Raw genomic sequence first — 56199 nt, forward strand, 5'->3', positions numbered from 1 at the left:
GTCGACCAGATTGTCGTCCTGCGCCGCATTCTCCATCAGGAGCTGGAGATAGGACTTGTCGGCATCGCTGCTTCCGGCAAATTTCTTGGCAACGGTGTCGCGATCGGGAAAAGAAGCGGCGGGGGTCATTTCAAGCACCTGCAATATCAATGGGCGCAGCCTGGCTGCGTTTTCGTTGTCGAAGGCATATCATGACGGCGCTGGCCTTCGCGAAGCTTGCTAAAGCGCTCGCTTCACCCGGGCCGCCACTTCTTCGGGCACCCAGAGGGTCCAGAGCTCCGGGTAATTCTGCAGAAAATAGATGGCGGCGTTGCGGCTGCTTTCACCGTTTTCATCCTGCCATGCCAGCACGTCGTTGATCGTGCCGTTGTCCCATCTGCGCTTGCGAAGATAATCCATCGCCGGACCGGCGCGGTCTGCGAATAACCTTGTGGTGACGGTGAACGCCTGGGATGTCGGATAAGCGTTGCGCTCGGGCTTGGCGCATCCGGGGACGGAGGTGCAGTTGTCCCACTCTGCCTGGTCGAAGGGGACACCCATCGCCAGCCGCACCATCTCGTATTTTCCGGCGACCGCAGTCGGCGCCCAGTAATAACCGAGCCAGCCGCGTTTGTCGGCAAAGGCATCGGCAATCGATGCATCGAGCGCCCGCGGCGTTTCAGCTCCTATGAGGTCAAAGCCTTTCTCTTCTGCATGGAAGGCATTGTAGATGTTCTGCGTCGAGATCTTGCAGGCCCAGCCGGTTGGACAATTGAATATCGCAGCCTTGTCCGTCGATCCGTCGCCCGGAAAGAGATCCGGGCGGGCGAGGGCGTCTTCCAGCGTCTTGATGGATGGGTTGGCGTCGGCGACGAATTTGGGGATCCAAAGACCTTCGACTGCACCCTCAGAAAGGATCTCCGCGCCTTCGACAAGGCGGCCGGCGGTGATGGCATCGTCCAGTTCGGTCTGAACACCCTTGACCCAGAGTTCCGGCGCGACGTCCGGCGTCGATTTTCCGTTCATCGAGGCGAAGGTCGGCATGGTGTCGCCGGGGACGATCTTGACGTCACAGCCATAGCCGGCTTCGAGAATGATCCTGTCAAAATTCGCTGCGATGGCGGCCGAGCCCCACTTCATCTCGGCAATCGAGACGTTTCCGCAGCCGGATGCCGCGGCCGAGGTCGCAAACGCGCAGACAAGGGCGGCGAATAACAGCATTTTTCCTGCGGTCTTCATCTGCACATCCTTATTTCCACTCAGGATTTTTAATTTTGCACATGCTAGCGCAGAAAAGGTTGCGGTCAACTTTCCGCAGTTGAGCTTTTTTGGCCTAAAACATTGATTTATAAAGGCTAATATTAGCGAATCCTGTCGCATTCAGCCGGGCGCGCCGATGCGCAGCGCACAAGCCGCCGCCAACAAAAGTTCAAAAAAGGTCAAAATTCATGTTTGCTTAAGGCCTCAATAACTCTCCGGTAAGGATGTCGCGTTATCAGTGTAGCCACGGCGGGGGACAAACCGCCGGTTCTCCGGATCAGGTTTTGCGTCCCGGAGAAGACGAGTTTCGCCGTGTATGGGCGAATACGCCAGAGTTTACGGCAAACCGCGCGGCTTACTGCCTGCGCGGTTTTCGTGTTTCTGGCCCTGCCGTTGACCGCGCGAGGCAACGCGTTGTAGGCCTCGTCCCATGACCAGAGCCATCATGCTGCAGGGAACAGGATCGGATGTCGGCAAGACGGTGCTCGTTGCCGGTCTCTGCCGGCTGGCGGCCAATCGCGGGCTGACGGTGCGGCCCTTCAAGCCGCAGAACATGTCCAACAATGCCGCCGTTGCCGACGATGGCGGCGAGATCGGCCGGGCGCAGTGGTTGCAGTCGCTGGCTGCGCGCACACCGTCATCTGTTCATATGAATCCGGTGCTTTTGAAGCCGCAATCGGAGAACGGCAGCCAGATTATCGTCCAGGGCAAGGTCTGGGGGCAGGCAAAGGGGCGTGATTATCAGCGTCTGAAGCCGCAACTGCTTGAATTTGTACTGTCGAGTTTCGGGACGGTTTCCGAGGGCGCCGATCTCCTGATCGTCGAAGGCGCGGGATCGCCGGCGGAGATCAATCTGCGCCCGGGCGATATCGCCAATATGGGTTTTGCGACAAGGGCCGGCGTGCCGGTCGTGCTGGTCGGCGATATCGATCGCGGTGGTGTCATCGCCTCGCTGGTCGGGACGCATGCGATCCTCGACGATGCCGATCGGGCGATGATATCCGGCTATATCATCAACAAGTTCCGCGGCGACGTCTCGCTTTTCGACGATGGGATTGCTGCGATCGGCCGCTATACCGGCTGGCCGTGCTTCGGCGTCGTGCCCTGGCTGAAGGCGGCAGGCGGGCTACCTGCGGAGGATTCGGTCGTTCTTGAAAAGCTGGCGCGGGGAAGCGGAGCCGCATTGAAGATCGCCGTTCCGGTTCTGCCGCGGATCGCCAATTTTGACGATCTCGACCCGTTGAGAGCCGAAGACGATGTCGAGCTGGTGTTCGTGCGCGCCGGGGAGCGTCTGCCCGAAGACGCGGCGCTCGTCGTCTTGCCGGGCTCCAAATCGACAATCAGCGACCTTGCCGATTTTCGCGCTGAGGGATGGGATCGCGATCTGACCGCCCATGTCCGGCGCGGCGGCCGGGTGATCGGCATTTGCGGCGGTTATCAGATGCTCGGCCGCAAGGTGCACGATCCCCTCGGCATCGAGGGGGGAACGTCGGAAGTTGACGGGCTCGGGCTGCTCGACGTCGAGACCGTCATGGCGCCGGAGAAGACCGTTCGCAACAGCCATGCTGTTTCTGCCGAATACGGTACGCCGCTGTCAGGCTATCAGATCCATCTCGGCGTGACCGAGGGGCTGGATTGCAGCCGGCCGTCGGCCGTGGTGGATGGTGCCGCCGATGGTGCCATATCTGCGGATGGACATATCATCGGCACTTATCTTCACGGCCTGTTTTCCAGCGATGCCTATCGCAGCCGGTTGCTGCAGAGTTTCGGTCTTCAGGGCGAAAGGCGCAATTACGCCGAGAGCGTCGACCGGGCGCTGGATGCCGTTGCGGCGGAGCTTGAGGCGCATCTTGACCGTGACTGGCTGAACCGGCTGCTCGGCTAGATTTCCCCGGAGATTTCGCGGCGCCGCCGGTCGAGCTCTTCGCTGTAGCGGCGCAGCGTGTGGCTTTCGCTGAGCTGTCCGACGACCTTGCGCTCGATCAGATTGTTGAGCACGGCGAGCGCTTCGCTTTCGCTCTTGTCGAAGATGGCAGCTGCCTGCTTGGCATTCATCTGCGGCCGCAGGAAATCGTTCTTGTAGCGCACGAAGCTCTCCAGCCCCTTGCCCTCGTCGTCGGTGGCGATCGGATTCGCATGAATTTCCGGCACCAGCACCAGACCGGCATATTTGCCTGTGTCATCGACGAGGATGACGCGTTGCGTGGCGCCGGCGGGAAAAGCCTTCTTGAACTCTTCGACAGTAGTTGCGGCATTGGCGGTCTTGACGTCGGCGCGCATCAGCTTGTCGACCGTCAGATTGCGGATCCAGCCGACATCGTGGGCGCTGCGGATGCTTTCGCCGCGCAGGTGAAAACGCCAGGTGGCGAAGGAGTAGCCGAAGGTGGTGCGCACGACGAGCGAGGACGTGATGACCGCGGCGAGCACCAATACGGTGATCGGGAAGTCGCCGGTGATTTCGAGCGCCAGAAAGGTCATCGTCAGCGGTCCGCCGATGATGGCGACGGCGAGTGAACTCATGCCGACGACGGCGTAGACTTCGGGTGTCAGCGAGGCATGCGCAAAGAACGGCGCGGAATAGGCAAAGAGCTTGCCGAGAAGCGCGCCCATGAACAGCGATGCAAAGAACAGGCCGCCCCTGAAGCCGGAGCCGATCGACACTGCAGATGCAAGCGACTTCAACAGCAGGATGCCGACAAGCGTCGGGATCGCCACCTGATGCGCCAGGTTGAGATGCAAGGCGCCATGCCCAGCCGACAGCACCTGTGGAGAGATTGTGGCCAGCAGGCCGACAACGATGCCGCCGAGCGCCGGGCGTACCGGCGTGGGTACGGAACTCTTGCGGGCCAGTTCCTCGACAAAGGAAACGCCCTGCATGATCAGGATGCCAGCACCGGCGCAGCAGGCGCCAAGCAGAATGGCCGGCACATAATCGGCCGGCACCACAGTGCCGAACCTCCCGACGTCGATGGTGAAATCGTTGCCTGCGAGAAGCCGTGCCACCAGCGTCGAGAGCAGGGCGGAAACGACAACGGGTGTGAGCGAGACGATGGTGTAGGTGCCGATGATCAGCTCGAACGCGTAGAAGGCGCCGGTTAGCGGGGCATTGAAGGCTGCGGCGATAGCGCCTGCCGCACCGCAGCCGAGGAGGACGCGTAGATCGGCGCGGCGCAGCTGTAGCTTCAGGCCGAGCTTCGAGGCCAGGCCTGCCGCCAGCTGCGTATAGCCGGCCTCGAGCCCCACCGATGCGCCGAAGCCGTTGGAGATCAGGTTCTGGATGGCGACGATGATGCTGTCGGTCAGCGACAGGCGGCCACCATGCAACGCATTGGCCTCGATCGGGTCGACCATCGGCTTCTTGCGCGTCCTGCTGAGGATGAAGAGCAGCAAGCCGAGAAGCATGCCGCCGCAGACCGGTGCCAGGAGCAGCAGAAGCTTGTTGCTGATATCAGAGGAGCTGAGACGATCGACATCGCTGATGCCGAAGATGAGGCTGTGCATCTCCCGGGAGATCAGGCTCATGCCGGTGACCGCGCAGCCGGAGATGACGCCGACCGCGCCACCGGCGAAAACCATGCCCATTTCGTTCTGGCGCGCCAGCGCGCGCAGCCGCGCCAAATCGAATTTGAGATGGCGCCGCGTCAGGCGGCCGATATCGGTTTTCGTGAGCATGATGACAGAACTAGGCGACGGGAGGAAGGATCAAGGAAGCAGGCTTTTCGCGCCGCATGATTTCGCGAGCAATTGCAGCAAAAGCGAGGCGGCGGCAAGCGAAATATGCCCGTAAGTCAATGAATTTAATAGACTATCTGTTTGGTAGACTCAGTCGTGTTAAGATGCGGCATTTTCCATCGTGTCAGGCTCGATTGACTTCGCACTGCCGCACGCCTAACGATGAAATCAATAACGGATGGTTCCGGAGCGGTGATTGCCGCCCTGGATGAAAAGGGAATGTGACGGGGCGGACCCAAACCGGGCGTCTTCATCACAGCCGACCCCGCGACTGTAGAGCGGTCAGGGTCTTCCATCCGGTGCACCGGCACCACCGCCTGATCGCCGCATTCTGCGGCAGGGCGGTGGCTCAAGGACACCGGAAAAGCCACTGGAATGCATCGTGATCAGCAGGGGCTGGACGCCTCCATTTCTACGAATCGTCCGCCTTTTCACGAGAATGCAGCCGGGAAGGCGAGGAAGATCCGCTGGCACGATCAGGGATGGCCTTGCGCCATCCCTGTCGGGGCCTCGAACCGCGAGCCAGGAGACCTGCCAACCGTGCCGGGCGAAGAGCCCACCCAAGGGCAATCCTGTCCGCTGCCAGCACGGAGGTTGTCATGGCTGAAACGAATAGTTCGGTGCTGTTTTTGGCACGATGGAAGGGCGAGGCGCCTCGGTCTTTCGCCGTGTCGCGGGCTCCCATCTCTGCCCTCATTCCTGTGCTTGTCACAGGAATCCAGTCGCCGCGCGTCTGCGCGGCGGAGAGACTTCTCCTCCAAAGCACCAGAGTCATTCACGGCGCAGACGCGCCGTGGCTGGATTCCTGTGACGAGCACAGGAACGAGGGAGTGCAGGGAGAGCGCAGAACTTTCGCCGCAGGCCTTTGCGCATGAGCGGCTCCCTGTCCGGCACCACCTTCGTCCTCGGCGGCGCTCGTTCCGGCAAATCCCGTTTCGCCGAACAACTGATCACCGATAGCGGCCTCGAGCGCCACTATGTCGCCACCGGGCGGGCCTGGGACGACGAGATGCGGGCGCGGATTGCCGCCCACAGGGACGATCGCGGGCCGTCCTGGACGACGCATGAGGAGCCGCTGCAGCTTGTCGATTGCCTGTCGGCAATCGATAGCGAAGGGCGGGCTATCCTTGTCGATTGCCTGACGCTCTGGGTCACCAATCTGATGATGGGCGAGCGGGATATGGCGGCGGAATCTGCGAACCTTGCCGCCTGGCTACCGAAGGCAAGGGCGCGGCTCGTGCTTGTTTCCAATGAAGTCGGCCTCGGGATCGTGCCCGAGAACCGGATGGCGCGGGATTTCCGCGATCATGCCGGACGGCTGCACCAGATGATCGCGGCCTCCGCCGCGGACGTGTATTTTATCGCGGCAGGGCTGCCGCTGAAAATGAAGGGTTGAAATTTATGAACCAGAAGATCCCCGCAACCGTGATCACCGGCTTTCTCGGCGCCGGCAAGACGACGATGATCCGCAACCTGCTTTCCAATGCCGGCGGCAAGAAGATCGCGCTGATCATCAATGAATTCGGCGATCTCGGCGTCGATGGCGAAGTGCTGAAGGGCTGCGGCGCGGAGAATTGCACCGAGGATGATATCATCGAGCTCACCAACGGCTGCATCTGCTGCACAGTTGCCGACGATTTCATTCCGACGATGACCAAGCTGCTTGAGCGCGAGCAGCGCCCCGATCATATCGTCATCGAAACCTCGGGTCTTGCGCTGCCGCAGCCGCTGGTCGCCGCCTTCAACTGGCCCGATATCCGCAGCGAAGTGACCGTCGATGGCGTGATCACCGTCGTCGATAGCGCCGCCGTTGCCGCCGGACGGTTCGCCGACGACCACGATGCCGTCGATGCGCGCCGCGCCGAAGACGAGTCGCTCGATCACGAGAGCCCGATCGAGGAGCTGTTCGAGGATCAGCTGACCTGCGCCGATCTGATTGTGCTCAACAAGACGGACTTGCTGGATGCCGCAGGCATTATCCGCGTCCGTGACGAAGTGGCGTCGCGCATTTCGCGCAAGCCGGCGCTGATCGAGGCGAAGAACGGCGACGTTCCGGCAAGCGTTCTGCTCGGCCTCGGCGTCGGCACCGAGGAAGACATCGCCAACCGCAAATCCCATCACGAGCTGGAGCATGAGGACGGCACGCCGCACGATCACGACGAGTTCGACAGCTTCGTTGTCGAGCTTGGTGCGATTGCCGATACGGGTGCTTTCATCGAGAAGCTGAAGGGCGTGATTGCAGAGCATGATGTGCTGCGCCTGAAGGGCTTTGCCGCAGTCGAGGGCAAGCCGATGCGCCTGCAGATCCAGGCTGTCGGCAGCCGTATCGACCAGTATTTCGACCGCGCCTGGGCCACCGGCGAAACGCGCGGCACGCGTCTCGTCGTTATCGGTCTGCACGACATGGACGAGGCGGCGGTGCGCAAGGCCATCGAGGCGCTCGTCTGATCCATGCATCTGCTTCTCGCCCAGAAAGGAACGATCAGCGACGGTGACGAGGCCATCGATCTTGGCCAGTCGCCCGGCGATATCCTGTTCCTGTCTGCGGCGGATACGGAGCTTGCGGCCATCGCCGCCGCCCACGGACAGGGCGGCGGTTCACCGCTGACGCTTCGGCTTGCCAGCCTGATGAGCCTGAAGCATCCGATGTCCGTCGATGCCTATGTCGAGCGCACGGCGCGGCACGCAAAGCTCATCATTATCAGGCCGCTCGGCGGCGCCAGCTATTTTCACTATGCGCTGGAGGCTCTGCATTCCTGCGCGGCGCGGCACGGCGCGCGGATTGCCGTTCTGCCCGGGGATTCCAAGCCGGATGCGGGGCTGACGCCGTTTTCCAATGTGGCGCTCGATGATCTCAATGCGCTGTGGGCTTACCTGATCGAAGGCGGTGACGAGAACTCGCGGCGGCTGCTGGATTATGCGGCGGCGATGCTGTCGGGTGGTGAAAAACCCGGTGCGGCCGCGCCGTTGATGAAGGCCGGGATATGGTGGCCGGGGCGGGGAGTCGTTGGGGTTGAGGAGTGGGGAGTGTTGTCTGCGGCGATGCTGCGGAACGTGGCACCCCCCTCGACATCCAACGACGCCCCCATCGCCGCCATCAGCTTCTACCGCGCCCTCGTCCAGAGCGGCGAGACCGCACCGGTCGAGGCGATGATCGAGGCCTTGGCGGCGGAAGGTCTCAGGCCGCTGCCGGTCTTTGCCTACAGCCTGAAAGACCCGGTCTCCAAGGGCATCATCGACAGCATTTTCGATCAGGCGCCTCCTGATGTCGTGGTCAACACGACGGGCTTTGCGGTGTCGGCGCCCGGCGCTCTGCGTGAATCGACCGTGCTGGAAAAAAGCGGCGCCGTGGTGCTGCAGGCAATCCTGTCTGCCTCGTCGCGCGAGGCATGGGCCGGGTCATCGCAGGGGCTGTCGGCGCGCGATCTCGGGATGAACGTCGCGCTGCCCGAAGTCGATGGGCGGGTTCTGGCCCGTGCCGTCTCGTTCAAGTCGGCAGCGCGCTATGATGCTGCTGTCGAAGCGAATATCGTTACCAGCCAGCCTGATGAAGGGCGGATGCGTTATACGGCGAGGCTTGCCGCCGGCTGGGCGCGGCTACGGCGAAAACCAGCAGAGAAGCGACGTGTGGCGCTGGTGCTCGCCAACTATCCGAACCGCGACGGGCGCCTCGGCAACGGCGTAGGCCTCGATACGCCTGCGGGTACCGTCGAGGTGCTGAAGGCGATGCGCGGGGCGGGCTACGATGTCGCGGATTTCCCTGACGATGGCGATGCGCTGATCCGCCATCTCTCGGAGGGGCCGACGAATTCCGGGCGTGACGGAAAGGTGATCCGCGAAACGCTTTCCATGAGTCGATACAAGGCGTTCTTCGCGTCTCTTCCGAAAAAGATTCAAGACGAGATGACGGCGCGCTGGGGCGTGCCGGCGGGCGATCCCTATGTTGTGGATGGTGACTTTGCTTTGCCATTCACGCGGTTCGGCAATGTGCTCGCCGGTATCCAGCCGGCCCGCGGCTACAATATCGATCCGAAGGAAAGCTACCATTCGCCCGATCTCGTGCCGCCGCACGGGTATCTCGCCTTCTATGCTTTCCTGCGCCAGGAATTCGGCGCCGATGCGGTTGTTCACATGGGCAAGCATGGCAATCTCGAATGGCTGCCGGGCAAGGCGCTGGCGCTTTCGGAGGAGTGCTATCCGGAGGCGATCCTCGGGCCGCTGCCGCATCTCTATCCTTTCATCGTCAACGATCCCGGCGAGGGCACGCAGGCCAAACGCCGGACGGCCTCCGTCATCATCGATCACCTGACGCCGCCGCTGACGCGGGCTGAAAGCTATGGTCCGCTGAAGGATCTGGAGGCGCTGGTCGACGAATATTACGAGGCATCCGGCAGCGATCCGCGCCGTATCCGGCTGCTGTCGAAGCAGATCCTCGATCTGGTCGCCGATATCGGCCTCGACAGCGATGCCGGGATTGCCAAGGGCGAGACCGAGGATGAGGCGCTGAAGAAGCTCGATGCCTATCTCTGCGATCTCAAGGAAATGCAGATCCGCGATGGGCTGCATGTGTTCGGGGTGTCGCCCAAGGGGCGGTTGCTGACGGATCTGACCGTGGCGCTGGCGCGAGTGCCGCGTGGATTGGGTGAGGGCGGGGATCAGAGTCTGCAGCGGGCGATTGCTGGGGATTTGGGGTTGGTGGGTGTGATACCCCCCTCTGTCCTGCCGGACATCTCCCCCTCAAGGGGGGAGATTGGCTGGGCGGAACCGCTCGCTTCGACCTCAACTGTTTTGCGAGAGGCCAACCACGAGTCGATCTCCCCCCTTGAGGGGGAGATGCCTGGCAAGGCAGAGGGGGGTACCCCGCATACAAGCGCCAAATTCGATCCCCTCGACTGCAACATGGCCGCGCCGTGGACCGGCTCACGCCCCGCCATCCTGGCCGACATCCTCGACGCCCCCTGGCGTACCAATGGTGACACCGTCGAACGCATCGAACTGCTGGCCGCCAAGCTCGTCTCCGGCGAAACCGAATGCCCGGCTGGCTGGCCCCAGACCAAATCCGTCCTCACAGAGATCGAATCCCGCCTGAAACCCTCGATCCTCGCCTGCGGAGCCGCCGAGATTTCGGCGCTCCTCACCGGCCTCGACGGCCGTTTCGTCGCTCCCGGCCCCTCCGGCGCTCCGACGCGCGGGCGGCCTGATGTGCTGCCGACGGGGCGGAACTTCTATTCCGTCGACAGCCGCGCGGTGCCGACGCCAGCAGCCTATGAACTCGGCAAGAAATCGGCGGAGCTGCTGGTCCGCCGCTATGTGCAGGATCACGGCGAGTGGCCGGTTTCCTTCGGGCTGACGGCCTGGGGCACGTCCAACATGCGCACCGGTGGGGACGATATCGCCCAGGCGCTGGCGCTGATCGGTGTCAAGCCGGTCTGGGACATGACCTCGCGCCGCGTCACCGGCTATGAAATCATCCCGCCGGCGATGCTGAGGCGGCCGCGGGTCGATGTGACGCTCCGGATTTCAGGCTTCTTCCGCGATGCCTTTCCGGAACAGATCGCGCTGTTCGACAAGGCGATCCGCGCTGTCGGCGCTCTCGATGAGGATGCGGCGGATAATCCGATTGCAGAGCGGATGCGCGGCGAGGCGGCGCGGCTTGCGGTTTCCGGCCTGGATGAAGTGTCGGCGGCCAAGCGCGCCGGATATCGCATCTTCGGCTCAAAGCCCGGCGCTTACGGCGCGGGGTTGCAGGCGCTGATCGACGAGAAGGGCTGGGAGCGGCGCGCCGATCTGGCGGAAGCCTATCTCGTCTGGGGGAGCTATGCCTATGGCGCGGCCGAAGAGGGCCGGGCGGAGCGCGGCATCTTCGAGGAGCGGTTGCGTTCGATCCAGGCGGTGGTGCAGAACCAGGATAACCGCGAACACGACCTGCTCGACAGCGACGACTATTATCAGTTCGAGGGCGGAATGGCGGCGGCGGCCGAGCATGTCGGCGGTGTCAGGCCGTCGATCTATCACAACGACCATTCGCGGCCGGAAAAGCCGGTGATCCGTTCGCTGGAGGAAGAGATCGGCCGTGTGGTGCGCGGGCGTGTCGTCAATCCGAAATGGATCGATGGCGTCATGCGCCATGGCTACAAGGGTGCCTTCGAGATCGCTGCCACGGTCGATTATCTCTTTGCTTTTGCGGCAACGACCGGCGCTGTCGGCAACCATCATTTCGAAGCCGTCTATCAGGCCTTCGTCGCCGATGCCAAGGTGCGTGATTTCATGGGGGAAAAGAACCCGGCAGCCCTCGAAGAGATGAAGGAGCGGCTGATGGAGGCGATCGACCGGCATCTCTGGACGCCACGCAGCAATTCGGCGCGCTTCGATCTTGCGCCATCACATCATAAACAGACAGCATGACATTTCATCAGGAAAGACAATGAGCGAAGAACCAGTAGACACCGCCGAAAAGGACGATGCGCGCCATAACGAGAAGATGGCGAAGAAGAAGGCCGCGCGCGGCAAGATCATGGCCACCAAGACGGACGAGAAGGGCCTGATCATCGTTCACACCGGCAAGGGCAAGGGCAAGTCGTCCTCGGCCTTCGGCATGATCTTCCGCCATATCGCCCATGGCAAGCCATCGGCCGTCGTCCAGTTCATCAAGGGCGCCATGTGGACCGGCGAACGCGATCTGATCGAGAAGCATTTTTCCGATGTCTGCCAGTTCTACACGATGGGTGAGGGTTTTACCTGGGAAACGCAGGACCGCGCCCGCGACGTGGCGGCGGCAACAGCCGCATGGGAGAAGGCCAAGGAACTGATCCGCGACGAGCGCAATTCCATGGTGCTGCTCGACGAGATCAACATCGCGCTGCGCTACGATTATCTCGATATCAACGACGTTGTCGCATTCCTGAAGGCCGAAAAGCCGTATATGACTCACGTCGTGCTGACCGGCCGAAATGCCAAGGACGAGCTGATCGAAATCGCCGATCTCGTGACCGAGATGGAGCTGATCAAGCATCCTTTCCGCTCCGGCATCAAAGGGCAGCCGGGCGTGGAGTTCTGATGGCGCAAAGCTGGATATTCTGGGCGTTTCTGTCGGCGGCGTTTGCGGCGCTGACGGCGATCTTTGCGAAAATCGGTGTGGCTGGCGTCAACTCGGATCTGGCGACGCTGATCCGGACGGTGGTCATCATCGCCATTCTGGCCGGTATCGTCACCGCCACCGGCCAGTGGCAGCCGCTTTCCAGCATATCCGGCAAGACTTGGCTGTTCTTGGCTTTGTCAGGTGCCGCGACGGGAGCGTCCTGGCTCGCCTATTTCCGGGCATTGAAACTCGGCGATGCGGCGCGTGTGGCACCGATCGACAAGCTGTCGATCGTGCTCGTCGCCGTCTTTGGCGTCGTCTTCCTCGGCGAAAAGCTTGGGCTGGTAAACTGGCTCGGCGTGGTGATGATCGCGGGCGGGGCGCTACTGCTGGCGCTGTTCTAGCCGTCTGCTGGCTTTCGCAGGATTGCGGCCGTTTCCTCGTCGGCGGGGAAGAAGGATTCGATCGCCAGTTCCGAGAGCGTGACATCGACAGGCGTGCCGAACACGGTGGTGGTCGAAATCAGCGATAGCGTGCCTGCAGAAGTGTGCAGCCGTAGCGGTACGGCGATCCCTGCATAATCGTGCTTTGTCTCATCCGCCGGGGTGCCGCCAGGAGAAAGCTCCTGCAATTCCTTGAGAAGTGCGCCGAGGATCGGGTCGCCCGAGGTGTCGATCTGCTGGCGAAGCCGCTCCAGAAGGTGCGCGCGCCATTCGGCGAGATTGACGATATGAGGTGCCAATCCTCCTGGATGCAGGCTGAGGCGCAGGACGTTGACAGGGCCTTCGAGCAGGCTTTTCTCAGTGACATCCGCAAGCAGCGGTGCGATTGCCGCATTGGCGGCAAGCAGCGTCCAGTGCCTGTCGATCGCGAGGGCCGGAAAGGGCTCCTGCGCTTTCAGGACCATATCGACAGCCAGTCTTGCCGGTTTCAGGGCCGGATCGTCCAATGAGCGCTCGGCAAAGAGCGGGGCGTAGCCGGCTGCGAGCAGCATCGGATTGCGTTCCCGAAGGGGAACGCCGAGCCGTTCTGCCAGATGCAGCAACATGTCGCGGCTCGGTGTCGAGCGCCCGCTCTCGATGAAGCTCAGGTGCCTCTGCGAAATCTCCGCTTCGAGGGCGAGATCGAGCTGGCTCATGCGGCGAAGCTTGCGCCAGTCGCGGAGGTGGTCACCGAGGGAGCGGGCTGAGGTCATCATCATCAGGCTTCCGGAACGAGGTCGAGAAAACCGTGTACGGCCTTCAGACGTCCGCCTTCAAGCAGGGCGAAGTCCGTTCCCTTGATAATCGCCTCGCTGCCGTCGGGGCCGAGCCCCCAGGAGAAGCGCAGGTTGTCGCCGTGGCCATCGGCGGCACCGATCAGATTGAAGCGGAAGCCGGGGAAGCGGGTCTGTACGGCATCGACCAGTGCGTTGATCTGCTCGTGACCTTCGCCGCGCATCAGAGGATCGATATAGGTGGCGTTTTCGGCCCAGCTTTCGGCGATCAGCGCGCGGCGGCGGTCGGCATCCTCCTCGTTCCAGATGGCGATGTAGCGTTCGGCGGTGTTGCTCGCGTCGGTCATGTCATGTCTCCTTTGATCGCCCGGTTCGTCCAGGCATTGCGATCATCGGCAAAGGCCGTTCGCTCATCAATTACGCGAGAGGTAATCAAGCTCGCGGCTTGGTGATTTGACACTGCCGTCATCCGCCGGAAGGTTTGGCCATCGATTTCGAAGATGGAGGACGGCCTGATGACATCGCTTTCGGCATATGCGGCACGGGTGGCGCAACTGGCGCTTCTGGCATCCGCTCTTGGCTGGTCTTCCGCGCATGCGGCAACCGTTGTCGACGAGTGGAAGAAGATCAAGGTTCCGTCGGCGCCGAAGCTCGGCGAGGTGACCGTCGATCCCTCGACCACGGCGCTGCTGCTGCTGGATTTCAACGGGGCGCAGAACCCGGACAAGGGGCCGTGCAATACCAAGGTCAAGCCGCGCTGCATTGCCGAGCTGCCCCATGTGGCGAAGCTGATGAAGGAGGCGCGCGACAGCGGGGCGCCGGTCGTCTACAGCATCACGTCGAATGCGGCGCCTGAGGATATCGCGACGGTGCTGGCGCCCAAGGATGGCGATCCGATCGTGAAGTCAGGCGCCAACAAGTTCATCAATACCGATCTCGAAAAGATACTCACCGACCGGCATATCAAGACGGTCATCGTCACCGGCACGGCTTCGGAGGGAGCGGTGCTGAATACGGCTGCTTATGCGGCGCTGAAGGGCATGGATGTGGTGCTGCCCGTCGATGGCATGTCGTCCACCGATCCCTATGCGGAGCAATATGTCACCTGGCATTTCGCCAATGCGCCCGGTGTTTCGGCGAAGACGAAGCTGACGAAGATAGATGCGATCAGTTTCGGCAAGGCGCCGGGTTAGATGCCCAGCCAGACGCGCAGCGGATTGGCGGGGTCGGCGATTAGCTTGATCGCGAAGGCGATGCAGACGACGACCAGCAGCGGCTTGATGAGCTTCGCGCCCGTGCGCATGGCAAGGCGAGAGCCGACCTGCGCGCCGAGGAACTGGCAGGCACCCATCATCAGTCCGATCGTCCAGAGCGTCGCGCCGAAAGAGGCGAAGACGATGAGGGCGCCGATATTCGAGCCGAGGTTCAGAAGCTTGGTATGCGCCGTCGCCTTCAGCATGCCGAAACCGGCAAGCGTGACGAAGGAGAGCATGAAGAAAGAGCCGGTGCCGGGGCCGAAGACGCCGTCGTAGAAGCCGATCAGCGGCACGAAGGTCATGCCGAAGGCGAAGGGCGTGATGCGGCGATGGGTGTCGAGGTCATTGAGATTGGGCTTGAAGGCGAAGTAGAGCGCGATCGCGACCAGCAGAACCGGCATCAGGGCGCGCAGCACGTCGCCGGGCACGATGGTTGCCAGCGCCGCGCCAAGCGCGCCGCCCATCACGGCCATCATCGCCATCGGCAGCTGCTCGCGCAGGTTCACATGGCCCTTGCGCGAATAGGCAAGCGTGGCCGAGGCGGCGCCGAACATCGACTGCACCTTGTTGGTCCCCAGCGTCTGCAGCGGCGGAATGCCTGATATCAGCATGGCGGGCACGGTGATCAGTCCACCGCCACCGGCGATCGAATCGACGAAGCCTGCGCAGAAGGCGGCGAGGCAGAGAAGGGCGAGGAGATGAGGGGCAATATCGGACACGGCGGGACTCTGTGGGCAGGCGGGAGAAAGCGGCGCCATGTTGCATTTCCCGCACTCACCTGCAATGGCTGCGGAGACACAGTCTGCCCTTTCAGGTTCATGCGATGCCGTCCTTCGCCGCCGACAGATCGAAATCATACGTGCTCGGCCTTGGCTGCGAGCGGGGAACGCCTGTGGACGAGGTGCGGGCATTGGCGAAGCAGGCCATGGAGATCGGTGGGATCGGGCCGGATGCGCTTGCGGCTATTGCCTCGATCGGCAGCCGTTCCGGGGAGCCCGCAATCCTGACGCTGTCGCAGGAATTTCAAATCACGCCGGTCTTCTTTGCCGCCGCGCGCCTGGAGCAGGAGACGCCGCGTCTCAAGAACCCTTCGGCCGCCGTCTTTAGGCTTGTCGGCTGCCATGGTGTTGCCGAGTCGGCGGCGCTGGCTGCTGCGGGAGCGGCGGCAGAGTTGCTGGTGCCGAAAATCAAATCTGCCCATGCGACGGCCGCCATCGCGCGCATCCTGTTGCAGAAAGAATAGCCGGCGCTATGGTGTCGGCCACCTCGCGGAGATCCCCGGATTTCTGCGACGAGAATGAGAAGGATATTTCATGCACAAGCTCATTTATGACACGGACCCGGGCGTCGATGATGCCATGGCGCTCCTCTTCCTGCATCGCCACCCCGACATTGATCTGATCGGCATCACCACGATCTTTGGCAATGCCTCGATCGAGACGACGACGCGCAACGCATTGTTCCTGAAGCGCGAATGGAACATCGCGGCACCCGTCGCCAAGGGCGCGAACGTCACGTTCGATCCCTCGCGCAAGGAAATCGGCTGGCCAACTTTCGTGCATGGCGATGACGGTCTCGGCAATATCGGCGTGCCCGCGACGATCGATCTTCCCATCGATCCGCGTCCGGCGCATCGCTTCATTATCGACACGGTGCGGGCCAATCCGGGCGAGGTGACACTGGTTGCCGTCGGCCGCATGACCAACCTGGCGCTGGCGCTGAAGGAAGATCCTGAGATCGCCAAGCTGGTGAAGCAGGTGGTCATCATGGGCGGCAATTTCTATGTGCCGGGCAATGTCACGCCGGTCGCCGAAGCCAATATCCATGGCGATCCGGAAGCCGCCGATGTGGTGATGACGGCGCCGTGGAAGGTCGCGGTCATCGGCCTCGACGTCACGGCGATCACGACGATGAGCCGCAGCTATCTGAAGGCCGCCGCCGACAAGGGCGATGCGGCGGTGAAGCTGCTGAACGACCTGTCGCAGTTCTATATCGATTTCTACAAGCATGCGGTCGAAGACGGCATGATGGTGCATGACAGCTGCGCCGCGGTTTATGTCGTGGCGCCCGAGCTGTTCACGACTGTGACGGGCGCGGTGCGCGTCGTCTGCGGCGGCATTGCCGACGGCCAGACGATCGTCAAGCCGGATGGGCGCCGTTTCCCGCCGGGCGACTGGGACAATCTGCCGAGCCAGATCGTCTGCACCGGCATCCAGTCGGAAAAGGTCGTCGATCTGATCCGGGATACGCTTCTACGAGCCTGATGCAACCAACGACCGGGCGGTTTCCGCCTGGTTTGACTTTGCTGAGTCCTATCAATTCGATCCGGCCATTTCCTCAGATTTAGAGTCCGATTGTTCGTAAATTGAGTCGGCGGCGAAACGGCAATCGGCAATTGCCGGCGTTTCGCCGCCGTTGACCTCGCCAAGCGGCGGGCATAGACCACCCTTATGATCGAGAATGCATTCGCCCATTTGCCGGTATTGGAGCCGGGAACCGTCTGGCTTGTCGGCGCCGGTCCCGGCGATCCCGGCCTGTTGACGCTGCTTGCCGCGAAGGGGCTTTCGGAGGCCGACGTCGTCGTTCATGACGCGCTGGTCAACGAGGAATGCCTGAAGCTGGCCCGGCCGGATACCGCTCTCGAATATGCCGGAAAGCGCGGCGGCAAGCCGTCAGCCAAGCAGCGCGATATCTCGCTGCGACTCGTCGAGCTGGCGCGCTCCGGCAAACGGGTGCTGCGGCTGAAGGGCGGCGATCCCTTCGTCTTCGGACGCGGCGGTGAAGAGGCGCTGACGCTGGTCGAGCATAACGTCCCGTTCCGCATCGTGCCCGGTATTACCGCTGGGATCGGCGGGCTTGCCTATGCCGGCATCCCGGTCACCCATCGAGATATCAATCACGCGGTCACGTTCCTGACGGGACATGATTCTTCGGGCATCGTTCCTGACGCGATCAACTGGGATGCGATCGGCCGCGGCTCGCCTGTGATCGTCATGTATATGGCGATGAAGCATATCGCACAGATCAGCGCGTCCCTGATCGCGGCGGGACGCCGCGCCGATGAGCCTGTGGCTTTCGTCTGCAATGCTGCCACCAGCGGCCAGCAGGTGCTGGAAACGACGCTCGGTGAAGCTGTCGCCGCCGTCGAAGCCTCCGGGCTGGAACCGCCGGCGATCGTGGTTGTCGGTGAAGTGGTGCGGCTGCGGTCTTCGCTCGATTGGCTCGGTGCGTTGGCTGGACGCCGCCTGCAGCCCGATCCTTTCAGGCAAGGCGGAAAGGAGACGGCATGAGCGGCCTTCTCATTGCGGCCCCGTCCTCCGGTTCGGGCAAGACGACAATCACGCTCGGCCTCTTGCGCGCCTTAAGAAACCGCGGCGTGGCGGTGGCGCCCGGCAAGGCGGGCCCTGATTATATCGATCCGGCCTTTCATGCGGCGGCCAGCGGCGCGCCGTGTCTCAATTTCGACCCTTGGGCGATGCGCCGCGAGCTGATCTCGGCCAATGCCGCCATCCACCGGCAGGGAGACCGTATTCTCGTCATCGAAGCGATGATGGGGCTGTTCGATGGCGCGGCCGACGGCAAGGGAACGGCTGCCGATCTCGCGGCCATGCTTGGACTGTCGGTCATTCTCGTCGTCGATGCCTCGCGCATGTCGCAGTCGGTTGCGCCTCTGGTCAGCGGCTTTGCGAGTTTCCGCGCGGATGTCCGCATTGCCGGTGTCATTCTCAATAAGGTCGGCAGCGAGCGGCATGAGATGATGTTGCGTCAGGCGCTGGATGCCATTCGCATGCCTGTGGTCGCCGTCATTCGCAGCGACAAGACGCTGGCATTGCCTGAGCGGCATCTGGGGCTGGTGCAGGCAGGTGAGCATGCAAGTCTGGAAGCCTTTATCGATCATGCGGCCGAAGCCGTCTCGGATGAGTGCAATTTCGAATTCCTGCTGCGGATCGCCCGTCAGGGGCTGAACGTCGCCTCGACCGCCAACATTCGCCGTCTGCCGCCGTTGGGACGCAAGATCGCCGTCGCCCGCGATATCGCCTTTGCCTTTTGCTACGAACACATGCTGCTCGGCTGGCGCCGCCGCGGCGCGGAGATTTCGTTCTTCTCGCCGCTCGCCGATGAGGCACCCGCCGATGATGCCGATGCGATCTATCTGCCGGGCGGCTATCCCGAGCTCAATGCCGGTGCCATTGCGGCGGCCTCGAACTTCAAGAGCGGCATGACCGATGCGGCCGCGCGGGGTACGCGGATTTATGGCGAATGCGGGGGCTACATGGCGCTCGGTGAAGGGCTGATCGATGCCGAAGGCATCCGCCACGAGATGCTCGGATTGCTGCCGCTGGTGACGAGCTACGAGCAGCGCAGCCGCCATCTCGGCTACCGGCGCGTCCGTCCCATCGGCGAGGCTTTCTTCGAGCAGCCGATGACGGGCCATGAGTTTCACTATTCGAATGTGGTTTCGGAGGGCGAGGGCGAGCGGCTTTTCGATGTCACAGATGCTCTCGGCGCCGATCTTGGCCAGGCCGGGCTTCGCCGTGGCCAGGTCGCAGGCTCCTACATGCACATGATCGATCTTGCCGGGGAGACGGCATGAGCGGTCCGATCGTGCATGGCGGCGGCATCACCGCCGCTGCTGCCGAATTCGGCGGGCAGCCGGAGGACTGGCTGGATCTGTCGACGGGCATCAATCCTTGTCCGGTTCCGCTTCCGGTGATCCCGCCTGCCGTCTGGCACCGGCTGCCCGACAGGCATGTGGTGCAATCGACCGTGGAAGCGGCGCGGGATTATTATCGGAGCCGGGGGCTGTCGCCGCTGCCGGTTCCGGGTACCCAATCCGTCATCCAGCTCCTGCCGCGGCTGCTCGAGCGCGAGAGCCGCGTTGCGATCGTTTCGCCGACTTACGGCGAATACGAGAAGGCCTTCGCCAATGCCGGGTGCCGGGTCGACCGGATCACCGGGCTTGCAGAGATTGGCGAGGGGTCTCGGCTGGTCGTCGCCGTCAATCCGAACAATCCGGACGCCAGACTGCATGATCGTAATCGGCTGATTGCCGTTCATGATGTGCTGCAGGCGAGGGGCGGGTATCTCGTGGTTGATGAGGCCTTCGGCGATGCTGATCCTGAAGCGAGCCTGGTGCCGTTGGCGGACGGGCTTTCGAACCTCATCATCTTCCGTTCCTTCGGAAAATTCTTCGGGCTGGCGGGCCTGCGCCTCGGCTTCGTGATCGCGCGCGACGATATTCGGGCCTGCTTCGAGGATTGGCTTGGTCCCTGGGCGGTTTCCGGCCCGGCGCTCTCGTTGGCCGCATCGCTGCTGCGCGCCGATCCGGCGCCTATTGCTGCCGGGATCGCCGAGCGCAGTGCGGCGCTGAACGCCGTTCTTCAGGGTGCCGGTCTGACGATTGCCGGTAACGCAGCCTTGTTCACGCTGGTCGAAGACAAACGTGCGGCAGCCCTCTATACGCATCTCTGCCGGCATCACATTCTGGTCCGCAGGTTCGACTACGCGCCCAGTTGGCTGCGCTTCGGACTTGGGCCGGACAGTCTGGCTGACCAAAGACTTGCAGCCGCGCTTGAGAGTTTTGACGCATGACGATCGACGAACATCTTCTGGTTCTTCTACTGGCCCTGCTTCTCGACCGGATCGCCGGCGATCCCGACTGGCTCTGGTCGCGCGTTCCGCATCCGGTCGTCTTGTTCGGCAAGGCGATCTCCTATTTCGACCGCACCTATAACAGCGAGACGCTGACCCGGCCCGAGCGGCGCCTGAACGGAACGGCGTCGATTGCCGCCCTGCTGTTCGGCAGCGCCATTGCCGGGCTGCTCCTGCACTGGTTCTTCGAGCTGTTCGGGATTATCGGCATCGTCCTCGAAGTCGTCTGCGTTGCCATCTTCATGGCGCAGAAGAGCCTGGCGGATCACGTTTCCGATGTCGCGGACGCGCTTCGGGCGGAAGGAATTGCCGGTGGGCGCAGGGCGGTCTCGCGCATCGTCGGCCGTGATCCTGAAACCCTCGATGAGCCCGGAATTTGCCGCGCGGCGATCGAGAGCCTGGCTGAAAACTTTTCCGATGGCGTGGTCGCACCGGCGCTGTGGTATGCGGTGCTCGGTCTCCCTGGCCTCCTCATCTACAAGATGCTCAATACAGCCGACTCGATGATCGGCCACAAGTCGGATCGCTATATCGACTTCGGCTGGGCGTCGGCCCGTCTTGACGATATCGCCAACTTGCTGGCGGCAAGGCTGTCGATCCTGCTCATCGCTGCGGGCGCCTGGCTGCGCCGTGGCGCGCGCGCCTGCCGCGAGGCGGTTCAGGTGGCGATCCGTGACGGCGGGCTGCACCGTTCGCCGAATTCCGGCCGTCCGGAGGCAGCAATGGCGGGCGCGCTCGACGTTCAGCTTGCCGGTCCGCGCGTCTATTCAGGTATCGTTGTCAGCGAACCGATGATCAACGGCGCCGGACGCGACACAGCGACAGTCAAGGATGTCGAAGACGGCGTTCTCGTCTTCAACGGCGCCTGCATGATTCTCTCGATCTCCGTCTTTGTGGCGTTCCTTTTCCTGCTTTGACGGCGTTACTGGCGATCGGCAAAGTAAAGATGTTGCCGCCTTCCGTTATCTTTCTGATTACCAAGCGCTTTAAAGCAAAATAATCAGTCTATTCGTAGACTGCTCTTCGTGATGCCGGACAAACGTTCCGGTGAAGAGGGATAGTCATGAAGACGTTTCTGGCGGCGGCTGCCGCTTGTCTGTTGCTGCAGTTTTCTCCGGTTGCCGCCAGCGCGGCTAATCTCGTCGCCCGGGTCAGTCTCGACGCGCAGACGATGACGGTGACGGAGAACGGTTTCGTCAAATACCGCTGGAAGGTATCGACTGCACGGCGCGGCTATGTGACGCCGACGGGCTCGTGGAGCGCCAAGTGGCTGTCGCTCAATCACCGCTCGCGCAAATATGACAATGCGCCGATGCCTTACGCCGTATTCTTCAACGGCGGATATGCAGTTCACGCCACATATGACCTCAAGCGGCTCGGAATGCCTGCATCGCATGGCTGCGTGCGTCTTCATCCCAACAATGCCGCGCAATTCTTCTCGATGGCAAAGCAGGTGGGGCTTGCCAATACCCGGGTCGTCATCACCCGCTGACCGGCTTTCCAATCGCACACGCGGCCCGGAGATAATATTTCCGGGCCTTTTGCGCATTGCTGTTTCGGCAACAGTTCCCACCCAATTTTGAGGGCAGCGCGCTCGAAAGCATTGGCTTTTGAAATGGATTTGCCTATGAGGGGGATAAATCCGTTATTCAAAGAGGTAAGCGCGTGACCGCTACATTCGATAAAGTTGCCGACATCATTGCTGAAACCAGCGAAATCGATCGCGAAACGATCACGCCGGAAAGCCATACGATCGACGACCTCGGTATCGACAGCCTCGACTTCCTCGATATCGTCTTTGCGATTGACAAGGAATTCGGCATCAAGATCCCGCTCGAGAAGTGGACGCAGGAAGTCAACGAAGGCAAGGTAACGACCGAAGAATACTTCGTGCTCAAGAACCTCTGTGCAAAGATCGACGAGCTGCGCGCCGCCAAGGCTTAAGCGACACCGCCATCTTTTTTATCCGCCCTGCCTCTGCAAACCGTAGCGGCCGGGCGGTTTTGTTCCTAACTAGGCGTAACCGGCGCTTCTGATCTGCCGGGCCGGAGGATCCGATGCTACTGGAATATTTCCAGATGATCGACCGCATCGAGACGGTCGATCTTGAAAAGGGCGTGCTCAAGGCGCGTTCCGTAGTGCCAGCCAAGAGCCCCGTCTTCGAGGGGCATTTTCCAGGCATGCCGCTCGTTCCGGGCGTGCTTCTGATCGAAACCATGGCGCAGGCCTCCGGCATGCTGGTGCTGGCCGCGACTGATTTCGCCGCCATGCCGTTCCTGATGTCGGTCGATGGCGCCAAGATGCGCACCTTCGTCGAGCCCGAAGCCGTGCTCGACATCGAAGCCTTTCTCGAACATGACGGTTCGGGCTTCGCGGTTACCAAGGCCAAGATCACCAGTGGCGGCAAGAAGGTCTGCGACGCGCAGCTGAAGCTGCGCACCATGCCGTTCAGCGAAGTTCCGCTCGGCGATATCGTCAAGAAGCGCGCAAGCGAAGTCGGCCTGATGGACGCGATCGCGGCGCAGGGAGTGAAATGATGGGCAAGTCTGCGAATGACGTCGTTATCTCCGGCATCGGCATCGTCACCTGTCAGGGCGTCGGCAAGGATGCGCATCTGGCGCTGCTGACGGCAGGCGAGGCGCCGAAGGCGATCGTCGAGACCGATAAGTTCAAGCCATATCCGGTGCATCCGCTACCCGAGATCGACTGGTCGCAGCAGATCGCCAAGCGTGGCGACCAGCGCCAGATGGAGAACTGGCAGCGCATCGGCGTCTTTGCCGCCGGTCTGGCGCTCGACGATGCAGGCTTCAAGGATGATGCCGAAGCCTGCGGTACGATGGACATGATCGTTGCGGCCGGTGGCGGTGAGCGCGACATCAATGTCGATACGCTGATCGTCGACGAGGGCCTGAAGCGCAACGACCGGGAATTGCTGCTGAACGAGAAGCTGACCACCGAGCTTCGTCCGACGCTGTTTCTGGCGCAGCTGTCCAATCTGCTGGCCGGCAACATCTCCATCGTTCACAAGGTCACCGGTTCCTCGCGTACCTTCATGGGCGAAGAGGCGGCCGGCATCTCGGCCGTTGAGACTGCCTTCTACCGGATCAAGTCGGGTGAATCCTCGCATGCGCTCGTCGGCGGCGCTTTCGCTGCCGAACGCCAGGACATGATCCTGCTCACGGAGGCGATCGGCGCGCATACGCGCGGCGACTGGGCTCCGCTCTGGTCGCGCAAGGACAAGGACGGCGGCGGGATGATTACCGGTTCGGCCGGTGCGTTTCTCGTTCTGGAATCGCGCCAGCATGCGGAAGCTCGCGGCGCGCATATCTATGCTACGATCACCTCCATCGAAGGCGACCGCGGCAACCGCAATGCCGGGAATTTCGAAAAGCGCCTTGAGCGCCTGCTGGAACCCGCTGCGAAGCTGGCGCCCGAGAGCACGGCAATCTTTTCCGGTTCGACCGGCATGCATGATTTGGCCGAGCGGGAAAAGGCCGTGCTGGAGCACACGCTGCCGGGCGCTGCCATCCGCGGTTTCGGCGGTATTTCGGGCCATGCGCTCGAAGCGCAGTTTACGCTGGGTCTCGCCTTCGCAGCCCTTGCCGTCGATGCGAAAGCCAAGGTTCCGGCCTTCGATCCGGCTCATGAAAAAGCAATGATTGCTGCGGCCGATGCCGCCGTCGTCACCACAGTCGGCCACCAGCGCGGCGAGGGCGTCGCCGTTCTTTCCGCGGAAGCGTGAGGAGTGATCAAATGACAGACAAGGCTTACAAGGATCATCTCGGCCGCCCGATCGTCGCCGTGACCGGCATGGGCATCATCACCTCGCTCGGCCAGGGCCTGAAGGATAACTGGGCGGCGCTGACATCGGGGACCTCGGGGATCCACGACATCACCCGTTTTCCGACCGATGGCCTCTCGACGCGGATTGCCGGGACCGTCGATTTCATCGACATTCCCGTGCCGAACGCTGTCGAGCGTTCCTATGCGTTTGCCCGCGAGACGACGATCGAAGCGCTTGCCGACGCCGATATTTCCGGCGATTTCAATGGCCCGCTGTTTCTGGCCGCACCGCCGATCGAGCCGGAATGGAGCGCCCGTTTCGAGCTCGCCGACCGTTCACCGCCTTCTGATCATCCGGGGGACGCCTATGACCGGTTTCTGACGGCGATGCGTCAGCGCCCGGATGCAGCCTTCCATGAGGCAGCACTTTTCGGTGCGATCTCCGAACGCCTTTCCGACCGCTTCGGCACCCGCGGCCTGCCGGTGACGCTATCGACGGCCTGTGCTTCGGGCGCCACCGCCATTCAGCTCGGCATCGAGGCGATCCGTCAGGGCCGCACGGACCGGGCGCTTGCCGTTGCGACCGATGGTTCGCTGAGCGCAGAGGCGCTGATCCGCTTTTCGCTGCTATCTGCGCTTTCCACCCAGAACGATCCGCCGACCAAGGCCTCCAAGCCGTTCAGCAAGGACCGCGACGGCTTTGTCATCGCCGAAGGCGCTGCAACGCTGGTGCTGGAATCGCTGGAATCGGCGATCGCCCGCGGCGCCAAGATCCTCGGCATCATGAAGGGTGCCGGCGAGAAGGCCGACAGCTTCCACCGCACGCGCTCCTCGCCCGACGGCGGTCCGGCGATCGCGACGATCCGCGCGGCGCTCGCAGACGCTGGCCTGGATGAAAGCGGCATCGGCTATATCAACGCCCACGGCACCTCGACGCCGGAGAATGACAAGATGGAATATGGCTCGATGCTTGCTGTCTTCGGCGAGCGCATGGCCTCCATCCCGCTATCCTCGAACAAGTCGATGATCGGCCATACGCTGACGGCGGCCGGCGCGGTCGAGGCTGTCTTCTCGTTCCAGACGATGCTGTCGGGCACGCTGCCGCCGACGATCAACTACAACAATCCTGATCCGGCCATCGTTCTCGATGTCGTGCCGAACAAGAAGCGTGATCAGCAGGTTTCGGCCGTGCTGTCGAACTCCTTCGGTTTCGGCGGACAGAACGCAAGCCTTGTCATGGCGCTTGAACCGGCTTAAGCGGTTGCCGACAAAATTCAGAGATAAGAACGCCTGAAAGGCGAGAGGTTTTGCTATGCGCGCTTTGCAACTGGTCGATGACCGCAAGCTTGAGATCACCGACCTGCCGGAGCCGGAAGCCCCTTCCGCCGGTGAAGTGACGCTGCGCGTCAAGGCGGTGGCGCTCAATCATATCGACGTCTGGGGCTGGCGCGGCATGGCGTTTGCCAAGCGCAAGATGCCGCTGGTCATCGGCGCGGAAGCCTCCGGCGTCGTCGAGGCGATCGGCCCCGGCGTTGCCAATGTGCTGCCTGGCCAGCTCGTGTCGATCTATGGCGCGCGTACCTGCGGCCTCTGCCGTCCGTGCCGCGAAGGCCGCGACAATCTCTGCGAACACGTTTCCGGCGTTCACGGCTTCCATCTCGACGGCTTTGCGCAGGAGAAGGTCAACCTTCCGGCGCGCCTTCTCGTTCCGGCACCTCCCGGTGTCGATGCGATCGGCGCGGCGCTGGCGCCGGTGACCTTCGGGACCGTTGAGCACATGCTGTTCGACAATGCCAAGCTCGAGCCCGGCGAAACGATCCTCATCCATGCTGGCGGCTCTGGCATCGGCACGGCAGCGATCCAGCTTGCCAAGAAGATCGGCTGTACCGTCATCACGACCGTCGGTTCCGACGACAAGATCGAGAAGGCCAAGGCGCTGGGTGCCGATCACGTCATCAACTACCGCACCGACCGCTTCGAAGGTGTGGTGCGTAAGCTGACCAAGAAGAAGGGCGTCGACGTCGTCTTCGAACATGTCGGCAAGGACACTTTTGCCGCCTCGATGTTCTGCCTGAAGCGCGGTGGCCGTCTCGTCACCTGCGGTTCGACCTCGGGCGTTTCGACCGAGATGAACCTGATGATGCTCTTCCAACAGCAGCTTAAGCTGCTCGGCTCCTTCGGCTGCCGCATGGAAAACATGGCGGACGCCATGCAGAAGATGGGCCGCGGCCTCGTTCATCCCGTCATCGATACCGAAGTCGGCTTCGACGATATCGACCGGGCGCTGGAGCGGATGGAATCGCGCCAGATCTTCGGCAAGATCATCCTGAAGATGGACTGACCTTGTGAAGCTGTTCATCACCCGGATCGTTCTTAAGCTAGAACATTTTCGCCAGTGGCTGATCGCCCAGCTGATGTTCGGCTTCCTGAACTTCCTGAAGATCTTTCCGGCTGATGGAGCGATCCGCTTTGCCGACTGGCTGACCCGCAAGATCGGCCCGCGGACGCGGCGCCACAAGCTGATGCTCGTCAATCTGCGCAACGCCTTTCCCGAAAAGAGCGAAGACGAGATCCAGGCGATCGCGCTTGGCAGCTGGGGCAATATGGGCCGGCTTGCCGCCGAGTATGTCTTCCTTGACAGGCTTTTCGACTTCGATCCGGAACGATCTGAGCCCGGCCGGATCGAGGTGACAGGCATCCCGCTGTTTCTCGATCTTCGTGACAATCCGCGGCCGTTCATCGTCTTTACCGCGCATAGCGGCAATTTCGAGCTGCTGCCGGTGGCTGGTGCCGCCTTTGGCCTCAATGTGACGGTTCTTTTCCGCCCGCCGAACAATCCCTATGTGGCGCAGAAGGTCTTCGATTTCCGCAGCGCGCGCATGGGTAAGCTCGTGCCATCGCATGCCGGCTCGTCCTTCACATTGGCGCGCCAGCTAGAGGCGGGGCAGGGCGTCGGCGTTCTCGTCGATCAGAAGTTCAAGAAGGGGCTGAAGACACGCTTCTTTGGCATCGATACGACGACCAATCCTCTTGTTCCCAAGCTCGTGCGCCAATTTGGATGCGAGGTCTACCCGGCGCGCTGCATTCGCCTGCCGGGAAATCGCTATCGGCTGGAGATCGAACCGCAGCTGGAAATCCCCCGCGACTCAGCCGGCAATCTCGACCTGACGGCAATGGCGCAGATGCTGAACGACAAGGTCGAAAGCTGGGTCCGGGAATATCCGGAGCAGTGGCTCTGGTACCACGACCGGTGGAAAATCAAGGAAAGCGTGCTCAACTAGAGCTTATACCCCTAAATTTCGTATGTGAAAATATGACCGCCGTTCACATTGAATGTGAACGGCGTTCATGTTAGTGGTTGCCACCAAGGCGAGTAGCCGGTTGGGGAAGATCGGGAATCGACGAAACCTGCCGTGAAAACTGACATATGCTGGTTTCCCCTATGTGTCAGGGGATTGGGGGGCATATTGCTGGAACTTCTGCAGGCATTTTCTTCACGTTGCTCACAAATCGATGCGGCGATCCGCGCGGGCGATGATCATCAAGTTTCAACTCTTGATAGTGATTTCGAGGCGCTGATCGGCGCTATTGTTACGTATCACGCGTCGAATATCGTCGAAATTCACATGCAGCTGCAATTCGTCGTCTGTTTGCTGGAGCAGAATGCCGATGATTGCGCGAGCGTCATGGGCTACGCGGCGACGCTTTCAAATCTGCTGGATCGCTATTTTGGCAATTCCGGCAAGCCGCGCCAGATCCCGGCACCTGCGGAACGGTTGCCGAAGCCGGATGGCTATGTCCCGAACATGGACAACGGCAATTTCCTGAATTCGGCGATTCTCGAGACACTGCCGGATCGCGTTGCCGTGCTGACGCGCGACTACCGCTACCTGTACTCCAACCCGACGAACTGCACTTATCTCGGCCGCAAGCCGATCGACATGATCGGCCGGCACGTCGCCGAGTTCATCGGCAACGAGCGCTTCGAGAAAACCAAGGCGCATTTCGACGCCTGCTTTGCGGGGGAGCGGGTGGAATACAATTACGAACGCACCAGCGGCGAGGGCGCGAAACTGATGCGCTGCCGCATGTCGCCCCTGCGTGACAATGGCGGGCGGGTGATCGGGGCGCTGATCATGATGGAGAATGTCAAAGCGCCTGAAACGGTAAGGGTCTAGGATCGGCGCATTGCCTGTGTGGCGACACGCCGGGAATGGCTAATCGTTCGGCCCCTTGCCCTCGAATATCTGCGGAACAGCCTTGTCGATCCTGGACTCGCGGGTCTTCGATTGCTTCGGTTGCGCGAAATGCAGCAGATAGGCGCGCTGGCGGCCCGGGGTGAGGGCGGTGAAGGCGGCTTTGAGGGCCGCGTCACCGTCAAGCCTTGTCTGAAATTCTTCCGGCACCGTGAACTCGGTGGTCTTCTTGTAGTCGACCTTCAGCCCTGCTTTCTCGACCTCGATCGCCTGCTGCACGTAGGACTTCAGCAGGTTTTCCATGCCGGAGATCTGTTCGGCGCTGGTAAAGCGGATCTGGCGGGCGGCCTGGACGTTGTCCGTCTGCTGGATGAGAATGCCGGCATCGTCCTTCATCAAGGCGCCCTTGAAGAAGAGCAGGGCGCAGTAGTCCTTGAAGCCGTGGATCAGGACGATGTTGGCCTTGCCAACCGTGTAGCACGGCTCGCCCCATTTCAGCTCTTCGGTCAAGCCGCAATCGAGGACGATCGTTCTCAGTCTGGCGGTTTCCTCGCGCCAGCTATCCTTGCGGGCGAAATAGGCATCGACCTTCGGGTTGGTTGCTTGTGCCGCCATACTTAATCCTTGCTCCAGACCGCGAGCTCGTAGCCGTCGGGATCGGTGAAATGAAAGCGCCGCCCGCCCGGGAAGGCCGTGATCGGCTTGACGATCGAGCCGCCGGCTTTGCTGGTTGCGTCCAAAGCGGCTTCCAGATCGCTGGCATGGAGAATGACCAGCGGGCCGCCCGGCCGGGGCTTGTCCAGCGTCGTGAAACCGCCCGTCAGCCTGCCGTCGCTGAATTCGCAATAGGCAGGGCCATAATCTTTGAAGCTCCAGCCGAAGGCCGCCCCATAGAAGGCTTTCGATGCCTCGATATCGGCGACATTGAATTCGATATAATCGATGCGAAGCACCGTCTGATCATTGACCATCTATTTCTCCATCAGCGCCTTCAGCGCATGCAGGTCCTTCTCGACATGGGCGCCATCGGCGGCAAATTGCGCGTCTGTCATGCCGGGCTGCTTCAGCAGCGTGAACATCACCTCGCAGCCATCGCCATTAGGAACGATGCGCAGCGCATTGTAGACGCGCATGCCACTTTCGATCGTCACTGTATGGTCGATGATGCCGAACTTGTTGGCCGGCACGAAGCTGACCCTGACGGTGCCGAGCACGCCCTTCGCGATCCAGTCGTCGCCATCTCTTTCGAGGCCGGAGGCGAGGCCTGATGCCCAGAGCGGCATATTCTCCGGCTCGCCGGCAAACGCGTAGACGTCCTGCCAATCGCGATCGATCGAGCAATGGACGATCCTTGCGGTCATCGTTGTCATCAAGTCCTCCCAGCGCCCGGCTGCGCCTGATCTGTCCCATGCGAGATGGCGCGCGATCGCCATCGATCAATATCGCGCCTTGCCGATCGGGTCCACCGGAGGGGCCGATTTTGGCGTCTTCGATACTTGCCGTTTCCGGCTTAGAGTGCCACAACACCGGTCGAATTTGACTCATCGGAGGATTGTCGTGGAAAAGGCAGAAATCGGACTGATCGGCCTTGCCGTCATGGGTTCCAACCTGGCGCTGAACATTGCCGAAAAGGGCAACAAGATTGCGGTTTTCAACCGCACACCCGAGAAAACCGACGAGTTCTACGAGAGCGCCGGTGATCTGAAGAAGCAGATCGTTCCGTGCAAGACGATCGAGGAATTCGTCGAGGCGATCCGCCCGCCGCGCCCAATCATCATCATGATCAAGGCCGGCGAGCCTGTTGATCAGCAGATGGAGCTGTTGCGCCCCTACCTTTCCAAGGGCGACATCATGATCGATGCCGGCAACGCCAACTTCCGCGACACCATCGCCCGCTTCGACCGCCTCAAGGACACCGACCTGACCTTCATCGGCATGGGTGTCTCCGGTGGTGAGGAAGGTGCGCGTCACGGCCCGTCGATCATGGTCGGCGGCACGGAAGACAGCTGGAAGCGTGTCGAGAAGGTGCTGACCTCGATTGCTGCCAAGTACAAGGGCGACCCCTGCGTTGCCTGGCTCGGCAATGATGGCGCCGGTCACTTCGTCAAGACGATCCATAACGGCATCGAATATGCCGACATGCAGATGATCGCCGAAATCTACGGCATTTTCCGCGACGGCCTCGGCAAGAGTTCGACTGATATCAGCAAGATCTTCGGCCAGTGGAACAAGGGCCGCCTGAATTCCTACCTGATCGAGATTTCCGAGAAGGTGCTTGCTGCGACCGACCCGATTTCCAAGGGCTCGATGGTCGACATGATCCTCGACAAGGCCGGCCAGAAGGGCACCGGCAAGTGGTCTGCGATCGAAGCGCAGAACATGGGTATTCCCGCGACTGCGATCGAAGCGGCCGTTGCTGCGCGTTCGATCTCGTCGATGAAGGGCGAGCGCGAAGCGGCTGAAAAGATCTTCGGCAAGCCGGAATACAAGTTCCCGATCGCTTACGGTCCTGATCTCGACAAGGATCTGGAACTGGCGCTCTTCGCCGCCAAGATCGGCGCTTACGCACAGGGCTTCGCGGTGATGGCGGAAGCATCCCGAGAGTTCAAATGGTCGCTGCCGATGCCGACGATTGCCAAGATCTGGCGCGACGGCTGCATCATCCGTTCGCAGTTCTTGGACGAGATCACCTCGGCCTTCACCAAGGCGCCTGATGCGGCCAACCTGATCGTCACGCCAGCCTTCTCGGAGATGGTCAAGGAATCGATCCCGGCGCTGCGCCGCGTCGTCACCGCCGCTCTTCAGGCCGGCCTGCCGGTTCCGGCGCTCACCTCGGCGCTCACCTATTTCGATGCCTACCGCCAAGGCCGTGGCACGGCCAACCTGATCCAGGCCCAGCGCGACTTCTTCGGCGCCCACGGCTTCGACCGCCTGGACGGCAAGGACTTCCACCACGGCCCGTGGGGCAGTGGTGCCGCGACCTTCTGAGGCCTGTCTATCTGGAATGAAAAGCCCGGTTTCGACCGGGCTTTTTTCGTCTGTAAGAGGTGGGGATGCGGCTTCCGAACTCTTAGCGCCGCTCATCCCCCCACACCGGTTTGCTGACGCTTTGCAGCAGTTCCGGTTCGATGCCGTCGATGCGGGCGATGACGGCCTTGGCCATTTCGCGGCCGGCGTGGCGGACGTCTTCGTAGGCGGTAATGATCTCGGGGCGGATCCAGTTGAGGATCGGGGCGGATTCCTTCGAGACCATGTCGACGTCCTTGCCGAGGCGCTTGCCGGCGGCCTCGATCCCGGCATTGACGGCGATGGCAGCGCTTCCGGCGGAACAGACGATCGCGTCGGGTGCGCCAGGCGAGCGCATCATCGTCTCCACAGCATTCCTGATCTCGTCGAGCGGCGCATCGATATTGACCCTGAGCGGCACTTCCTCGGCGCCGTAGTCGTGCAGGCCGGTCTGGAAGCCGATCCGCGTGTGGGTGTAATAGGTGAGCTTGCTCGGCGGCTGCAGCAGCGCGATGTGCTTGCGGCCGCGCTCGACCAGCCGCTTCACGGCCTCGTGCGCGAAGGCCTCGTTGTCGAAGTCGTGGTAGGGATGAATGAGGCCGGCATCGGTGCGGCCGTGGGTCGCGAAGGGGATGTTCTGCTCGGCGAGCAGGCGCACCCGTGCGTCATCCGGTTCGATGCGCGAGATGATGACGCCATCTGCCGAGCCGGTATCGAGAATATAGCGCACCGGCGCCATCGGATCGCGGCTGTGGGAATGCGGCGTGACGACGATGTGGTAGGGCGTGCCGGTCAGCACTTCCGAGATGCCGAAGACCATCTGGCTCGAAAAGCCCATGATCTCTTCATCGATCGAGAGAACCAGCGCGATAACGTTAGTCTTGCCGGTGCGAAGGCGGACGCCGGCGCGGTTCGGCTGGTACCCGAGCTGGCGCGCCACCATGCGCACCCGCTCCTTGGTTTCAGCGCCGATATCCGGTGCGTCCTTCAGGGCGCGCGAGACGGTGGTGATGCCAAGACCGGTCATGAAGGCGATCGTCTTCAGCGTCGGACGCTCGCGCTGGACCGTCGCCGCCCCTGCGAAATTTCCCTTGTTTTCCATAGGTCTAAGCTACCCTCACGCGATTTGCGTCTGCTTATAGATGCTTTTTCAACGCGCCGTAAGCGCATCCGCATCGAAAAGCCGCTCCTCCCTAAGTCACAAAATCTGTAACGATACAGTAGAAAAGTCGAGCACTTTTTGATGCCTAAGGGGAACGGATAGACGCATAGGTTGAATCGATGGAAATCGCACAGATTTTTTGCGGCTGCGAAGGGTCGCAATTGGATTTTTCTGGGAATTATTGTAAATATATAAGCTATAACAATTATTTATGTCATGAAGTGCGCTGCGGTATTGACCGCACAAGTTGGCGACATAGATGCACGTTTCCTGGCTTTTTGACAGGTATGGGTAGCAATCGCAGGCGCTAAAGAAAATTTTACGTGCAGGCTGTTGCGTCAAAAAATCGATTGCACTAAGTTTTTCCGGCAACGTTTCAGTGAGGGAGGAGAACTCATGAATATCCGTTCGTTCGCGGCCATGCTTGCCGCTTCGGTCATCATTCCGTTTAGCGCCGCGCAGGCGACCGATCTCGAAGTCACCCATTGGTGGACCTCGGGCGGCGAAGCTGCGGCTGTCGCAGAACTCGCCAAGGCATTCGACGCCACCGGCAACAAGTGGGTCGACGGTGCCATTGCAGGTTCCGGCGGCACCGCTCGTCCGATCATGATCAGCCGCATCACCGGTGGCGATCCGATGGGCGCCACGCAGTTCAATCACGGCCGTCAGGCTGAAGAACTCGTCCAGGCCGGCCTGATGCGCGACCTGACCGATGTCGCTACGGCAGAACACTGGAAGGACATCGTCCGTCCGTCGAACCTGCTCGATTCCTGCACCATCGACGGCAAGATCTATTGCGCCCCTGTGAACATCCACTCCTGGCAGTGGCTGTGGCTCTCGAATGCCGCCTTCAAGAAGGCTGGCGTCGAAGTGCCGAAGAACTGGGATGAATTGGTCGCTGCTGCGCCGGCTCTCGAAAAGGCAGGCATCGTGCCGCTCGCCGTCGGCGGTCAGGCATGGCAGTCCGCAGGCGCGTTCGACGTTCTGCTGCTGGCTCTCGCCGGCAAGGATACGTTCTACAAGGTCTACAAGGACAAGGATGCGGAAGTCGCCGCAGGCCCCGAGATCGCCAAGGTCTTCAAGGCTGCAGACGACGCCCGCAAGATGTCCAAGGGCACCAACGTCCAGGATTGGAACCAGGCAACCAACATGGTCATCACCGGCAAGGCCGGCGGTCAGATCATGGGTGACTGGGCGCAGGGCGAATTCCAGCTCGCCGGTCAGAAGGCCGGTGTGGACTATACCTGCCTTCCGGGCCTCGGCGTGACCGACATGATCGCAACGGGTGGCGATGCCTTCTACTTCCCGCTGCTGAAGGACGAAGAGAAGTCCAAGGCGCAGGCCGTTCTCGCAAAGACGCTGCTCGACCCCAAGACCCAGGTTGCCTTCAACCTGAAGAAGGGCTCGCTGCCGGTTCGCGGTGACGTCGATCTCGGCGCGGCCAACGACTGCATGAAGAAGGGTCTCGACATCCTTGCCAAGGGCAATGTCGTCGAATGGACCGACCAGCTGCTTTCGGCAGACAGCCAGAAGCAGAAGGAAGACCTCTTCTCCGAGTTCTTCTCCACGGCGATGACTGTCGAAGACGCTCAGAAGCGCTTCGCCGGTATCATCGGCTCCGCTGACTGATCCCGTATATCTGCCCTTGCGGTCCGGCCCTGCTTTTCAGGGCCGGATCTGCACTGATCTTCGGGATCGGCGGGCGGGGTAGGTCTCACGCGTCCTTGAGAGGGCGGCGCTGAGATGGAGACGATTGGGAGTTCGCCCACAGGGCCGCCTTCCATTCCGGATCACGAAACGCGATTGCGATTTCAGGAGGAGCCACAATGACGGGTCAAGCGCGAGCAGGCCGGCCAAATCAATTACTGCGCAATCTGAATGCGAAGATTGCATCCATTCCCATGATCCTGACCGCGGTGGTTATCTTCCTCGGCGGAACGGTCTGGACCGTATTCTATTCCTTCACCAATTCGAAGCTTCTGCCGCGCATGAGCTTCATCGGCTTCGATCAGTATCAGCGGCTCTGGGCCGCGCCGCGCTGGGTGACGGCGATCGAGAACCTTGCCGTCTACGGCATTCTCTCGCTGATCTTCTCGCTGGTGATCGGCTTCGTGCTGGCGGCGCTGATGGATCAGAAGATCCGCTTCGAAAACACCTTCCGCACCATTTTCCTCTATCCGTTCGCGCTGTCCTTCATCGTCACCGGTCTCGTCTGGCAATGGGTTCTGAACCCCGATTTCGGCCTGCAGTCCGTGGTGCGTTCGATGGGATGGACGAGCTTTACCTTCAATCCGCTCTATACGCCAGAGATCGTCATCTACGGCATCCTGATCGCCGCCCTCTGGCAGGGCACGGGGCTGGTCATGTGCCTGATGCTGGCGGGACTTCGCGGCATCGACGAAGACATCTGGAAGGCCTCGCGTGTCGACGGCATTCCGATGTGGAAGACCTATCTGTTCATCGTCATCCCGATGATGCGTCCTGTTTTCATCACCACGCTCGTCATCATCGCGTCCGGCATCGTCAAGGTCTACGACCTCGTCGTGGCGCAGACCTCGGGCGGTCCGGGCATCTCGTCGGAAGTGCCTGCAAAATATGTCTACGACTACATGTTCCAGGCGCAGAATCTCGGTCAGGGCTTTGCCGCATCGACGATGATGCTGATCACTGTCGCGATCATCATCGTTCCCTGGGCCTATCTGGAATTCGGTGGAGGGCGCAAGCGTGGCTGATACAGGAACCCTCAACACCACTGCTGCCGGCATAGACGCCATCAAGCCGAAGCTCGGCGCCGGCCCCAGCGGGCCGCGGCCGAAGCCGATGCTGTCGGGCCGCAACATCATGCTCTACGGCACGCTGACGATCGCAGCGCTCTACTACCTGCTGCCGCTCTATGTGATGGTCGTCACCTCGCTGAAGGGCATGCCCGAAATCCGCATGGGCAATATCTTCTCGCCGCCGATGGAAATCACCTTCGAGCCGTGGGTTAAGGCCTGGGCTGAGGCCTGCACGGGTCTGAACTGCGACGGCCTTTCGCGCGGCTTCTGGAACTCGGTGCGCATCACCGTTCCGTCGGTGGTGATCTCGATCGCCATTGCCTCGGTCAATGGCTATGCGCTCGCCAACTGGCGCTTCAAAGGATCGGAACTGTTCTTCTCGATCCTGATCATCGGTGCCTTCATTCCCTATCAGGTGATGATCTATCCGATCGTCATCGTGCTGCGCGAAATCGGCCTCTATGGCAGCCTGACGGGCCTCGTCATCGTCCATTCGATCTTCGGCATGCCGATCCTGACGCTGTTGTTCCGCAACTACTTCGTGTCGCTGCCGCAGGAACTCTTCAAGGCGGCGCGCGTCGATGGCGCGGGCTTCTGGCAGATCTTCCTGCGCATCATGGTGCCGATGTCGCTGCCGATCTTCGTCGTGGCGATGATCCTGCAGGTCACCGGTATCTGGAACGACTTCCTCTTCGGCGTCGTCTTCACCCGTCCTGACACCTATCCGATGACGGTTCAGCTGAACAACATCGTCAATTCCGTCCAGGGCGTGAAGGAATACAACGTCAACATGGCTGCAACGATCCTGACGGGTCTGGTGCCGCTTATCGTCTACTTCGTGTCCGGGCGTCTCTTCGTCCGCGGTATCGCCGCCGGCGCAGTGAAAGGTTGATCATGAACACAAGCGTTTCCATCAAAGATCTGTCGTTGAATTTCGGTGCCGTCAGCGTCCTCAAGGATCTGAACCTCGATATCAACGACGGCGAGTTCCTGGTTCTGCTCGGCTCGTCCGGCTGCGGCAAGTCCACGCTGTTGAACTGCATTGCCGGGCTGCTCGACGCGTCCGAAGGGCAGATCTACATCAAGGGCAAGAACGTCACCTGGGAGGAGCCCAAGGACCGCGGGATCGGCATGGTGTTCCAGTCCTACGCGCTCTATCCGCAGATGACGGTCGAAAAGAACCTGTCCTTCGGCCTGAAGGTTGCAAAGATCCCGCAGGCCGAGATCGACAAGCGTGTCGCCCGCGCTTCCGAAATCCTGCAGATCCAGCCGCTTCTGAAGCGCAAGCCGGCGGAGCTTTCCGGGGGCCAGCGTCAGCGCGTGGCGATCGGCCGTGCGCTGGTGCGCGATGTCGATGTCTTCCTCTTCGACGAACCGTTGTCGAACCTCGATGCGAAACTCCGTTCGGAACTGCGCGTCGAGATCAAGCGGCTGCACCAGTCGCTGAAGAACACGATGATCTACGTCACCCACGACCAGATCGAGGCGCTGACGCTCGCCGATCGCATCGCCATCATGAAGAGCGGCATCATCCAGCAGCTTGCCGATCCGACGACGATCTACAACAAGCCGCGCAATCTCTTCGTCGCAGGATTCATCGGCTCGCCGTCGATGAATTTCCTGCATGGCGAACTGAAGAGTGCGGGAGGCAAGACGGCCTTCGTCTCCAACGGCGTGACCTTCTCGCTTGACGGCTATCAGACCGAGCAGGTGCTGCAGCCTGGCCGCAAGGTGGTTCTCGGCGTTCGACCCGAGCATATCAAGGTGAACGAGAATATCGGCGCCGAGGTGCACGAGGCGACGGTCGATATCGAGGAGCCGATGGGCGCCGACAACCTGCTGTGGCTGAAACATGCCGGGCATACGATGTCCGTGCGCATCGCCGGTTCGCGCCGCTTTGCCCCGGGCACGCCGGTCAAGCTCAGCTTCGATATGTCGCTTGCCTCGCTGTTTGACGCTGCAAGCGAAGACCGTATCTAAATCGCAATACAGGCGGGGCGATGGCTCCGCCTGATCTTCAATAGCGGCCCTCCGGCCGTCCAAATTCGGCCGCGGTCCGGTTCGTCCGGCACCTCCCAAGGCGGCCTGATCGGGTACTATCATGACGTCCTTGCCGAAGAACGGTTCCTCCATCGATCTCGCGGGCAGCTGGCAGCTGGCCTCCGCCGATGGCGAAATCAAGAGCACGATCGCAATCCCCGGCGATGTGCATTCCGCGCTCCATGCCGCCAAGCTCATCCCGGATCCGTATTTCGGCCGCAACGAAGAAACGATCCAGTGGGTGGCGCACCGGGAATGGGTGATCGAGCGCAGCTTCAAGCTGAAGGAGACGGAGGGCGACTGGTATCTGGATATCGATTATCTCGATACGGTGGCTTCGGTCTTCGTCAACGGCTTCCTGGCGCTGTCTGCCGACAACTGCTTCCGCCGCTACCGGCCGGATGTTTCGTCGATGCTGAAGGCGGGCGACAACACCATCCGCATCGTCTTCAAGTCGAGTATCGACGAGGGCGCCAACCGGCAGGTCAGACAGCCGTTCTACATTCCTTATTCGACCGGCAATTCGCCGATCCCGAACGGCAACATGCTGCGCAAGCCGCAATGCCATTTCGGCTGGGACTGGAATATCGCCATTGCGCCGCTCGGCCTCTATGGCACCATTGCGCTGCGGAAGCTGGAGACGGTGCGCATCGAGCAGGTGACGACGCGCCAGACACACAATCTCGACGGCAGCGTCGAGGTACTGGTGACGGCCACGCTCCATTCGAAGAAACCGGGCATCGTTCCGGTTCATTTTGCGCTGGATGGCGAGCGTGTGCGCCTCGATGTCGGCGTCAGCGGCGGGGAGACTGTCGTCAATCACGTCTTCCAGATCGACAAGCCGAAGCTCTGGTGGCCGGCGGGCAGCGGCGAGCAGGCGCTCTACGAGCTGACCGTTGACTTGCCTTCGGATGTGGTGACAAAGCAGATCGGCATTCGCACCATCGAACTGATCACCACGCCTGACGCTGCCGGCAGCCGCTTTGCGTTCAAGGTGAATGGCCGCGAGATCTTCTGCCGTGGCGCCAACTGGATCCCGGCAGATGCGCTGTTTTCGCTGTCTTCACCAGAGAAGACCGAAGACCTGCTGCAATCAGCCAAAGCCGCCAACATGAACATGATCCGCGTCTGGGGTGGCGGTTTCTACGAGCAGGATTATTTCTACGATCTCTGCGACCGGCTGGGCCTGATGGTCTGGCAAGACTTCATGTTTGCCTGCAACCTCTATCCCTCGACCGAGGATTTTCTCGACAACGTCGCCGTCGAGGTCGATTACCAGGTCAAGCGGTTGTCGTCGCATCCGTCGATCGCGCTCTGGTGCGGCGATAACGAGCTGGTGGGCGCGCTCACCTGGTTCGACGAGTCGAAGAAGGATCGCGACCGGTATCTCGTCTCCTACGACCGGCTGAACCGGACCATCGAGCAATCGGTGAAGAAGGCGCTTCCGGGCGCGCTGTGGTGGCCGTCCAGCCCGGCTTCCGGCTATCTCGATTTCGGCGATGCCTGGCATGCCGATGGCTCCGGCGACATGCACTACTGGTCGGTCTGGCACGAGAACAAGTCGTTCGACAATTACCGCACGGTTCGGCCGCGCTTCTGCTCGGAATTCGGCTTCCAGTCCTACACCTCGCTACCCGTCATCAAGACCTATGCGGATGCGAAGGACATGAACGTCGCATCGCCGGTGATGGAGCTGCACCAGAAGAATGCCGGCGGCAACGAGCGCATTGCCGGCACGATGTTCCGCTACTTCCGCTTCCCGAAGGATTTCCCGAATTTCGTCTATCTCAGCCAGATCCAGCAGGGCCTGGCGATCAAGACGGCGGTGGAATACTGGCGGTCGCTGAAGCCGCATTGCATGGGCACGATCTACTGGCAGCTCAACGACACCTGGCCGGTCGCCTCGTGGTCGAGCCTCGATTACGGCGGCCGCTGGAAGGCGATGCACTATCTCGTCAAGCGCTTCTTCCAGCCGGTGGCGGTCGCAGCGATCCCTGCTGACGACGGCAAGGCGATCCGTTTCTCGCTGGTCAACGATACGCTCGATGAAGTCAGCGTCGATCTCTCGATCTCGATCCTGACGATGAAGGGCGAACGCAAGCATCTGAAGGATGTGCAGGCGATCTGCACGCCGGATGCGGCGGTCACGGCTGCCTCGATCGACCTGTCCGACGTTCCAGACGGGACGCTGCTTGCCTGGCGCTTCACGGCGTCGAACGGCATGGGCGGCGAGGGGCATTATGTCCACGGCACCTACAAGGCGCTGGAGCTCGAACCCGCCGGCTTGCAGGTGACCCATGAATATATCGAGGAGGACGGTTCCGTCTGCCTCAATGTCACCGCCAAGGGGCTGGCGCTCTTCGTGATGATCGAGACGGACGAGGACGGAAAATATTCCGACAACGCCTTCGATCTGGCGGCCGGTGAGACCCGCCGCATCACCTTCACCCCGGCAAACCCGCTCGAGAAGGGCAAGCTGCCGGACTTCCGTTTCTATGATCTGCATTCCTGCCAATCGGCAGAATGATTTGAAAGATGGGCACGAGGCCCGAGGAGGATATTATGACGAAACTCAGCTTCCAGCTTTACAGCGCGCGCAACTTCCAGCCCTACTCGGCGATCTTCGAAAAGCTCGGCAAGGCCGGCTACCAGGAAGTCGAAGGCTTCGGCGGCATCTATGCCGATCTCGACGATGCCGGCCTGAAGAGCCTGCGCGCCGAACTCGACAAGAACGGTCTGACGATGGCGACCGGCCATTTCAGCCCGGATTTCCTCGACGGCGAAGTCAAGAAGTCGCTCAATATCGCAAAGACGCTCGGCATGGATTCGATCTATGCGCCGCATCTGGCGGCTGAACAGCGTCCAACGGATGGTGCAGGCTGGCTGGCATTCGGCAAGCGCCTGCATGAGATGGCAAAGCCCTTCAAGGATGCCGGCTACGAGTTCGGCTGGCATAACCACGACTTCGAATTCGTCAAGCTCGCCGATGGCTCGCTGCCGATCGATCGCATCTTCGAAGGCGCGCCGGACATTTCCTGGGAAGCCGATATTGCCTGGGTCGTCCGTGGCGGCGCCGATCCCTTCGCCTGGATCGAAAAGCTCGGCTCGCGGATCACGGCGGTTCACGTCAAGGACATCGCGCCCGCAGGCGAGAATAAGAACGAAGACGGCTGGGCCGATGTCGGCCATGGCACGCTGCCCTGGGCAAAGCTCATCGCGGCTCTCAAGGGCACCAAGGCCAAGCATTTCGTCGTCGAGCATGACAATCCGGCTGATATCGACCGCCTGATCACCCGCTCGATCGCATCCTACAAGACCTATTGAGGCTTATCATGACCAAGGAACTTGGCGTCGGCATCATCGGATGCGGCAACATCTCCACCACCTACCTCTCGCTGTCGCCGCTGTTCAAGGGCCTGAAGGTCCTTGCCTGCGCCGATATCAACATGCAGGCCGCCGAAGCCCGCGCCGCCGAATACGGTGTCAAGGCGCAGACGATTGAGGAGCTGCTTAAGAACGACGAGATCGACGTCGTCGTCAACCTGACGATCCCCGACGCGCATTTCCCGGTCTCGAAGTCGATCCTCGAAGCCGGCAAGCACGTCTATTCGGAAAAGCCGCTGGTTCTGACCCTGGAACAGGGCGAAGAGCTTCGCCGCATCGCCAAGGCGAAGAACCTGTCGGTCGGTTGCGCGCCGGATACCTTCCTCGGCGGCGCGCATCAGCTTGCCCGCAAATATATCGATGAGGGTGGCGTCGGCCGCATCACGTCGGGCGCCTGCTATGTCATGAGCCCCGGCATGGAAATGTGGCATCCGAACCCGGACTTCTTCTTCCTGCCCGGCGGCGGCCCGATCCTCGATCTCGGCCCGTACTACATCGCCAACCTGATCAACCTGATCGGCCCGGTGAAGCGCGTCGGCGCCATGACCTCGATGGCATCGGAAACCCGCACCATCACCAGCGCCCCGCGCAACGGCGAAGTCATCCCGGTGAAGACGCCGACGACGATCCAGGCGATCCTCGAATTCGTCAGCGGCGCCACCGTGACGCTGACGGCGAGCTGGGATGTCTGGTCGCACCGTCATGCCAACATGGAGCTCTACGGCACTGAGGGCTCGATCTACGTGCCGGACCCGAACTTCTTCGGCGGCGTCGTCGAGGCGAGCGGCAAGGACAAGGATATCAAGCCGGTCGAAGGCTGGGAACATCCCTTCGGCATCTTCAACCAGGAGAGCCCGCAGGGACCGCGCGCCAACTATCGCACGGCTGGTCTTGCCGACATGGCGATGGCGATCATCGAGGGGCGTGACGCGCGCTGCTCGCTCGACCGCACGCTACACGGCGTCGATGTCATGACCTCGATCCTGAAGTCCGGCGAGGAAGGCCGGTTCATCGAACTGACGACGACCTGCACCCAGCCGGCCGCCCTCGGCATCGAGGAAGCCCAGGCGCTGCTCCGGTGAGGCCGCTCTTGAAGTAAGGCTTCAAACGACTATTGTCCCGCGCGGGCAAAATCTGCTCGCGCGATTTTCTTAAAGGAATAGAATTATGAGCTGGCAACCGGCTTCCGACCGTTATTCGAAGATGAAGTATAACCGCACGGGCCGTTCGGGCCTGAAGCTGCCAGCCGTCTCTCTCGGCCTCTGGCACAATTTCGGCGGCGATACGCCGCATGACCGCAAGGTCGATATGTGCCGCACGGCCTTCGATCTCGGCATCACTCATTTCGACCTCGCCAACAATTACGGCCCGCCTCCAGGTAGCGCGGAAACCGCTTTCGGCGAAATCCTGCGCACCGATTTCGCCGGCCTGCGCGATGAGCTGATCATTTCCTCGAAAGCCGGTTACGACATGTGGCCCGGTCCTTATGGCGAGTGGGGCAGCCGCAAGTATCTGATCGCCTCCTGCGACCAGAGCCTGAAGCGCATGGGCCTCGACTATGTCGATATCTTCTATTCGCACCGCTTCGACCCGGAGACCCCGCTCGAAGAAACCTGCGGCGCGCTCGATCACATCGTCCGCTCGGGACGTGCGCTCTATGTCGGGATCTCGTCCTACAATTCGCAGCGCACCCGCGAAGCGGCGAAGATCCTCAAAGATCTCGGCACGCCCTGCCTGATCCATCAGCCGAGCTATTCGATGCTCAATCGCTGGGTCGAGGACGACAAGCTGCTCGACGCGCTGGATGAAACCGGCATGGGCTCGATCGTCTTCTCGCCGCTGGCACAGGGCATGCTGACGACCAAATATCTCGGCGGCATTCCTCAGGACAGCCGTGCGGCGCAGAACCACTTCCTGAAGAAGGATTTCATCCGTCCTTCGATCATCGACAACATCAGGAAGCTCAACGAGATCGCCGAAAGGCGCGGCCAGACGCTGGCGCAGATGGCGATCGCCTGGGTGCTGCGCGGCGACCGCGTGACGTCGGCGCTGATCGGCGCCAGCCGCTCCTCGCAGATCGTCGATTGCGTCAAGGCGCTGGACAATCTCGAGTTCACGGCGGACGAACTGAAGCAGATCGATGTCTATGCCAAGGAAGCGGATATCAATCTGTGGGCCAAGTCGGCCGAGCTGGACTAGGGCAGGGCGATTAGGGGAGTTTGGGGGCTAATCCCTCGCTCCCTCATCTCTGTGCCCTTAGGGCTGCGCCCACGGGATGTCACAGAGATCCAGCCGTCGCGCATCTGCGCGACGAATAGACTCTTCCCGGCCCAAGGACTTGGGCCGGCTGGATTCCTATGACGAGCACAGCAATGAGGGAGTTGGGGAAACGTCGCCCGTACCTCTTATTATACTGACGTACGTACCGCAAATTCTGGAGGAGCCGCTATGATCCGCAACCCCATTCTGCCCGGTTTCAATCCGGACCCGTCGATCTGCCGCGTCGGAGACGATTACTATATCGCGACCTCGACCTTCGAATGGTATCCGGGCGTGCAGATCCATCATTCGCGCGATCTGGTGAACTGGACGTTGGTGAAACGGCCGCTGGAGCGCAAGTCGCAGCTAGATATGCGCGGCAATCCCGACAGCTGTGGTGTCTGGGCGCCGTGTCTGTCCTATGCGGACGGGCTGTTCTGGCTCGTTTATACCGACGTCAAGCGCTTCGACGGCAATTTCAAGGATGCGCATAATTACATCGTGACGTCGCCGACGATCGACGGCGAGTGGTCCGAGCCGGTCTACGTCAATTCGTCGGGCTTCGATCCGTCGCTGTTCCATGACGACGACGGACGCAAATGGTTCGTCAACATGCAGTGGAACCACCGTACGGAAAGCTATGGTGGCGCACCGAAGTCACCGGCTTTCGACGGTATCCTGCTGCAGGAATGGGATCCGAAAACGCGCGAGCTTGTCGGTCCGATCAAGAATATCTTTGCCGGCAGCCCGCTGGGTCTGGTTGAGGGGCCGCATCTGTTCAGGAAGAACGGCTACTATTATCTGACGACGGCAGAGGGCGGCACCGGCTACGACCATGCGGTGACCATGGCGCGCTCGCGCAACATCGATGGTCCCTACGAGATGCATCCGAACATGCATCTGATCACCTCCAAGGACCAGCCGGGCGCGGTGCTGCAGCGGGCAGGGCACGGGCAATATGTTGAGACGCCGGATGGTCAGGTTTATCACACGCATCTCTGCGGCCGGCCGATGCCGCCGAAGCGGCGCTGCACCTTGGGGCGTGAAACGGCGCTGCAGAAATGCGTCTGGAAGGAGGACGGCTGGCTCTATCTCGAGAACGGCACCGTGGTGCCCGATGTCGAGGTTCCAGGCCTTAATGGCGCGACACTCGCCGAAAAGCCGGTGCGCACCGAATACAGCTTCGACGGCGGAAAACTGCCTGCCGATTTCCAATGGCTGAGGACGCCGGAGCCGCAGCGCATCTTCAACCTCACGGACCGGCCCGGCCATCTGCGGCTGATCGGCCGCGAGAGCATCGGCTCGTGGTTCGAGCAGGCTCTGGTGGCGCGCCGCCAAGAGCACCACAGTTTTCGCGCAGAGACGGTTGTCGAGTTTCAGCCGGATACCTATCAGCAGGTGGCTGGCCTGACGCACTACTACAATCGTCACAAATTCCACGCTGCCGTCGTGACGCTGCACGAGAAGCTTGGTCGTTGCGTGACGATCTTCTCCTGCGATGGCGACTATCCGAATGGCCGCATGACATTTCCGGCCGGAAGCGGTGCCGCATTGCCGCCGGAAGGGCGCGTGCAGCTGTCTATGGAAATCCGCGAGAACGGGCTGCAGTTCTTCTGGCAGACGGAAGGGATGGGCGCCTGGCAGCCGATCGGGCCGGAGCTGGATGCCGGTGTGGTTTCCGACGAGGGCGGGCGTGGGGAGCATGGCTCGTTTACCGGTGCCTTTGCCGGTGTGTTTGCTTTCGACACTTCGGGCAGGGCGAAGACTGCGGATTTCGATTGGTTTAATTACGAGGAGTTGTGAGGGAGTGGCGGCCACCGGCCCTCGTCCTTCGAGGCCCCTGCGGGGCACCTCAGGATGAGGGCTGGTCGTTTGCGGGCTTGGTTGTTGATGGCTGTGCGGGCGGTCTGCGTTGATGGCTTTTCGAGTGGCTTGGTCGCTGATGGATTGCAGGTAGCTCAGATCCTTGATCCTGGTCATGGCGAAAACATCCACTCCAATCTCATCCTGAGGTGCCCCGCAGGGGCCTCGAAGGACGAGGTTGGCCACCAGAGATGCAAGGTAATAATCGCTAATAAGATAAAACTAAATTATAAACTTCTCCCTTTATCATGCAGATTTGATTACGAAAGTTTAATTTAAGTTTCAGATTCGGTTCATCTTTACAGACGTAATTTCGGGGCGTGTTCAACACGAGGAAACCCCAATGAAAAAGATCTTCGCCGCTCTGCTCTCCGCCTCCTTCCTGCTGTCGCCGATCGTTGCTTCGGAAGCCAGCGCTAACGATTACCGCCGCCCCGGTGTCGTCGAGCGGGACGTGCACAAGCAGGTCATCGTCAAGAAGTACCGCTGGACCAAGGGTCACCGCGTCAGCGCTGCTGAACGCCGCCGCATGTCTGACGTTCGCGACTACCGCCGCTACCGCCTGTCGGCTCCGCCGCGTGGCTACCATTGGGTGAAGGTCGATAACGACTTCCTGCTGGTTGGCGTGGCAAGCGGCATCATCTCCAGCATCATTTCCGGCCGCTAAGCAGCCGGGATCCATGAGGAGGGCGGCAGCGATGCCGCCCTTTTTATTTGTGCTTGATGCTGGATGGACGGCGCCAGATAGCGACACTCAGCAGTGCCGCTCCAAGCGCTGCTGGCTTGCTTTTCTCTTCTTCCGGAGCGCTGAGACCGGGGATCGGCGGCAGCGGTTCGCATTCCTCGCAGACGCACCGGAACGGCTTGATCGGCCTTGCGGTCATGCGGCACGCAGCGCCCAGCTGGCGAAGGGATCCGGCAGGTGGCGCCATTGGTCCGGTGTGAAATCGTCGGCTTCGACAAGACATGCATCGAGGCTGGTGCGGATCGCCGCCTCGTCCATCGGATCGGCGCCGATGAAGACGATCTCCTGACGCCGATCGCCCCAGATCGGGTCAAGATAGGGCGCGAGTGCTGCCGTGAAGCCGGGATCGCGGGGCCATTGTTCGTTCGGCACGGCTGCCCACCACAATCCTATCTTGCCGGTCCGAACTATCGCGCCAGCCTGGCTGATCTCCCCGACGTAGTGAGGCCGGGTGGCCAGCCAAAAGAGGCCCTTGGCACGCACCACGCCCGGCCATGACTGATCGAGAAAGGCCTGCAGCCTGGCGGGATGAAAGGGACGCTTCTCGCGATAGACGAAGGAGCGGATACCGTATTCCTCGGTCTCCGGCACATGATCGCGGAAGCCATGGAGCTCCTTGTACCAGAGGGGATGGGTCTCGGCCTTGTCGATATCGAAGCGGCCGGTATCGAGGACGTCGCGGAGGTCCACACGGCCGAAATCGGTCTCGATCAGCCGCGCGTCCGGGTTCAGCCCGGTGATGATGGTGCGGGCCGCGTGGCGTTGTTCTGGCGTTGCGGTCCCGCTCTTGTTGAGCACGACGACGTCGGCGAATTCGATCTGTTCGACCAGGAGATCGACGATCGTCCTGTTGTCGCCATCGCCCGCCGTTTCACCGCGGTCGGCCAGGAAATCGGTCGAGCCATAGTTGGCCAGGAGGTTTGCGGCATCCACCACAGTGACCATCGTATCCAGCCGGGCGATATCGGAGAGGCTCTCACCCTTCTCGTCGCGAAACTCGAAGGTGGTGGCGACGGGCAGGGGTTCGGCAATTCCGGTCGATTCGATCAGCAGATAGTCGAACCGGCCCTGGGCGGCGAGCTGGCGGACTTCGCTCAGCAGATCGTCGCGAAGGGTGCAGCAGATGCAGCCATTGGTCATTTCGATCAACTGCTCCTCGGTGCGCGAAAGATTGGCGCCGCCGTCACGGATCAGCGCGGCGTCGATATTGACCTCGCTCATATCGTTGACGATGACCGCCACCCGCATGCCCTGCCGGTTGGAGAGGACATGATTGAGAAGCGTCGTCTTGCCCGCGCCGAGAAAGCCCGAGAGAACCGTCACCGGAAGTCTGCTGTCCATGGATACCTCCATTGTAAATGTTATACCATTACATATGATGACCTAAAAAGGCGAGCAGAAGCGCTCGCCTTCTCTGGCCGGTGCTCGAACGCGCTCAGCTATCGCGGCTGAGGCAATCCTTCATGCTGGCGGCGATGCCGCGCATCAGGGTGAAATAGAGATCGGGGCCGGCCTTCAGCGTTGCAGCTTCTGGATCGAGCACGCCCGACTTGGCCTTGGTGCCTTCGATGACGACGTCGACGAGGCGCGGTTCGAATTGCGGTTCGGCGAAGACGCAGGTGGCGCCGAGTTCGCCGACCTTCTGGTGGATCTCGGACACCCGTTCTGCGCCGGGAATGGTTTCCGGGCTGACGGTGATCGATCCTGCCACCTTGATGCCGTAACGATGCTCGAAATACTGGTAGGCGTCGTGGAAGACGATGAAAGGCTTGTCCTTGACCGGAGCGACTGTCGCCGCCAGTTCCTTGTCGAGCGCATCGAGCTTGTCATCGAGCGTCTTGGCATTGGCCTGGTAGGTCAACGCGTTCGCCGGGTCGGCGGCGACCAGCGTGGTGGTGATTTCGGCGGCCATTGCCTTGGCGTTCATCGGGTCTAGCCAGAGATGCGTATCGAATTCGCCATGCCCGTGATCGTGGTCATTGTCGTGCCCGCCATCGTGACCGGTGGCCTCCGCAGCCTGGTGATCGTGGTCATGATCGTGGCCTTCGGCCTCGTCGCCGTCATCATGCGGCTCGAAGGCGCCGCCTTCGCGGAATTTCAGCTTGGTGAGGCCGGGCGCATTGTCGAGTTCGGCGATGCTGGCATCACTGCCCAGCGTCTCCAGAGGCTTCTGGAGAAATGCTTCCAGCCCGGCGCCGACCCAGAAGATCACCTTTGCATCCTGCAGCGCCCGCGCGTTGGATGGTTTCAGATTGTAGGTATGCGGGGAGGCGGCGCCATCGACGATCAGCTCAGGCGTGCCGACGCCCTGCATGATCGAGGCGACCAGTGAATGAATGGGCTTGATCGAGGTGACGACAACAGGCGCATCGGCAGCCTTGGCGGTTCCTGCCAGCATCAGGGCCGGAAGGGCGAGGGAGAGGCCGGCAGCCAGTTTCATGTGCACGCTCCGCTTGAATTGCGTTTGTTATGTTATTACATCAATTGCGTAATGCTATAACGTGTGCGATAGCAGGACGCAACAGCACATCAGGAAAAATGATGCTATCTCCCGCCAATTCCGGGGCGAAGCCACTGGTTTCCCTCAATAATGCCGGTATCCGCCGCAATGGCCGCTGGCTGGTGCGCGGCGTCGATTTTTCCGTTTCGCGCGGCGAGATCGTGACGCTGATCGGGCCGAACGGCTCCGGAAAATCGACAAGCGCCAAGGCTGCCATCGGCGTGCTCAAGCCTGACGAGGGCAGCGTCGAACGGCTGCCGGGGCTGAAGGTCGGCTATGTGCCGCAGAAGCTTGCCGTCGATTGGACATTGCCGCTGACTGTGCGCCGGCTGATGACGTTAACCGGCCCGCTCGCCGAAAAGGAAATGATGGCCGCGCTGGAGTCTGCCGGCATGGCGCATATGCTGAGCGCCGAAGTTCAGCATCTCTCCGGCGGCGAATTCCAGCGCGCCTTGATGGCGCGCGCCATTGCCCGCAAGCCCGATCTACTGGTGCTTGACGAGCCTGTGCAGGGCGTCGATTTTTCCGGCGAGATCGCGCTCTACGACCTGATCAAGCAGATCCGCAACGAAACCGGCTGCGGCATTCTGCTGATTTCCCATGACCTGCATGTCGTGATGGCCGAGACCGATACTGTCATCTGCCTGAACGGCCATGTCTGCTGCCGCGGTACGCCGCAGGCCGTCAGCCAGAGCCCCGAATATGTGCGGCTGTTCGGCAGCCGGGCGGCGCAGACGCTTGCCGTCTATAGCCACCACCACGACCATACGCATCTGCCCGATGGGCGCGTCCTGCATTCGGACGGTTCGGTGACCGATCACTGCCATCCCGAAGACGGCCATCACCACGATCATGGGGACGGGCACGATCATAGTGCTCACGATGATGATGGCCATGATCACCACCATCATGCGGGAGAGCGCCATGCTTGACGATTTTTTCGTCCGTGCTGTTCTCGCAGGCGTCGGCCTGGCGCTGACGACCGGGCCGCTCGGCTGCTTTATCATCTGGCGGCGAATGGCCTATTTCGGCGATACGATCGCCCATTCGGCGCTGCTCGGGGTGGCATTGTCGCTGCTCTTTCAGCTCAATCTGACGCTCGCGGTCTTCGGCGTTGCCGCCACGGTGTCGATCCTGCTGCTCTTTTTGCAGAAGCGTCAGGCGCTTTCGGCCGATGCGCTGCTCGGCATTCTCTCGCATGCCACGCTCGCCATCGGCCTCGTCATGGTCGCCTTCATGAGCTGGGTGCGGATCGATCTGATCGCCTTCCTGTTCGGCGATATCCTTGCCGTGTCGAAGACCGATATCGCGATGATCTGGGGCGGCGGCCTGTTCGTCGTCGCGGCGATCGCCTGGCTCTGGCGGCCGCTGCTGGCCTCGACGGTCAATCCGGAGCTTGCCAAAGCCGAAGGCCTGCAGCCGGAGCGGGCGCGGCTGTTCTTCATGCTGCTGATGGCGGTCGTCATCGCCATTGCCATGAAGATCGTCGGCATCATGCTGATCACCTCGCTGCTGATCATTCCGGCAGCTGCGGCGCGCCGCTTTTCACCGACGCCCGAGATCATGGCGGTGCTGGCATCGCTGATCGGCGCCGTTGCCGTCGTCGGCGGTCTCTTCGGCTCGCTCACCTATGACACGCCGTCAGGCCCGTCGATCGTCGTCGCAGCCCTCATTCTCTTCATCCTCAGCCTGCTGCCGCGGCTGGGGCGCAAGGAACCGCAAGGACAAGGCACATGAACACGCCACAGCTGACCAAGAACCAGGCGCTCGTCTTCGATGTCCTGGAAAAGGCGGAGGGCCCGCTCAGCGCCTACACGATCCTCGACAAATTGCGCGATCACGGGTTCCGGGCGCCGTTGCAGGTGTACCGGGCGCTGGAGAAGCTTTTGGAGTATGGCGTCGTGCATCGGCTGGAGAGCATCAACTCCTTCGTCGTCTGCGCCCATCCGGACGAGAATTGCCACAGCCACGGCACCGTCGCCTTCGCCATCTGCGAGAGCTGCGGTCAGGTCATCGAGTTCCACGACCACGCTGTCGATCATCAGCTGATGAACTGGATGCGCAGCAAGAAGTTCAAGGCGGAGAAGACGACGATCGAGATCCGCGGCGTTTGCGAGAGCTGCGCGGCCTGACGTCATGCAATCGAATGCATCTATGTAGTGTATTTTATTTTATATGTAATTTAAGATTGCATTTGATTTTGCACGCGCTAGGATGTCCGTGAATGGAGGGCATCCCATGGGTCTTATCCGCAAACTGATGAGCTTGACGCTACCGCTGCTGCTCGGCGGCTGTACCATTTTCGCGCCCAGTTACAATGAGGCGATCTATGCGAAGCTGGACGGCGCGCATGCCAGCCTCACCAAGATCGAAACCTCTATCGAGGCAAGCAGCCCCTCACGTGTGCCCTATGGCAAGGTGGAGCCCTATTACATCGACGCGTTGGCGGGTGTGAAGGAGGCTGCGGACATTGCCGGCAAGCGGCCGGCCTACCTCCGCGGGCGGCCGGCGGCCAATGCCGCACAGCTTCTTGTCGATGATATCGATAATTGTCGCCGGGCGATCGAGGCCTCGCGCGCAGCATTCAAGGCCGACGGCCAGGCGCCTAACGAGGCCGACAATATTTCCGTTGTTCGAAACGTTTGCGCCATTCCAAAGACGATGGAAGGCGCCTTGAAATAATAGGGGGTTGTTCATGCCGATCGATACTGCGAACTTCGCACCGGGGTCTGCCAAGGAGCTTCTCGAAGGGCTCCTCGAGGTGGCGATCCTCAAGGCAAAAGACCAATGGAGCGGTATCAAGCAGGAAATGACCTTCCAGCTTGAATTCATCGCCCAGAAAACCGCCAAGGTCATCGCGCAGCTTGCTGCCGGGGAGATTAGCGACAAGAACGCCGACCTGACGCTTCATCTGCTTGAGATCAATCTCAACAGCGCTCTGAAAGAGTTCGAATTCCTTCTCTACAACGCCGCCCAGAAGATCCTGTCCGCGGTGTTCGGCCTCATCAAGGTGGCGGTGAAAAACGTCACCGGCGTCACTCTTCTGTTCTGATCAATCCAGCCGCTTCAAATCCCGCGCAAACCGCTGCCAGTTCGACACGTATTTCTCCGCCGAGCGTTTTAGTCCCTCGATCGCCTTTTCATCCAGCGCGCGGATGGCACGCGCCGGTGAGCCGACGATCAGGGAACCGTCCGGAAATTCCTTGCCTTCGGTGACCAGCGCATTGGCGCCGACCAGGCAGTTGTTGCCGATCTTCGCGCCGTTCAGCACCGTCGCGCCCATGCCGATCAGTGAATTGTTGCCGATGGTGCAGCCGTGGACGATGGCGTGGTGTCCGATGGTGCAGCCTTCGCCGATCGTCACCGGGGCGCCCGGATCGGTGTGCAGCATGGCGCCTTCCTGGATATTGGTGTTGCGGCCGACGGTGATCGGCTCGTTGTCGCCGCGCAGCACCGCGCCGAACCAGATGCCAACGCCTTCGCCGAGCGCGACATCGCCGATCACATGGGCATCCGGGGCGATCCAATAGAGGCCGTCTGCCGGCAGCCTCGGCCTCAATCCTGCAAGTGCATAGACGGGCATGGTGCGCCTCAGCCGACGGTGACGGTGAGGGTGGCAATGCCGTCGATGCCGCACTCGACCGTGTCGCCCTTCCGGACAGCGCCGACACCGGCTGGTGTGCCGGTCATGATGACGTCGCCGGGGGCGAGGATGAAGAGCTTGGAGAGTTCGGCAATGATCTCCGGCACTTTCCAGATCATCTGGTTCAGATCGCCTTCCTGGACGCGCTTGCCGTTGTGATCGAGCCAGATCCGGCCGCTTTGGGGGTGACCGAGCTCATCGGCGGGAACGATCGGCGAGACGGGTGCCGAATATTCGAAGGCCTTGGCCACCTCCCACGGACGGCCCATCTTCTTGGCAACCGCCTGCAGGTCGCGGCGCGTGAAATCGATGCCGATGGCGTAGCCGTAGATGCAGGCGAGCGCCCTTTCGACCGGAATATTCTCGCCGCCTTCTTTCAAGAAGATCACGCATTCGGCTTCGTAATGCACGTCCTCGGAGAGAGGCGGGTAGGGGAAGGGCTGGCCGGCGGGCAGAAGATTGTCCGGGTTCTTCTGGAAGAAGAAGGGCGGCTCGCGGCTCGGGTCATGGCCCATCTCGATCGCGTGGTCCGCATAGTTGCGCCCGACGCAATAGACGCGGCGCACCGGAAAGAAACTGGCGCTGCCTTCGACCGGCAGGAGAACGGGTTGCGGAACAGGAATGACGGTGTTGATGGCGGAGGACATGGCATGCTCTTGCTGTTGCGGTCCGGCGATCTTAGACGCAAAGCGGCAGGCAATGAAAGGATGCGGGCGCGATTATCGGTCGCGTGCCGTGCAGCGAACACCGGCAACGAAGCGATTGCGATCGCCCGCGGCAAGTACCGTCGCATGACGCTCGCCTCCGCGGATTGACGGGCGACTGTAATCGCCCATGTGATGCTGTTGATTGCGGCCTGATATATCTCTGCAGGTTGTATAACGGTCCCGTTCCGGCACGGAGTCCCGAAATGAGACAGCCGAATCTGTGGGTTGTCACATTTGGTCAACTATCTGAATCTTTGGTATTTCCGGGCTTCGCGAAGGGGGTGCCACAATATTGCCGCTTGCTTTTTATTCCGAATGCTGTCACGTCATGCAGTACTCGGGCATTAGCATGCCGGTGACTGGACAGATTGGTAGCTCTCCCGCAAGGGTGGCAGAGCGGCAAAACCGCTTCGTAGACGTTCTTTCCCCGTACGTGACTTCTCCGACTGACCCTTCGCGCCCGGTTCGCGGGACGAAAGCTAAAGCCGTCCGCTTCCTCTCGAGGGGGCGGATACTAAGACAAGACTAAGGGAAAAGGACTATCCCACATGGCCACCAAGGGCACCGTAAAATTCTTCAACCAGGACAAGGGTTTTGGTTTCATCACTCCGGAAGGCGGCGCTAAGGACGTATTCGTCCACATCTCCGCTCTCCAGGCTTCGGGCATCCAGTCGCTGCGCGAAGGCCAGCAGGTCACGTTCGACACCGAGCCGGATCGCATGGGCAAGGGCCCGAAGGCCGTCAACATCTCGGCTAACTAATTCGATTTCTGCTTCGGCAGAAATGGGAGACGGCGCCTTCGGGCGCCGTTTTTCGTTTGCGCGCATTGCTGCGCTCAGGCGCTGAGAGCTTCGGCCGGTGCGGCGCTGAAATCCACCGCTGCGAAAGCCGCGGCGATCACATCCGGACCGGCGCCGGGCTTGGTGGCATCGGTCGAGAGGATCTGCCGGTAGCGCCGGGCGCCGGGCAGGCCGGTGAACAGGCCGACCATGTGGCGGGCGATATGCTGGACACGGCCGCCATTGTCGATATGCGCCTGCGCATAGGCCATCATCCGGTCGCGCAGATGATCCCAATCCATCTCACGGGCCGGGGCGCCATAGAAGCGCTGGTCGACGTCGGCGAGAATGGCGGCATTCTGATAGGCGGCGCGGCCGAGCATGACGCCATCGACATGCCCGAGATGCGCCTCAGCCTCATCCAGCGTGTGGATGCCGCCGTTGATGCCGATGAAAACATCGGGCCAGCGCTGCTTCATGCGATAGACCATCTCGTAATCGAGCGGGGGGATCTCGCGGTTTTCCTTCGGGCTCAGGCCCTTCAGCCAGGCCTTGCGGGCATGGATCCAGATCGCGTCGGCGCCGGCATCGAGAACGCGTGTGATCAGATCGGGCAGGGCGGCCTCGGGATCCTGCTCATCGACGCCGATGCGGCATTTCACGGTCACCGGCACCGCCGACACCACCTTCATGGCACGCACGCACTCGGCCACCACCTCGGGCGTCAGCATCAGGCAGGCGCCGAAGGTGCCCGACTGCACGCGGTCGGAGGGACAGCCGACATTCAGATTGATCTCGTCATAGCCATAGTTCGCGGCGATCCTGACGGCCTCGGCAAGCTTGGCCGGATCGGAGCCGCCGAGTTGCAGCGCCACCGGATGTTCCGCCGCGTCGAAGGACAGCAGCCGCTCGCGCGGGCCATGGATGATCGCATCGGCCACCACCATCTCGGTATAGAGCAGGGCGTTTCGGCTGATCTGGCGGTGAAAATAGCGGCAATGGCGATCGGTCCAGTCGATCATCGGTGCCACGGAGAACACCGGCCCATTCGCATAATGAGCCTTGCCTTCCGTCACCAATGTGCCGCCGCCTTGCGCCGTCATGCCGTTATGATCCTGTTTCGCTGTGGTCCCGCCATCAAATGGCCCATCACAGATGGGAATACGGCGCGTGATGCGCAACCGCCGGGGACGAGGTCCTATACAGAACAAATCCCGGCATGGCGAGCGGCAAAATCCAGATGCGGGGCGGCGTTTTGGCTGTGAAAATCGCCCGCTGTTCACAATTTCGTCCCGACCGGCGGAATAATGTGGGCGCCGGATGCCGGGACTTGATGCAATCAGGGTGAGGGCGTAGGTCAGAGGCAGGCGCTTTCGCGCGTGCGGCTGACGGCGCAAATGCGGCCTTACGGCGGCCGGCGCCGGGCTGCTTTCGACGGTGTGCCGGAGACAGGAATGGGAATGCGGAAGGACAGGTGGGCGATTTGATCGATCCCTATGTTATGCTCGGAATTGACCGCGACGCCGGCGAGCCTGCGATCCGCAGTGCCTGGCGCAAGGCCGCCAAGACCGCGCATCCCGATTCCGGCGGCGATGCCGAGCATTTCGGCAAGCTGCAGGCCGCCTACGATCTCCTGAAGGACCCGGTGCGCCGCCGCGTCTATGACGATACCGGCTATGACCCCCAGCTTGCCGATCCCAAGGATCTCGAGGGCGTGCTGATGCTGGAAAAGCTGGTCAACGACATCATTCTCGACGAGCGCGAACCCGGCAGCTTCGACCCCGTCGCCGCCATCCGCCGCAAGCTCTCCGACGACATCGTCAAGAACCGCTTCCACATCCTCGAACTGGAGCGCCACCGCAACCGCGTGCGTCAGCACATCGACCGCCTGGGCCGCCGCCCCGAAACCGACGTCCTCGGCTCCATGCTGCGCGCCCGCAGCCAGTCGATCACCGACGCCATCCAGAAGGCGCAGGGCCAGATCGAGGCGATCGAGCATGCCTATCAGATGCTCGAGGGGTATAGTTATGAGCTGGAGGCGTTGGTGATGGTTGCGGAGCGGGAGAGCGAGGTTGAGGTGAGGCGGGGGGAGGCGGCGGAGTGAGCGGGTTGCGGACGCAGCTTAAAAACTCAGTTCTGCAATTTTTGGATTGGTCTCTAGCGCATCAAGTCGAGTTGCTAGTTGAATAATTTTACGGGTCAAATCTTTGACTGTCTTTTTATCAAGCCAGTCGTTCTGTAAGAATTCTAGTAGGTAATAGAATATAATCTTGGCACAGATATAGGTCCCAGAGATTTCATCGTCTTCAACGTCATGCAAAACCATTCTTAGATTCTGTTCCTTTAGTGCCGAGATGATGCGATCGGACGCGTCTCGATGGACAAAATAAGATAGAGTCTTGTAAATATGCTCATATATAAAAGTGTCAATTGGATCGTTTGTTGCTTTTGCTAGAGCTCCATAAGTGTAGCTAATGTCGACAATTTTCCCGTCCTCTGCAATAATTTTGTTGTAGTCAATTTTTCCATTCGGGCGAACTGCATATTCCAACACCCCGCGCGAGGCGAGTGCTTGGTATAGGACGACTTTGGGATCTAATTTTCCAAGGCGAACCGACTTTGTCCTAATATAATGCTCTATTATCGATCTGGCTATTATCAAGCATTCGTCGCTGTATATATCATTTATGTTATAAGATATGAATTCAATTGATTGGAGTGCGGATCTGAGGCTAGATAATATGTATATCTTTCCGTCGAATTGATCTTCTATTTTTATGGATTTTACAGTGTAATCTATGGATAGATTACATACAATTGAAATTTCTTTAATTATTTCTTTTATAATTTTATATGCTTCATATTGCGGTGAATTAAGATAGGTAAATACGAAGAACGGGTCAGGAAAATTTTCTTTAAGGAGAAAATACTCTTCAATTGCATCGTAAACTTCCTTTTTCTCCGATTTTGATGCGACCTCTGCGTCATGTGCAATAAGTAAGCCTGTTCGTTCATAGGAAAAAATAAGTTCCTCCCTTATATTGTGAACTGCCCCCACTTTCGACCGGACACTCAGCATAAGCAGGAAGGCTCAAGCACAGGCTTGAGGATAAGCTTATGTCTAACGAGTTTCGACAGGTTGATCTGATGATCGGTGACGTCCGGCGGCGACGCTGGACAAC

Annotated in this window: 56 protein-coding genes and 1 riboswitch (1 of these 57 only partly in view); of the genes, 40 read left to right on the plus strand and 16 right to left on the minus strand. The window is 61.0% G+C overall.

The window, feature by feature from the left end:
- On the minus strand, positions 1–129 hold the start of the coding sequence (locus tag J2X43_RS14120) for a hypothetical protein (RefSeq protein ID WP_112537676.1). It extends 222 nt beyond the left edge of the window; the window shows 129 of its 351 coding nt (coding positions 1–129); its start codon is at positions 127–129; the stop codon falls past the left edge of the window.
- A 90-nt stretch (positions 130–219) separates the two neighbouring features.
- A complete protein-coding gene (locus J2X43_RS14125) occupies positions 220–1218 on the minus strand; it encodes a glycine betaine ABC transporter substrate-binding protein (RefSeq protein ID WP_112537675.1) in 999 nt (332 codons plus the stop codon).
- Between the two features lie 451 nt (positions 1219–1669).
- Here J2X43_RS14125 and J2X43_RS14130 point away from each other — a divergent pair, with 451 nt between their 5' ends.
- Positions 1670–3124, plus strand: coding sequence for a cobyric acid synthase (locus J2X43_RS14130; RefSeq protein WP_310294783.1), 1455 nt, complete (start codon positions 1670–1672; stop codon positions 3122–3124).
- Here the strand turns inward: J2X43_RS14130 and J2X43_RS14135 are convergent.
- Positions 3121–4911, minus strand: coding sequence for a chloride channel protein (locus J2X43_RS14135; protein WP_310294785.1), 1791 nt, complete (start codon positions 4909–4911; stop codon positions 3121–3123). The genes J2X43_RS14130 and J2X43_RS14135 overlap by 4 nt on opposite strands.
- A 222-nt stretch (positions 4912–5133) precedes the next feature.
- Positions 5134–5525: riboswitch (cobalamin riboswitch) on the plus strand.
- A gap of 317 nt (positions 5526–5842) precedes the next feature.
- Here J2X43_RS14135 and cobU point away from each other — a divergent pair.
- From cobU to J2X43_RS14160, 5 genes are read left to right on the plus strand one after another with little or no spacing between them, the layout of a single operon-like run.
- Complete coding sequence (gene cobU, locus J2X43_RS14140) at positions 5843–6367, plus strand: bifunctional adenosylcobinamide kinase/adenosylcobinamide-phosphate guanylyltransferase (protein WP_310294787.1); 525 nt, start codon at positions 5843–5845, stop codon at positions 6365–6367.
- Positions 6368–6372: 5 nt separating this feature from the next.
- On the plus strand, positions 6373–7419 hold the full coding sequence (cobW, locus tag J2X43_RS14145) for a cobalamin biosynthesis protein CobW (RefSeq protein WP_310294789.1): 1047 nt from the start codon (positions 6373–6375) through the stop codon (positions 7417–7419).
- A gap of 3 nt (positions 7420–7422) precedes the next feature.
- Positions 7423–11376: a cobaltochelatase subunit CobN gene (cobN, locus tag J2X43_RS14150; RefSeq protein ID WP_310294791.1), complete on the plus strand. Its 3954-nt coding sequence runs from the start codon at positions 7423–7425 to the stop codon at positions 11374–11376.
- A gap of 19 nt (positions 11377–11395) precedes the next feature.
- Positions 11396–12028, plus strand: a complete 633-nt coding sequence (cobO, locus tag J2X43_RS14155) for a cob(I)yrinic acid a,c-diamide adenosyltransferase (protein WP_310294793.1) — start codon at positions 11396–11398, stop codon at positions 12026–12028.
- Positions 12028–12453, plus strand: a complete 426-nt coding sequence (locus J2X43_RS14160) for an EamA family transporter (protein WP_112387101.1) — start codon at positions 12028–12030, stop codon at positions 12451–12453. The genes cobO and J2X43_RS14160 overlap by 1 nt, the downstream gene beginning before the upstream one ends.
- Here J2X43_RS14160 and J2X43_RS14165 read toward each other — a convergent pair.
- Both J2X43_RS14165 and J2X43_RS14170 read right to left on the minus strand, forming a co-directional pair.
- Entirely contained in the window at positions 12450–13247 is a 798-nt protein-coding gene (locus J2X43_RS14165; RefSeq protein WP_310294930.1) for a helix-turn-helix transcriptional regulator, read from the minus strand. The two genes, J2X43_RS14160 and J2X43_RS14165, sit on opposite strands and share 4 nt — an antisense overlap.
- A 2-nt stretch (positions 13248–13249) precedes the next feature.
- A complete protein-coding gene (locus J2X43_RS14170) occupies positions 13250–13612 on the minus strand; it encodes a nuclear transport factor 2 family protein (protein WP_310294795.1) in 363 nt (120 codons plus the stop codon).
- Positions 13613–13780: 168 nt separating this feature from the next.
- On the opposite strand from J2X43_RS14170, the gene J2X43_RS14175 reads away from it, so the two are divergent.
- Complete coding sequence (locus tag J2X43_RS14175) at positions 13781–14458, plus strand: isochorismatase family protein (protein ID WP_310294797.1); 678 nt, start codon at positions 13781–13783, stop codon at positions 14456–14458.
- Here J2X43_RS14175 and J2X43_RS14180 read toward each other — a convergent pair.
- A complete protein-coding gene (locus J2X43_RS14180) occupies positions 14455–15240 on the minus strand; it encodes a TSUP family transporter (protein ID WP_310294799.1) in 786 nt (261 codons plus the stop codon). The genes J2X43_RS14175 and J2X43_RS14180 overlap by 4 nt on opposite strands.
- 104 nt (positions 15241–15344) lie before the next feature.
- Here J2X43_RS14180 and J2X43_RS14185 point away from each other — a divergent pair, with 104 nt between their 5' ends.
- The 14 genes from J2X43_RS14185 to J2X43_RS14250 all read left to right on the plus strand — a co-directional run bounded on the left by J2X43_RS14185 (position 15345) and on the right by J2X43_RS14250 (position 28134).
- Positions 15345–15764: a cobalamin biosynthesis protein gene (locus J2X43_RS14185; protein ID WP_310294800.1), complete on the plus strand. Its 420-nt coding sequence runs from the start codon at positions 15345–15347 to the stop codon at positions 15762–15764.
- Positions 15765–15834: 70 nt separating this feature from the next.
- A complete protein-coding gene (locus tag J2X43_RS14190) occupies positions 15835–16785 on the plus strand; it encodes a nucleoside hydrolase (RefSeq protein ID WP_310294802.1) in 951 nt (316 codons plus the stop codon).
- Positions 16786–16971: 186 nt separating this feature from the next.
- Entirely contained in the window at positions 16972–17811 is an 840-nt protein-coding gene (gene cobA / locus J2X43_RS14195; protein WP_310294804.1) for a uroporphyrinogen-III C-methyltransferase, read from the plus strand.
- Positions 17808–19115, plus strand: a complete 1308-nt coding sequence (locus J2X43_RS14200; RefSeq protein WP_310294806.1) for a cobyrinate a,c-diamide synthase — start codon at positions 17808–17810, stop codon at positions 19113–19115. Before cobA ends, J2X43_RS14200 begins: the two co-directional genes overlap by 4 nt.
- Positions 19112–20113, plus strand: coding sequence for a threonine-phosphate decarboxylase CobD (cobD, locus tag J2X43_RS14205; protein WP_310294808.1), 1002 nt, complete (start codon positions 19112–19114; stop codon positions 20111–20113). Before J2X43_RS14200 ends, cobD begins: the two co-directional genes overlap by 4 nt.
- The gene (gene cbiB, locus J2X43_RS14210) at positions 20110–21090 is read left to right on the plus strand and encodes an adenosylcobinamide-phosphate synthase CbiB (protein ID WP_310294810.1); all 981 of its coding nucleotides are present in this window, start codon (positions 20110–20112) and stop codon (positions 21088–21090) included. The genes cobD and cbiB overlap by 4 nt, the downstream gene beginning before the upstream one ends.
- Before the next feature lie 146 nt (positions 21091–21236).
- The gene (locus J2X43_RS14215) at positions 21237–21665 is read left to right on the plus strand and encodes a L,D-transpeptidase (protein ID WP_112387111.1); all 429 of its coding nucleotides are present in this window, start codon (positions 21237–21239) and stop codon (positions 21663–21665) included.
- Positions 21666–21838: 173 nt separating this feature from the next.
- A complete protein-coding gene (locus tag J2X43_RS14220; RefSeq protein WP_112387112.1) occupies positions 21839–22117 on the plus strand; it encodes an acyl carrier protein in 279 nt (92 codons plus the stop codon).
- Positions 22118–22230: 113 nt separating this feature from the next.
- Positions 22231–22710, plus strand: coding sequence for a 3-hydroxyacyl-ACP dehydratase FabZ family protein (locus tag J2X43_RS14225; protein WP_112387113.1), 480 nt, complete (start codon positions 22231–22233; stop codon positions 22708–22710).
- Complete coding sequence (locus tag J2X43_RS14230) at positions 22710–23915, plus strand: beta-ketoacyl-ACP synthase (protein ID WP_310294814.1); 1206 nt, start codon at positions 22710–22712, stop codon at positions 23913–23915. Before J2X43_RS14225 ends, J2X43_RS14230 begins: the two co-directional genes overlap by 1 nt.
- 11 nt (positions 23916–23926) lie before the next feature.
- Positions 23927–25213 carry a beta-ketoacyl-ACP synthase gene (locus J2X43_RS14235; protein ID WP_310294815.1) on the plus strand — a complete coding sequence of 429 codons (1287 nt, stop codon included), beginning with the start codon at positions 23927–23929 and terminating at the stop codon, positions 25211–25213.
- A gap of 55 nt (positions 25214–25268) precedes the next feature.
- Entirely contained in the window at positions 25269–26297 is a 1029-nt protein-coding gene (locus J2X43_RS14240) for a zinc-binding dehydrogenase (RefSeq protein WP_112516000.1), read from the plus strand.
- 4 nt (positions 26298–26301) lie between these two features.
- A complete protein-coding gene (locus tag J2X43_RS14245) occupies positions 26302–27237 on the plus strand; it encodes a lipid A biosynthesis lauroyl acyltransferase (protein WP_112516001.1) in 936 nt (311 codons plus the stop codon).
- A gap of 186 nt (positions 27238–27423) precedes the next feature.
- On the plus strand, positions 27424–28134 hold the full coding sequence (locus J2X43_RS14250) for a PAS domain-containing protein (RefSeq protein ID WP_310294817.1): 711 nt from the start codon (positions 27424–27426) through the stop codon (positions 28132–28134).
- A 39-nt stretch (positions 28135–28173) separates the two neighbouring features.
- On the opposite strand, the gene J2X43_RS14255 is transcribed toward J2X43_RS14250, so the two are convergent.
- Genes J2X43_RS14255 through J2X43_RS14265 form a run of 3 tightly spaced genes read right to left on the minus strand, consistent with a single transcriptional unit; the run spans position 28174 to position 29522 of the window.
- Entirely contained in the window at positions 28174–28767 is a 594-nt protein-coding gene (locus tag J2X43_RS14255) for a DUF1801 domain-containing protein (protein ID WP_310294819.1), read from the minus strand.
- Between the two features lie 2 nt (positions 28768–28769).
- Positions 28770–29123, minus strand: coding sequence for a VOC family protein (locus J2X43_RS14260; protein WP_310294821.1), 354 nt, complete (start codon positions 29121–29123; stop codon positions 28770–28772).
- Positions 29124–29522, minus strand: coding sequence for an SRPBCC family protein (locus J2X43_RS14265; RefSeq protein ID WP_310294823.1), 399 nt, complete (start codon positions 29520–29522; stop codon positions 29124–29126).
- 187 nt (positions 29523–29709) lie between these two features.
- On the opposite strand from J2X43_RS14265, the gene gndA reads away from it, so the two are divergent.
- Positions 29710–31140, plus strand: a complete 1431-nt coding sequence (gene gndA, locus J2X43_RS14270; RefSeq protein ID WP_310294825.1) for an NADP-dependent phosphogluconate dehydrogenase — start codon at positions 29710–29712, stop codon at positions 31138–31140.
- A gap of 82 nt (positions 31141–31222) precedes the next feature.
- On the opposite strand, the gene J2X43_RS14275 is transcribed toward gndA, so the two are convergent.
- Positions 31223–32260, minus strand: a complete 1038-nt coding sequence (locus tag J2X43_RS14275) for a LacI family transcriptional regulator (RefSeq protein ID WP_310294827.1) — start codon at positions 32258–32260, stop codon at positions 31223–31225.
- Between the two features lie 456 nt (positions 32261–32716).
- Between J2X43_RS14275 and J2X43_RS14280 the strand changes: the two genes are divergently transcribed.
- The 10 genes from J2X43_RS14280 to J2X43_RS14325 all read left to right on the plus strand — a co-directional run bounded on the left by J2X43_RS14280 (position 32717) and on the right by J2X43_RS14325 (position 45310).
- Complete coding sequence (locus J2X43_RS14280; protein ID WP_112387125.1) at positions 32717–33949, plus strand: ABC transporter substrate-binding protein; 1233 nt, start codon at positions 32717–32719, stop codon at positions 33947–33949.
- 197 nt (positions 33950–34146) lie between these two features.
- Positions 34147–35052 carry a sugar ABC transporter permease gene (locus J2X43_RS14285; RefSeq protein WP_310294857.1) on the plus strand — a complete coding sequence of 302 codons (906 nt, stop codon included), beginning with the start codon at positions 34147–34149 and terminating at the stop codon, positions 35050–35052.
- Positions 35045–35989: a carbohydrate ABC transporter permease gene (locus J2X43_RS14290; RefSeq protein WP_112387127.1), complete on the plus strand. Its 945-nt coding sequence runs from the start codon at positions 35045–35047 to the stop codon at positions 35987–35989. The genes J2X43_RS14285 and J2X43_RS14290 overlap by 8 nt, the downstream gene beginning before the upstream one ends.
- Before the next feature lie 2 nt (positions 35990–35991).
- On the plus strand, positions 35992–37077 hold the full coding sequence (locus J2X43_RS14295; protein ID WP_310294858.1) for an ABC transporter ATP-binding protein: 1086 nt from the start codon (positions 35992–35994) through the stop codon (positions 37075–37077).
- 121 nt (positions 37078–37198) lie between these two features.
- The gene (locus J2X43_RS14300; protein ID WP_310294859.1) at positions 37199–39664 is read left to right on the plus strand and encodes a glycoside hydrolase family 2 protein; all 2466 of its coding nucleotides are present in this window, start codon (positions 37199–37201) and stop codon (positions 39662–39664) included.
- Positions 39665–39699: 35 nt separating this feature from the next.
- Positions 39700–40461: a sugar phosphate isomerase/epimerase gene (locus J2X43_RS14305; RefSeq protein WP_310294860.1), complete on the plus strand. Its 762-nt coding sequence runs from the start codon at positions 39700–39702 to the stop codon at positions 40459–40461.
- Between the two features lie 8 nt (positions 40462–40469).
- On the plus strand, positions 40470–41603 hold the full coding sequence (locus tag J2X43_RS14310; protein ID WP_310294861.1) for a Gfo/Idh/MocA family oxidoreductase: 1134 nt from the start codon (positions 40470–40472) through the stop codon (positions 41601–41603).
- An 85-nt stretch (positions 41604–41688) separates the two neighbouring features.
- The gene (mgrA, locus tag J2X43_RS14315) at positions 41689–42720 is read left to right on the plus strand and encodes an L-glyceraldehyde 3-phosphate reductase (RefSeq protein ID WP_310294862.1); all 1032 of its coding nucleotides are present in this window, start codon (positions 41689–41691) and stop codon (positions 42718–42720) included.
- A gap of 249 nt (positions 42721–42969) precedes the next feature.
- Positions 42970–44583, plus strand: a complete 1614-nt coding sequence (locus J2X43_RS14320) for a glycoside hydrolase family 43 protein (protein WP_310294863.1) — start codon at positions 42970–42972, stop codon at positions 44581–44583.
- A 403-nt stretch (positions 44584–44986) separates the two neighbouring features.
- Positions 44987–45310 carry an RcnB family protein gene (locus J2X43_RS14325; RefSeq protein WP_112516013.1) on the plus strand — a complete coding sequence of 108 codons (324 nt, stop codon included), beginning with the start codon at positions 44987–44989 and terminating at the stop codon, positions 45308–45310.
- Between the two features lie 213 nt (positions 45311–45523).
- On the opposite strand, the gene zigA is transcribed toward J2X43_RS14325, so the two are convergent.
- Together zigA and znuA are read right to left on the minus strand one after the other, a co-directional pair.
- Entirely contained in the window at positions 45524–46729 is a 1206-nt protein-coding gene (gene zigA / locus J2X43_RS14330) for a zinc metallochaperone GTPase ZigA (protein WP_310294864.1), read from the minus strand.
- 94 nt (positions 46730–46823) lie between these two features.
- Complete coding sequence (gene znuA / locus J2X43_RS14335) at positions 46824–47828, minus strand: zinc ABC transporter substrate-binding protein ZnuA (RefSeq protein WP_310294865.1); 1005 nt, start codon at positions 47826–47828, stop codon at positions 46824–46826.
- A 101-nt stretch (positions 47829–47929) separates the two neighbouring features.
- Here znuA and J2X43_RS14340 point away from each other — a divergent pair, with 101 nt between their 5' ends.
- The 5 genes from J2X43_RS14340 (at position 47930) to J2X43_RS14360 (ending at position 50940) form a co-directional block, all read left to right on the plus strand.
- Positions 47930–48820, plus strand: coding sequence for a metal ABC transporter ATP-binding protein (locus J2X43_RS14340; protein WP_310294866.1), 891 nt, complete (start codon positions 47930–47932; stop codon positions 48818–48820).
- Positions 48813–49625: a zinc ABC transporter permease subunit ZnuB gene (znuB, locus tag J2X43_RS14345; protein WP_310294867.1), complete on the plus strand. Its 813-nt coding sequence runs from the start codon at positions 48813–48815 to the stop codon at positions 49623–49625. The genes J2X43_RS14340 and znuB overlap by 8 nt, the downstream gene beginning before the upstream one ends.
- The gene (locus J2X43_RS14350) at positions 49622–50020 is read left to right on the plus strand and encodes a Fur family transcriptional regulator (RefSeq protein WP_112387139.1); all 399 of its coding nucleotides are present in this window, start codon (positions 49622–49624) and stop codon (positions 50018–50020) included. Before znuB ends, J2X43_RS14350 begins: the two co-directional genes overlap by 4 nt.
- Before the next feature lie 106 nt (positions 50021–50126).
- Positions 50127–50570, plus strand: a complete 444-nt coding sequence (locus tag J2X43_RS14355) for a hypothetical protein (protein WP_112387140.1) — start codon at positions 50127–50129, stop codon at positions 50568–50570.
- Between the two features lie 13 nt (positions 50571–50583).
- Positions 50584–50940 (plus strand): hypothetical protein, encoded by a 357-nt coding sequence (locus tag J2X43_RS14360; protein WP_112443952.1) that lies wholly within the window; start codon positions 50584–50586, stop codon positions 50938–50940.
- Here the strand turns inward: J2X43_RS14360 and J2X43_RS14365 are convergent, their stop codons facing one another.
- Both J2X43_RS14365 and J2X43_RS14370 read right to left on the minus strand, forming a co-directional pair.
- A complete protein-coding gene (locus J2X43_RS14365; RefSeq protein WP_310294868.1) occupies positions 50941–51471 on the minus strand; it encodes a gamma carbonic anhydrase family protein in 531 nt (176 codons plus the stop codon).
- A gap of 8 nt (positions 51472–51479) precedes the next feature.
- Complete coding sequence (locus J2X43_RS14370) at positions 51480–52178, minus strand: fumarylacetoacetate hydrolase family protein (RefSeq protein ID WP_310294870.1); 699 nt, start codon at positions 52176–52178, stop codon at positions 51480–51482.
- 3 nt (positions 52179–52181) lie between these two features.
- On the opposite strand from J2X43_RS14370, the gene J2X43_RS14375 reads away from it, so the two are divergent.
- Both J2X43_RS14375 and J2X43_RS14380 read left to right on the plus strand, forming a co-directional pair.
- Positions 52182–52346: a hypothetical protein gene (locus J2X43_RS14375; protein ID WP_310294872.1), complete on the plus strand. Its 165-nt coding sequence runs from the start codon at positions 52182–52184 to the stop codon at positions 52344–52346.
- A gap of 440 nt (positions 52347–52786) precedes the next feature.
- The gene (locus J2X43_RS14380) at positions 52787–52999 is read left to right on the plus strand and encodes a cold-shock protein (RefSeq protein ID WP_007533154.1); all 213 of its coding nucleotides are present in this window, start codon (positions 52787–52789) and stop codon (positions 52997–52999) included.
- Between the two features lie 74 nt (positions 53000–53073).
- On the opposite strand, the gene dusA is transcribed toward J2X43_RS14380, so the two are convergent.
- A complete protein-coding gene (gene dusA, locus J2X43_RS14385) occupies positions 53074–54120 on the minus strand; it encodes a tRNA dihydrouridine(20/20a) synthase DusA (protein WP_310294879.1) in 1047 nt (348 codons plus the stop codon).
- A gap of 398 nt (positions 54121–54518) precedes the next feature.
- Between dusA and J2X43_RS14390 the strand changes: the two genes are divergently transcribed.
- On the plus strand, positions 54519–55121 hold the full coding sequence (locus J2X43_RS14390) for a DnaJ domain-containing protein (RefSeq protein ID WP_310294932.1): 603 nt from the start codon (positions 54519–54521) through the stop codon (positions 55119–55121).
- Between the two features lie 18 nt (positions 55122–55139).
- Here the strand turns inward: J2X43_RS14390 and J2X43_RS14395 are convergent, their stop codons facing one another.
- Complete coding sequence (locus tag J2X43_RS14395; RefSeq protein WP_310294881.1) at positions 55140–56075, minus strand: hypothetical protein; 936 nt, start codon at positions 56073–56075, stop codon at positions 55140–55142.
- Positions 56076–56199: the final 124 nt, after the last annotated feature.

The organism is Rhizobium sp. BE258, from assembly GCF_031457345.1.
GTDB lineage: Bacteria > Pseudomonadota > Alphaproteobacteria > Rhizobiales > Rhizobiaceae > Rhizobium.

Coding starts and splice junctions, on each gene's coding strand:
- J2X43_RS14310 (WP_310294861.1), top strand. CDS start 40,470: ATGACCAAGGAACTTGGCGTCGGCATCATCGGATGCGGCAACATCTCC.
- cobW (WP_310294789.1), top strand. CDS start 6,373: ATGAACCAGAAGATCCCCGCAACCGTGATCACCGGCTTTCTCGGCGCC.
- J2X43_RS14375 (WP_310294872.1), top strand. CDS start 52,182: ATGCTCTTGCTGTTGCGGTCCGGCGATCTTAGACGCAAAGCGGCAGGC.
- J2X43_RS14350 (WP_112387139.1), top strand. CDS start 49,622: ATGAACACGCCACAGCTGACCAAGAACCAGGCGCTCGTCTTCGATGTC.
- J2X43_RS14390 (WP_310294932.1), top strand. CDS start 54,519: ATGCTCGGAATTGACCGCGACGCCGGCGAGCCTGCGATCCGCAGTGCC.
- J2X43_RS14260 (WP_310294821.1), bottom strand. CDS start 29,123: ATGGTCAATGATCAGACGGTGCTTCGCATCGATTATATCGAATTCAAT.
- cobD (WP_310294808.1), top strand. CDS start 19,112: ATGAGCGGTCCGATCGTGCATGGCGGCGGCATCACCGCCGCTGCTGCC.
- J2X43_RS14230 (WP_310294814.1), top strand. CDS start 22,710: ATGGGCAAGTCTGCGAATGACGTCGTTATCTCCGGCATCGGCATCGTC.
- J2X43_RS14280 (WP_112387125.1), top strand. CDS start 32,717: ATGAATATCCGTTCGTTCGCGGCCATGCTTGCCGCTTCGGTCATCATT.
- J2X43_RS14185 (WP_310294800.1), top strand. CDS start 15,345: ATGCCGTCCTTCGCCGCCGACAGATCGAAATCATACGTGCTCGGCCTT.
- J2X43_RS14225 (WP_112387113.1), top strand. CDS start 22,231: ATGCTACTGGAATATTTCCAGATGATCGACCGCATCGAGACGGTCGAT.
- J2X43_RS14190 (WP_310294802.1), top strand. CDS start 15,835: ATGCACAAGCTCATTTATGACACGGACCCGGGCGTCGATGATGCCATG.
- cobN (WP_310294791.1), top strand. CDS start 7,423: ATGCATCTGCTTCTCGCCCAGAAAGGAACGATCAGCGACGGTGACGAG.
- J2X43_RS14255 (WP_310294819.1), bottom strand. CDS start 28,767: ATGGCGGCACAAGCAACCAACCCGAAGGTCGATGCCTATTTCGCCCGC.
- J2X43_RS14320 (WP_310294863.1), top strand. CDS start 42,970: ATGATCCGCAACCCCATTCTGCCCGGTTTCAATCCGGACCCGTCGATC.
- J2X43_RS14125 (WP_112537675.1), bottom strand. CDS start 1,218: ATGAAGACCGCAGGAAAAATGCTGTTATTCGCCGCCCTTGTCTGCGCG.
- J2X43_RS14165 (WP_310294930.1), bottom strand. CDS start 13,247: ATGATGACCTCAGCCCGCTCCCTCGGTGACCACCTCCGCGACTGGCGC.
- J2X43_RS14285 (WP_310294857.1), top strand. CDS start 34,147: ATGACGGGTCAAGCGCGAGCAGGCCGGCCAAATCAATTACTGCGCAAT.
- dusA (WP_310294879.1), bottom strand. CDS start 54,120: ATGACGGCGCAAGGCGGCGGCACATTGGTGACGGAAGGCAAGGCTCAT.
- J2X43_RS14275 (WP_310294827.1), bottom strand. CDS start 32,260: ATGGAAAACAAGGGAAATTTCGCAGGGGCGGCGACGGTCCAGCGCGAG.
- J2X43_RS14360 (WP_112443952.1), top strand. CDS start 50,584: ATGCCGATCGATACTGCGAACTTCGCACCGGGGTCTGCCAAGGAGCTT.
- J2X43_RS14175 (WP_310294797.1), top strand. CDS start 13,781: ATGACATCGCTTTCGGCATATGCGGCACGGGTGGCGCAACTGGCGCTT.
- J2X43_RS14300 (WP_310294859.1), top strand. CDS start 37,199: ATGACGTCCTTGCCGAAGAACGGTTCCTCCATCGATCTCGCGGGCAGC.
- J2X43_RS14170 (WP_310294795.1), bottom strand. CDS start 13,612: ATGACCGACGCGAGCAACACCGCCGAACGCTACATCGCCATCTGGAAC.
- J2X43_RS14325 (WP_112516013.1), top strand. CDS start 44,987: ATGAAAAAGATCTTCGCCGCTCTGCTCTCCGCCTCCTTCCTGCTGTCG.
- J2X43_RS14130 (WP_310294783.1), top strand. CDS start 1,670: ATGACCAGAGCCATCATGCTGCAGGGAACAGGATCGGATGTCGGCAAG.
- cobA (WP_310294804.1), top strand. CDS start 16,972: ATGATCGAGAATGCATTCGCCCATTTGCCGGTATTGGAGCCGGGAACC.
- J2X43_RS14135 (WP_310294785.1), bottom strand. CDS start 4,911: ATGCTCACGAAAACCGATATCGGCCGCCTGACGCGGCGCCATCTCAAA.
- zigA (WP_310294864.1), bottom strand. CDS start 46,729: ATGGACAGCAGACTTCCGGTGACGGTTCTCTCGGGCTTTCTCGGCGCG.
- J2X43_RS14295 (WP_310294858.1), top strand. CDS start 35,992: ATGAACACAAGCGTTTCCATCAAAGATCTGTCGTTGAATTTCGGTGCC.
- J2X43_RS14305 (WP_310294860.1), top strand. CDS start 39,700: ATGACGAAACTCAGCTTCCAGCTTTACAGCGCGCGCAACTTCCAGCCC.
- J2X43_RS14340 (WP_310294866.1), top strand. CDS start 47,930: ATGCTATCTCCCGCCAATTCCGGGGCGAAGCCACTGGTTTCCCTCAAT.
- J2X43_RS14235 (WP_310294815.1), top strand. CDS start 23,927: ATGACAGACAAGGCTTACAAGGATCATCTCGGCCGCCCGATCGTCGCC.
- znuA (WP_310294865.1), bottom strand. CDS start 47,828: ATGAAACTGGCTGCCGGCCTCTCCCTCGCCCTTCCGGCCCTGATGCTG.
- mgrA (WP_310294862.1), top strand. CDS start 41,689: ATGAGCTGGCAACCGGCTTCCGACCGTTATTCGAAGATGAAGTATAAC.
- J2X43_RS14240 (WP_112516000.1), top strand. CDS start 25,269: ATGCGCGCTTTGCAACTGGTCGATGACCGCAAGCTTGAGATCACCGAC.
- J2X43_RS14370 (WP_310294870.1), bottom strand. CDS start 52,178: ATGTCCTCCGCCATCAACACCGTCATTCCTGTTCCGCAACCCGTTCTC.
- cbiB (WP_310294810.1), top strand. CDS start 20,110: ATGACGATCGACGAACATCTTCTGGTTCTTCTACTGGCCCTGCTTCTC.
- znuB (WP_310294867.1), top strand. CDS start 48,813: ATGCTTGACGATTTTTTCGTCCGTGCTGTTCTCGCAGGCGTCGGCCTG.
- cobO (WP_310294793.1), top strand. CDS start 11,396: ATGAGCGAAGAACCAGTAGACACCGCCGAAAAGGACGATGCGCGCCAT.
- J2X43_RS14380 (WP_007533154.1), top strand. CDS start 52,787: ATGGCCACCAAGGGCACCGTAAAATTCTTCAACCAGGACAAGGGTTTT.
- J2X43_RS14215 (WP_112387111.1), top strand. CDS start 21,237: ATGAAGACGTTTCTGGCGGCGGCTGCCGCTTGTCTGTTGCTGCAGTTT.
- J2X43_RS14265 (WP_310294823.1), bottom strand. CDS start 29,522: ATGACAACGATGACCGCAAGGATCGTCCATTGCTCGATCGATCGCGAT.
- J2X43_RS14355 (WP_112387140.1), top strand. CDS start 50,127: ATGGGTCTTATCCGCAAACTGATGAGCTTGACGCTACCGCTGCTGCTC.
- J2X43_RS14200 (WP_310294806.1), top strand. CDS start 17,808: ATGAGCGGCCTTCTCATTGCGGCCCCGTCCTCCGGTTCGGGCAAGACG.
- J2X43_RS14365 (WP_310294868.1), bottom strand. CDS start 51,471: ATGCCCGTCTATGCACTTGCAGGATTGAGGCCGAGGCTGCCGGCAGAC.
- J2X43_RS14160 (WP_112387101.1), top strand. CDS start 12,028: ATGGCGCAAAGCTGGATATTCTGGGCGTTTCTGTCGGCGGCGTTTGCG.
- cobU (WP_310294787.1), top strand. CDS start 5,843: ATGAGCGGCTCCCTGTCCGGCACCACCTTCGTCCTCGGCGGCGCTCGT.